The sequence below is a fragment of the Actinoplanes solisilvae genome (genome assembly GCF_003999975.1).
GTDB classification, from domain to species: domain Bacteria; phylum Actinomycetota; class Actinomycetes; order Mycobacteriales; family Micromonosporaceae; genus Actinoplanes; species Actinoplanes solisilvae.
In genome coordinates this window covers 1-49153 of the sequence record NZ_RJAC01000040.1, presented here as the reverse complement: position 1 = coordinate 49153, position 49153 = coordinate 1, and the positions used below count along the sequence as shown (strand labels likewise).

Genomic DNA, 49153 nt, shown 5'->3' with positions numbered 1-49153 from the left:
CGCCAAGCCCATGCCTTCTTCCAGCACCGCACCGACAGCCAGAACCTGACCACCGCCGCGCCCTGGACCTCACCCTGGCTGCCGCCGGGTTACGGACAAAACTTCTGGCCAGGCGCTTAGCTGCAACCAGCGGCCGGTGACCCACCACTTGCTCGCACCTGCTGCCCGGCAAGGCCGGGGCCGGGCACCGCAAGAAACCAAACGGCCCGGACCCCCACCATGCCGGGGATCCGGGCCGCTCAGCGAATATCAGCGGAGAAGCTTCCAGGGCCCACCCGGGGGCGTCTGGTTGCGAGTCCACCACTTGGCCTCGTACACGTGGCCTTGGAACTTGACCTGGTCACCACCGAGATAGATCGTCGACGGCGTCCACTCGCCCGGGTTGCCCGGCGCGATCTCCGACCACGGCCCGTTGGGCTTGCCCGGCTCCTGGTTGCGGGTGTACCAGAGCGCCTTGAACGTCTTGCCCTTGTGGGTGACGATCTCGCCCCCCTGGAAGATCCGCGACGGCGTCCAGATGATGTCGCCCGCTTCGGTCAGGGCCAGTTCCTGCCATGCCCCGTTCGGGTCGCCCGGCTTCGTGCCCTTGGCGTAGTACGACGCCAGGAAGACCTTGCCTTCGTACACCACCTTGTCGCCCGCGCCGTACACCTTGGTCGGGCTCCACGCCGCCGGCAGGTTCACTACCAGCTTCAGCGAAGTCGACGCGGCCTCGTAGAGCTCGCTGCCCGAGTACGCCACCGTCAGATCGTGGCTGCCACCCGCGAGCCCCGCCGGCATGGCCAGAGTCGCGCTGCCGCTTGCCAGGGCTGACGACGCCAGCACCTTGCTGCCTTCGCGCACCTCGACCGTACCCGTGGCTGGGCCGTTGACCTTGACTGTCACCTTCGCCGCCGTGCCCCAGTCGGTCGGGGCCGTCGTCGCGGTGACGGTCGGCTTGCCCTTGGGCGTACGGAACACCGCCGGCTGGGCGATCGACACGCCGTCGTCCGCGCTTCGGGCCGAGACCACCCAGGCGTACGCCGTGGCCGGCTGCAACCCCGACCAGGTGACCGACGCCTTCTCGCCCGCGACCAGGGTGTCCTTGCCGATGACTCCGCTCGGCACGTAGGCCGCGAATGAGTCCGTACGGAAGGAGGTCTTGCGGGTTGTCAGGTCGACCGGGAGCGTGAGGTTGTCCTCGGATCCGTTGTAGCGCGGCGTGTTCTGGCTGCCGTCCTGCCGGATGTCGTACTCGGTCGCGCCGAAGTTCTTGAGGTACGGCGAGTACGTGTCGATGTGCAGCTCGGAGCGGTCGACGTCGAACTGCAGCAGGCGCAGGAAGCTCGCCCCGAACTGCAGTCGGTCGGTCGCCTTGTGGTCGATCTTGCCGTCTCCGTCGACGTCGATGTTGCCGTTCGCGTCGACCTTGTCGGGCCACAGCTCGCCGGTCGCGACCGTGTAGAACTGGTAGTCCGCCAGCAACTCGACCACGTCGTGGGTCTTGGTCACGCCGATGCCGGTCTTCAGGTTCGTGCCGACGCCGTGCTCGTGTCCGGCCAGCACCAGGAAGACGTTCGCGTTGTCGCTCACGACCTGCTGGTAGAGCGCCGACCCGTCCGGGTCACTGAAGGCCGCGCCGCGTCCGTCCTTGTTGGTGGACGGCTTGAGGTAGTCGTGCGAGAGCAGGATGCCGTTGCGGTCCTTGAACTTCTTGAAGATGCCGTCGGCCCACTGTGCTTCCGCGCGCGTCACCCCGTACGACAGACCGACCGCCACGAAGTCGAGCCCGCCGGCCGAGAACAGCACGTAGTTGTTCTGGTTGTCCTTGCCCGGCGTCACTGTGCCGTCGGCGTTGGTGACCTCGTCCCACGCGTGGTACGACGCGCCCTTGGGCCACGCCTTCGACGCGCCGTAGTAGCGCGGGGCGCTGAACGTGCGGCTGAACCGCGACTCCGGGCCGGTCTCGGCGCCGAGCTGGTTGTCGTGGTTTCCGGCGATGACCTGGTTGACCAGCCCGCTGTCGTCGAGCACCTTCTGGTTGCCTGAGGAGACCGCGAACTCCTTGTCGACCTGCTCGTTCAGGCCCGGTCGCAGCAGCGAGCCGTCGGCCTTCTTCGCCAGCGGGTCGTAGTAGTCGTTCTCGATGACGTCACCCGTGTGGGCCGCGTACGCGATCTTCTTCTCCGCCGAATTGTCGGCGATCCACTGGGTTTCCATGCGGTACGCCGCTTGCCACACGGCCTGCTCTTCGGCGGTCTCCACGTCGGACGGCTCGTTGACGCCGTCCCAGTCGTTGTACGTTCCGCCGGCCGCGCCCTCGGTGATGTACTGCGTGTCGGTGAAGTGCGCGAGCGCGAAGTCGTACGTGCTCGGGTCTTCGAAACGGTCCTTGTCGTTCTGGGCCGTCTCGTCGCGCGGCGACAGGTCGTCGGCGAACGGGTCCTCACCGGTCACCAGCACGTGTACGGCGTTGCCGTCGCGCAGCTCCTTGGGCAGCGCCGCGGTCAGCACCGTGTTGCCCTGCTCCTTGCCGCGGGCACTGGTCAGCGCCGTCCAGCGGGAAGCTGCCTTGTCCCACACGCGCAGGGCCACCACGCGGGCCGGGTCGATCGTGCCTTCCCAGCGCAGCGTCGGCTGGCCGGTGCCCTCGAAGCTCAGATCGTAGCGCTGGAACACCACGTCACGGCCGGACGGCGTGTCGACCGTCTGCCCGTCGAGCGGGCGCAGCGAGTCGAGCTTGACCGTCCCGTCGTGCGCCACGTCGAGCGTGGTCGGCACGGCGTTCGCCACACCCTGATATCCGGCGGTCGGCAGCACCACGTCGGCCTTGGTGAAGGTCGCCGTGAGCGGGGTGCCGTCGTCGCCCGGGATGAGCGCGGACAGCGTCGCCGAGGTCGCCGAGCTGTCGACGTCCGCCGTCAGCGACGTGGGTACGTCCGGGATGCTGGCGCTGGAGAACTTGATCTGCCGCACGGCAGTGTTGCCGAGCGTGTCGGTCACCGCGACCGCGATCGTGTGGTCACCGGCGGGCAGCCCGTGGCCGATCTCGTCGCCCTCCTTGACGGCCTTGCCGTCCAGCGTGATCGCCGGGGTGCCGGCCACGCCCGACGCGTCCTTGACCTTGACGGTCAGCGCGACGGTCGAGGTGAGCCGCTGCCCCTCGGCCGGCACGCTCTCGGCCACCTCGGGGGCGGTGTTGTCGACGGTGATGTTCCGGGTCGACGTCTTGTCCCCGGCCACGGCCGTGATGGTGTGCGACCCGTCGGCCACCTTCGCGGTGTCCAGGTCGGCGCGGCGGCCGAGCGCGGCGGGCAGGGTGCCGTCCGCGTTCGTCACCGAGAAGACCAGCGCCAAATCCTTTGTCGCGTTGTGGCTGCTTCCGCAGGTGCCGTCACCGAAGTAGGCCGTCAGCGGCGTCCCGGCCGGGTAGGTGGCCGAGCCGATCGTGACGTTCGTGCCCGCGGTCATCCGGGTCACCCGGCTCGCCGTCGCGCCGACCGGGGTCAGCTCGAAGTCGCGCATCGTGAAGTCGTCGTAGTTGTCGCAGCCGCCCGCCTTGGCGCTGCCGTGGTCGCTGCCGGCGACGATGCGCACGACGTTCATGCCCGGGACCAGCCACTCGTTGGGGAACGCCAGGTCGGCGGTCTCCTTCTCCCAGAGGCCCAGGTCGAGCGGGATGCCGTTGACCAGCACCCGGTTGTCGTAGCCGGCATCAGAGCCGTTGCCGCCGATGAAGACCCTGAGGTGGGCGTCGCCGCCACTGCCCAACGTCTCGACCGTACGGGTGGTGGGCGCGCCCGCGATGCCGAAGTGCAGCTCGAGGTCCTTGATCGGGCCGCAGGTGCCGTCGCCCAACGCGATCGACTCGGCGGTCGTCTCGGCTTTGCTCTCAGTCCCGCCGGTGGTGGTGACGACGTACGTGGTCCCGGCCGTGACGGTTCCGGCGGTGCTCAGCGACAGCGCCGCCGAGCTGCGGGTCACCTTGAAGTCGTCGTGGTTCGGGCAGGTCGCGCCGTTGGCCGTGCCGTTGTAGTCGCCCGTACGCACCTGCACGACGTTGTCGCCGTTGCGCAGGAAGCGGGCCGGGAACGCCAGGCTGACCGACTCGGCGCCGCTGACACCGTGGTCGCCGCCCAGGTCGACGCGGTTGCCGTTGACCAGCACGTAGTTGTGGTAGCGGCCCTCGACGGAGTTGCCGGCCTCGACCGTGAAGCCGAGCGTGGCGGTTCCCGCGGCCAGGACCTCGTCGTTCTCGGCCGGCTGGCCGTCGATCGCCAGCGCGCTGACCGGGTCTTTCGCCCCGACCGGGGGCGCCGCGACGATGCGCTGCACACCCTTGACCCGTACGCCGTCGGCTGGGCTGATCTTGGCGGCGCCGGCCTGGTCGTTGTTGACCCGCACCTTCACGGCCGCCGTGGCACCGGAATTGGTGACCGCCGCGACCGTGTGCTCGCCGTTGGACAGCTTGGTGGTGTCCAGGTCGGCGCCGAGCCCCGCGGTGCCGCCCACCTCGCCCGAGACCACGAAGGTCAGCGGTTGGCTCAGCAGCTTCTTCGAACTGCCGCAGGTGCCGTCGCCGAAGCTGTAGCTGAACGCGTTCTGCTCGCCGTCGGCTACCACGCCGAGCAGACCCAGACCCATGCTGCTGAGCGCGAAGTCATCGTAGTTCGGGCAACGCAGACCTTCACCGTACGGCAGGGTCTCGACCCCGACGGCGGTGGCGCTGGTCGTGTCGACCCAGTTCGCGCCGGCGTACGCGGTCAGGGTGTTGACCCCGTCGTGCAGCCAGTCACCGGGAAAGTCCAGAGTGCCGCGTACGCCACCGGCGATGTTCGGCAGGTAGAGGCGCTCAGCCTCGGCGGTGTGGCCGTTCACGACCACGTAGTTGTGGTAGCGCGCCTCGGTGCCGTTGCCGCCCATGTCGAAGCTCAGGTGCGCGGTGCCGGCGTTCTTCGCCGACTCCACCGCCTGGCCGTCGACGGTGAGCGAGACGATCGGGTCGCCCTCGGTCACCGGCTCGGCGTTCACCTTCACGGTGCCGCCGAGAGTCTGGCCGTCGCTCAGATTGAGCACCGGCGCCGAACCCGGGGTGCCCGGCTCGGCGCCGGCGGACGGGACTGACCCGAACTGCGCGGCGGCGAGAGTGGCCACCACGAGCACGGGCCACAGGACACGTGTCCTGCCCATGTGGGTGTCTCCTAACTCAGGTGTTTCGATTGCTTCGATCTGTTCCGGCGACGCCAGAACAGGAGGGCTGCCAGGGCTGCCAGGGCCGCGGCCGCCGTTATTCCAAGGGGCCATTTGTGGCTTTTGGACTCGGCGTTGCTCAGCTTCCACTCGTGCGTCGCGGTGTCGGCCTGGTAGACGGCGCGTTGTCCGCCCGGCCCGGTCGCGAGAGTGCGATAGGCGGGGTGCAGGTCCAGCAAGGTGCGTACGGCGACGTCGACCTTGCCGACGGCGGCAGGGCAGGTGAAATCGACGGTGGCGCCGCGCTTGGCCAGCTCGGTGGGCGGTTCGACGGTTCCCGCGCACTTCTCCCCGCCGCCGGTGACGACAATCTGCCGCAGGAGGTAGTCGGCGAACTGACCGGAGGGGGCGATCGCGGCCTCGTCGGAGTCCTGATAAAACACGGCACCGTCGAGAAAGACCCGGTCCTCGGGCAACACGCCGATCTTCACACCGAGCAGCGTCAGGTCATCGAGGCCGCCGACCTTCCACTTCACGCGTACGACGTGGGGGCGCGCGGGGTCGGCGTCGATGGCGACGGTTTGAGGATCGCCGAAGGGGTGTGCCTGAGCAGGCACGGGCGGCCCGAGCACCACTCCGACGAGGACGAGCAGTGCCAGCAGGGCCTTGCGGTACACGTTGGAACTCCGATCCGGCCCACGAACAGCGAGCCGGATGCTGACTCTGTCGACCCCCGTCGACTTCCAGGTCTTTCCCAGTTGATCAGCAGGCGAACTTTGGACATCTTCCAGCGCTTTTCACAGCGCGCCACCGACGTCCATGCCGCCACCCGCACCGCCGCCCGCCGCCCGCCGCCCGCCGCCCGCACCGCCGCCTGCTGCCAGCACCGCCGCCTGCTGCCAGCACCGCCGCCTGCTGCCAGCACCGCCGCCCGCCGCCAGCACCGCCGCCCGCGCCCCACCCGCGCGCGCCCCAGTGATCGTTTGCAGATCCTTCAATGACGGTTTTCAGATGGCTCCGTGATCGCTTTCAGATGGCGGAGAAGGATCTTCCCCGGGTTCTGGATGCGTCGTTTGGCGGCTAGAAATGCCGTCGTGTTGGCAGACGTAAAGCAGATCGTGGAGAACGCGGCGAAGCTCGCCGCCGATCCACTGTGGTCCTGTTCCGACAAAGAGCTGCTCGCAGCCCTACACGCCGCCCACCGGCTGGAGCAGGCCGCCGCCGTCCTGCAGGTGCGCCTCGTCCGCGAGGCCGCAGGCCGAGGTCTGCCGAAGACCCACGGCGCGAAAACCATTTACGGTTGGCTGCGCGGCCTGCTGCGCCTCGACCCTCAACCAGCTCGTGAATTCGCCGAGCGCGTCACCGCCCTCGCCCACAAGCCGGCCGTGGAACGGGCGGTCCTCGACGGCCGGGTAGATCTCCGTCAAGCCGCCGTCATTGCCGCAACGGTCGGCAACCTCCCCGACACCCTCGGCGAGGTCGACTCACCCACCACCCCGGTCAGCCTCACCGAGACCCGCCGAATCACCGAAGAGGCCCAGGACAAACTGGTCGAGCTGTCCGCTCAGCTCCCCGCCCACCTGTTACGCAAGGCCGGCGAACGAATCCTGGCCCACGTCGCCCCCGAGTTGGCCGACCGCGCCGACGAGCTTGCGCTGGAACGCCAGCAGGCCCGCGCCCATAAGAAGCGCCACCTCACTCTGGCGTTGCCCGTCGACGGCCTGGCCCGCCTGTCAGGCCTGCTGGACGCGGAAGCCACCGCCATCCTCCAGGCCGCGCTGCACCCACTGTGCCGCCCGATCCCCGACGACGACCGCCTGATGCCCCAACGCCGAGCCGACGCCTTGGTAGAGCTGTGCAACCTGGCCCTGCGCACAGGCAGCCTTCCCGCCGACGGCGGCGAACCGCCCCAATTGACCATCAAAATCGACTACAACTCCCTGAGCGCCGCCCTGGACCTCGCCGACCCCAACGGCACCGGCAGGCCCCCTGCCAGCACCAGCGGCCCCACAGATAGCACCGCACATCCGACAGGTAGCACCGCACGTCCGACAGGTACCGCACATCCGACAGGTAGCACCGCCCGTCCAGCAGGAAGCACCGCCCGCCCCGCAGGTGGCTCCGGTCAGCCCTCGGACGACACAGGCCGACCCTCGGACGACACAGGCCGACCCCCGGGCGACAGTGGCCAGTCCTCGGATGACACCTTCGATACCGCGACCGGCTCCAGCGGCACCGGAACCACGAGCGACCCGGCCGAGAACGATGGCGGTGCCGTGGGTGCCGCCGACGCTCACCATTTCCCGCCGTTCACACTCGGCTCCGGCACCACTGACACCGGCCAACGCCTGTCCGCCAGTACCATCCGCCGACTCGCCTGCGAAGCCCGCCTGCTACCCGCCGTTCTCGGCGGCGAAGGACAGATCCTCGATCTCGGCCGAAGTCGACGGCTCGCCACCGCCGCCCTACGCCGCGCGCTGCACATCCGTGACGGCGGCTGTGCTTTCCCATCGTGTGATCGTCCCCCACGATGGACAGACATCCATCACATAGTCGAATGGTCACTCGGCGGCCTGACAAGCCTCGACAATACGGTCCTTTTGTGTCGCCATCATCATCGCCTCCTCCACCACCCGACGGCCGGATGGCGAGTCCGCCTGGGCACTGATCGACGCCCCGAGTTCATCCCGCCGCCAACGGTCGACCCCCACCAGGTTCCACGTCGCAACCACTACCACCAACGCAATTAGGGCCTGCCCGTCCGAGCAAGGTGTCGCCCTGCCCCCGCGCGTTCCACTGCCGCGTCCTGGCAACCGCACTCTCAACCAACCCGTGCCCAGCTCACGGCGCGCGCACGACCAAATCGTCGTCGAGACCGGCTCGCCCGAACCGCCCCCGCCCAGATCGCCCCTGCCCGGCACGCCCCTGCCCGGCACGCCCCTGCCCAGATCGCCCCTGCCCGGCACGCCCCTGCCCGGCACGCCCCTGCCCGCAGCGTCGAGGCCGGGGCGTCACGCCTAGACCGCCGTCTCGCCCCGCCACACGGTGACAGCCTGGCCGCTCAGACGGACGCGGGCGCCCTCATGACGGATCCGCAGAACGCCGGTGCGGGCGGAGAGCTGCTCGGCGACAAATTCCGTGATGCCGAGGCGGGCCTGCCACCAGCTGGCGATCGTGCAGTGAGCCGAGCCGGTCACCGGGTCCTCGGGGACGCCCAGCGCTGGGTAGAAGCAGCGACTGTAGGCGCGGTTGTCGAAGGTCGTAACGATCAGACCACGCCCGTCGAGCCCGGCGACGGCGGCCAGGTCGGGGGTGAGCGCTCGGACTGCGGCCACGTCGGGCACCTCGACGAGGATGTCCGAGACGCCTCGGCCGGCGGCGACGATCTCGGCACCGGCCAGGGCCTGACGCAGGTGCGGGTCGGGGGTCAACGGCGTGGCCGGGTCGGCGGGGAAGTTCAGCTCGATCCAGCCGTCGGCGGCGTGGTCGCAGCTCAGCCTGCCGCTGCGGGTGTGGAAGACGGCGGGGCGGGCCAGCACGTGGGCGGTGGCCAGGGTCGCGTGGCCGCACAGGTCGACCTCGGCGGCGGGGGTGAACCAGCGGAGGTCCCACTCGCCGTCGTCGGCGCGGGGCACGGCGAACGCGGTCTCGGAGTGACGCATCTCGGCCGCGACCTGTTGGAGCCACTCGTCGTCGCGCCAGCGGTCGAGCAGGACGACGCCGGCCGGGTTGCCCCGGAACGGGACGTCGGTGAACGCGTCGACGACGTAGACCCGGGTCACGGGCGTACACCGAAGACCCCGACGACGTACACCCCGGTCACGGGCGTACACCGAAGACCCCGACGACGTACACCCGGGTCACGGGCGTACGCCCAGGTCGTCGAGGGCCTTGACGAAGCGGTCGACGTCGTCGTGGGTGCTGCCCAGGCCGAAGCTGGCGCGCAGCAGGCCACCGGTGTCGCAGGTGCCGGCGCCGCCCAGACGGCGTACCAGGGGGTGGGCACAGAACAGGCCGGCCCGTACGCCGATGCCGTAGTCGCGGGCCAGGCGGTCGGCCACGCCGGGCGCGTCGGGGACGGCGAAGGAGACGATGCCTACGCGGGGCTGGCTGCCGCCGAACAGGGTCAGTGCGCCGTCGATGCCGGCCAGGAGGCTCTGTTCGTGTTCGAGGATCGCGGCGCGGTCGGCCTGCAGCAGGGCCTCGCAGACAGCGGCCAGCGAGATCGCGCCGATCAGGTTGGGGGTGCCGCCCTCGTGACGGGCGGGGCCGGTCTGCCAGACCACGTCGCCGGTGGCGTCGCCGACCGAGGCGCTGGCACCGCCGCCGCGCAGGTAGGGGTCGGCGGCGTCGAGCCAGTCGCCGCGGCCGGCCAGCACGCCGGCGCCGAACGGGGCGTAGAGCTTGTGGCCGGACAGGGCCAGGTAGTCGGCGCCGAGTTCGTCGAGGTCGACCGGCACGTGCGGGGCGAGCTGGGCGGCGTCGACGAGCACGCGGGCGCCGTGGGCGTGGGCCACATCGGCGAGACGGCGGACGGGCCAGATCTCGCCGGTGACGTTGCTCGCGCCGGTGACCGCGAGGAGCGCGGGGCCGCGTACGGAGGAAAGCGCAGCTCGCGCCGCCTCGACCGCCGCGTCAGCCGAGTGGGGCGCGGGGAGGCGTACGGGTGAGGGCCAGGGCAGCAGGTTCGCGTGATGCTCGCCGTCGAAGACGATCGTGGTCGTGCCGGCGGGCAGGGCGCGGGCCAGCAGGTTCAGCGAGTCGGTGGTGTTGCGGGTGAAGATGACCGAGTCGTCTGGGCGGGCGCCCACGAACTCGGCGACGATGTCGCGGGCCCGTTCGTATTCGAAGGTCGACCGCTGCGAACGCAGGCCGGCGCCGCGGTGCACGCTGCCGTAGTACGGGAGCAGGTCGCGTACGGCGTCGGCGGCGGCCCGGACGGCCGGGGCGGAGGCGGCGTAGTCGAGATGGGCGAAACGCACGTCGGTGCCGCCGGGGAGGGTGACGGTCAGGTCGGCGCCGACGATATCGAGACGGTCGGACATGGGGAGACCTCCGGAGGCTCGCGCTTGCCCGCGCCCGGGCGGGCGCAGACCTGGTCCTCACCCGGGGCACCCCATCGCGAACGCAAGGGTTGCCGGCCAGCAAGCCGGGGCTACGCGCTGGCACTCATGACCTGCCGCCGAGCGTAGCACCCCCATTTCTCGCCTCATCTCCTACCGCGGCGCTTCCTGTCGGTCGATCCCCGAACGCCTCTATCTCCTATCGACAAAGTATGCTTATGTTGTTTGTATGGGCAAGCAAACTTGGGCCGAGTGTCACGCCGAGCACGAGCGCACCCTCGCCGACCCCCACGGATTCCTGGCCATCACCAGCCTCAACTTCCTCGATGCCACCCCGCGGCGCTTCCCCGACGCCCCGGGCGAGTGGAGCATCGGTCCCGCGGGCGAGAGGGCGCCGGCTCTCGACGCCACAAGCACCGACCCGGCGGACGGGGAAGCGCCGGTTCTCAACGACAGCACCACCGCCGCGGGCGGGAAGTCACCCGGGAATGACGTCGTCATCGTCGACCTCGCGGACGGCGAATCGCTCACCCTGGACGGCGTCGAGATCACCGGCCTGTACGCCTTCCATGAGCTGGCCGAGCGCGGCAGCGTCTTCCCGTTCTTCGGCGACGCCGCCGTCGAGGTCGCCAAGCGGGGCGGTTTCCACATCGTCCGGCCGCGCCACCCCGCCAACGAGCTGCGCGTGAACTTCCGGGGCGTGCCCGCCTACGAGCCCACCGAGAAGTGGGAGCTACCGGGCCGCTACGTCCCGTTCGACGAGCCGCGTGAAGTCACGGTCGGCGCCGCGGTCGAAGGCCTCGAGCACGTGTACGAGTCCCCCGGCCGGGTCGAGTTCGAGGCGCTGGGCACCTCTCTAGCGCTGACCGTCTTCAACGGACGGACGCCGGGCTCGTTCTTCGCGCTGTTCACGGACGAGACCTCGGGCGTCACCACCTATGCCGCGAACCGCAGCCTGGCCATCGACGCGCCGGCCGCCGACGGCACGGTCACGCTCGACTTCAACCGGGCCACGAACCTCGTCTGCGCCTACACCGACTACGCGACGTGCCCGCTGCCGCCGGCCGAGAACCGCTTGCCCGTCGCGGTCGAGGCCGGCGAGAAGATCCCGTACGAGCGCCTGTGACAGCCATGCATCTGGCTCTGGATCTCGGCGAAGCGAACGACGTCTCGGTGGCACGAACCGCCGAGGCGGCCGGGTTCGCGTTCGTGACCTTCGAAGATTCGCCCACGAGCCGGGGAATCGAGGCCGGCGTCCGCGCGTCGTTCCTGTCCCGGCACACGACGCGGCTCGGCCTCGCACCCCAACTGCACGTCACCGTCACCGAACCGTTCCACCTCGCGACCCAACTCGCCTCGCTCGACCACGCGTCACTCGGCCGGGCCGGCTGGGTCGTCGGGGCGGTCAACAGCCCTGAGGCGTAGTACGACAAGGCCGTCGCCTACGCTTCTGACCTGCGGGAACGTCTCGCGCGCTATGGCCGTAGGCCCGAATCTCCGCGCATTTTGCCCGGGGCCTCGGTGATGCTCGGAGACACGCCCGGCGACGCCGCCGAGAAGGCCGAGTGGCTTCAGCGCGAACAGACGACCGGGCCGCGCGCCATCGCGTTCCTCGAGCAATATTGGGGCAAAGACCTTTCCGGGTACGATCCTGACGGTCCGCTGCCCGACGTCGAGCCGGCCGAGGGTGAGCTTGACCCGTCGCGCGGCACGATCCCGATCGAGTTCCGCCGCGGCAAGCTGGAACGCGTCGCCGAGTGGCGGCGGTCGGGCCTTTCCATCCGAGATACCGTGATCAGGGTGAACCACCGGCACAGCGCCTTCGTCGGCACGCCCGGCCAGATCGCCGACGAGTGGACCCGATACGTGGCGACCGGCGCCGTCGACGGCTTCAACCTGCTGCCGCAGGAGCTGCCCGGCACCATCGAGGACGTCGTCGACAAGCTCGTCCCCGAACTGCAGGAGCGCGGCGTCTACCGCACCTCGTACTCGGGAACGACTCTGCGTGAACACCTGGACCTGCCGTGACGGTGTTCCAAGACGTGATCGTGGTCGGCGGCGGCGCGATGGGCTCGGCCGCGGCGTGGTCGCCGGCCCGCCGCGGGACCGAGGTGACGCTGCTGGAACGGTTCTCGCCCGGTCACGCGTTCGGGGCATCGCACGGCGCTTCCCGCATCTTCCGGCTCGCGTACGCCGAACCCGACTACATCGCGCTGGCCCGCCGGGCCCTCGACCTGTGGCGTTCGCTTGAGGCGGAGACCGGCACGTCGCTGCTCGACCTGACCGGCGGCGTCGACCACGGCCTGGTCGCGCCGATCACGGAGATCGCCGACGCGCTGGCCGCAGCCGGGGTTCCGGGGCAGTGGCTGCAACTCGGGGAGGCGGCCGCCCGCTGGCCCGGGCTGCGCTTCACCGGTCCCGTGTTCTTCCACCCGTCGAGCGGCCGCCTGCACGCCGACAACGCGGTCGCCGCGCTGCAGAAGACGGTTCCCGACGTCCGCTACGAAACCCCGGTGCTTTCCGTGACCGTGCGCGGCGACGACCACGTCGAGGTGGTCACCCCCGACGGCGCGCTGCACGCGAGGCGCGTGGTCGTGGCGGCCGGCGCGTGGACCCCGAAACTGCTGCCGGGCCTGCTGTCCGTGCGGGTCACCCAGGAGCAGCCGGCCCACTTCGTCCCGCTCGACCCCGCCGCGGAGTGGCCGAGCTTCATCCACCACCGCCCGTCGCTGGGCGTCTACGGCCTGGCAACTCCCGGCGAGGGCATCAAGGCGGGCTTCCACGGCACCGGCCCCGAAACCGACCCCGACCACCGCGACTTCGCCGAGGAGCCGGTGTACGCGGCCAAGCTGCGCGACTACGTACGCGAGTGGATCCCCGGCGTCGACCCGGACGCGGCCACCCCGATCAGCTGCACCTACACCACCACGCCGACCTCAGACTTCGTCATCGACCGGGCAGGCCCCGTGGTGGTGGCGGCCGGCTTCTCAGGCCACGGCTTCAAGTTCACCCCAGCCGTCGGCGAACTGGTCGCCGACCTGGTAACCGGCGGCGAGACGCTGCCACGGTTCCGCCTCAGCCGCGAGTCCACGTAGGAACCAGAGCCTTCGACCGATGCATGGCCTGCATCACCTCTGCTAGAACCATGCCCATGCCAAGCAGGTCGACGGCGGAGATCGTCGAAGAGGTCCGTACGAAGTTCGGTGAGCGATTCGTGCCGGCACGGCAAGCAGCCGAGGACGAGGTACGCGCATTCATCAACGCTCATCTCGGCGCGATGGACGCGGCGCGAATCGTCGAGCTGGGAAGGCTCATCAACCGGCACGAGATCGCCGGGCGCGATCGCTATGACCGGTTCTCACCCGGTTTCACGGGCGCCATCATGGAAAGACTGGGCCGCGATCCCGAAACGTTCAACCGGATGGTGTCTCGGTTGTGGCGCGACCCGGAGGAAAACGCGCTCGCCGTTCTCGGTGAGGTCTATGCGAATCGTCGGCTCTTCCCACACGCGGGCTCATCCCTGCCAAGCTTCCTCCTCTACCTGCGCGATCCCGACCGGTTCGGCATCTGCGTCAACGCGACGATGAACGGCCTCGCCGTCCAGACCAGCACCGGGTACCGGGCCACCGGCCTCGAGGAGTACCAGCGGTTCTGTGCCGACCTGCGGGACTGGCGTCAGCGGCACCGAATCGCCCCGCAAGAAGCCGACGCGATCCTGACCACTGTCATGAGATACGCGCGTGAGGAATCCGCTGAGGCCGGTGAAGTGACGGTGGAGCCGGTTGATCCCCATCGGCTCACCGCGAACGAGGTCGCGGCGCTTTGCTATCTGCCGGTCGAGCTGATCGATCAATGGGCGGCTGCGCTGCGCACCGGCATGCGGCAGGCGGTTTTTCACGGCCCGCCCGGAACCGGCAAGACTCATGTCGCGATGCTTCTCGCCCGCCACCTGGCCAGTTCGGCCGAGCACATCGAGGTCACCCAGTTCCATCCGGCCTACTCGTACGAGGACTTCATCGAAGGCCTGCGCCCGGAGACTGAAGCAGCCGAGCTGAAGTACGTCGTACGCGATGGGGTTTTCGCGCGGCTCTGTGCGAGAGCGTCGATAGCTCCGGACGAAACCTTCGTCCTGATCATCGACGAGATGAACCGGGCCGACCTGGCCGCGGTCTTCGGAGAATTGCTGTACCTGCTCGAATATCGCGGGACCGGCAAGGTCACGCTGCCTTATTCGCAGCGCACTTTCACAGTCCCGCCCAACGTGTTCCTGCTCGGCACGATGAACACGGCGGACCGCAGTCTGGCCCTGCTCGACTTCGCTCTGCGCCGGCGATTCAACGCCTTCCCACTGCTGCCCGACGCGGCCGTACTCGAACGATGGACGGCCGCGAGGTCGGCTGACAACGCGGAACTCGCCCTGGGAGTGTTCCGGCTGATCCGTGACCGGGTCGGTCATGACACCCCGGTCAGCCCCGGACACTCGTACTGGATGACCGAGCGCTTGGATGCCGCCGCGGCGGAGCGGGTCTGGGATTATCAGCTGCGGCCCTACCTGGCCGAATACTGGTTCGAGCAGCCAGCCGAGCTGAAGCGGCTCGACGGCGACGTCCGCTCACTGATCGCGGAGCTCGCCTGACGTGCTCCGAATGGTGGAATACGCGACCATCACGGTCGAATTGGAACCGGCTGAGGCGGTCGAGCTGTCCCGGCTGTCTCGGGGCACGAGGTCGGGTGACGGACGGCCGCGTGTCATCGAACGTGTCGCACCGGCGACGGCCCCTGGATCTTACGAGGTGACTCCGGGGCCCTATGTCGGAAGGTTCCGCCTGAGCAGCGGCCGAGTGGTCGACATCGGTAGTCGCTTCCCGTTCGCCGACATGGCGGTCCTGCTCGAGCTTGGTCACCGCGCGACCCTGTTGCACGACGACATCGCGGTCGCCGCCGGCGGTCACGGACTGATGGACGTCATCGCGACAGCGTTCTGTCGCGAGGCCGCCCGAGTCACTGGGCAAGGCCTCGCGAAGGCCTACGAACAGCGAACCTTTCTGCGGCCGCCGTACCCGGGTGCGCCGTCGGTGTCAGCTCAGCTCAGGGTGCATGCCGGACGGCCGGACCGCCTAGCCACCCGCGCCAGCCGGCTCACCGTGAACGTCCCGTTGAACCAGGTGGTCGCAACCGCACTTCGACGCTTATTGACGCTGACGTACTCCGACAAGAGCCTCACTCAACGCCTGCGCGCCCTTGCCCCGGCCTTCCAGCGCGTCACCGAAGTCGCGGGCCGACCACCCGAGACCCGCGAGGTACCAGCTCGGTATCGCGACATCGTTCCTCTGGCACGGCTCATCCTCGAAGGGCAGACGGCTCTTCCTGTCAGCGACGAATGCGCCGGGGCCAGTGTGCTGTTCTCCATGACCAAGATCTGGGAGGCATATGTCGGTCGTTGGCTGAGCGCCCGGTGGCCCGGTTCGACCATTTCCGGCCAGCACCGGATCACGCTGACCGACAGCAGCCCTGATCGAGCGGGGTGGGCTGACTTCGTGGTCCTGGAAGCGGACGTTCCGGTTGCCGTTTACGACGCCAAGTACCGGCCCTGGCGTGCCGGGCCGAGCACCGACGAGATCTACCAGCTTTATACATACGCCCGTCGTCTCGGGATCACCCACGCCGCGCTCGTCTATCCGGCGGCTGAGGAACGGCACGCGTCGACCACGGTCGACGAGGTGACGATCGAGAGCTATGGAGTCCCCGTACGCCAGGTGAACTCGGGCTCGTAGCCGAGCAGGCGGCGGGCCTTGTCGATGGAGAGCAGGGTCTCGTGTTCGGCCAGGTCTTTTGTTACGGGCAGGTCGGGGAAGACCTCGGCGGCCAGGGAGGCGCTTGATCGGTTCATCACGGTGTCGGCGTTGGCGATGATGAAGACCTCTACGCCGCTTTCCTGGTAGGCCAGGGCTCGGCGGACGGCCTGCGCGCCGTCTCGGGCGTCGATGTAGGCCCAGGCGTTCCAGGATCGCAGGCGCGGGTCGGCGTCGTAGGAGGGGAACGCCTCGTAGTCGGCGGGGTCCATCACGTTGGAGAAGCGCAGGCCGATCATCGTCAGGGCCGGGTCCCAGCGGCAGTATTGCTCGGCCATCTGTTCCTCGAGGTGCTTGGCCAGCGAGTACGACGAGTTCGGGCGGGGCGGGTAGTTCTCGTCGACGGGTAGGTAGGGCGGAGGCGTGCGGTCGAAGGGCAGGCCCAGCACGGTCTCGCTGGACGCCCAGACGACCGTCTTGATGCCGGCCAGCCGCACGGCCTCGAAGACGTTGTAGGTGGCGCGGATGTTGTTGTGGAAGGTCGCCGCGTTGGGCAGCAGGCCGGGGGCGGGCACGGCGGCCAGGTGGACGACGGCGTCGATGCGGTCGTAGCGGTCGTCGACGGCGGTGAGGGCGCCGGCCACCTGGCCGAAGTCGGTGAGGTCGATCTTCGTCCACGGGGCGGACGGGGTCGGCGGGGGCGTCTGGTCGAGGTTGACGACCTGCTGGCCGTGGTCGAGCAGGTCCTGGACGACGGCGCGGCCGAGTTTGCCGCTGCCACCGGTCACCGCGATACGAGCCATGACCTACTTTCTACTCCTGCGACGAGCGGCCCCGCGGGGCGGGCAGGGCGGGGCGGCGCGAGCGGGGCGGGCGGGGCGGCGCGAGCGGGGCTACTCCTTCGCGAGGTGGGCACGCAGGGCGGCGGAGATCTCGCCGGCCGCGACGATCTGCTCCGGCGTCAAGGCGTCGACGAAGATCTCGCGGATGTCGCGCAGGTGGGGGCGGTTCGCACCCTGGAAGAGTTCGAGCCCGGGCGGGGCCAGCACGACCTCGGCGCCGCGGTTGTCGGTCAGGCACTCCTCGCGGCGGATCAGGCCGCGCTTCTCCATGCGACCGAGGTGGTGGGACAGGCGGCTGCGCTCCCACCCGATCGTCGCGGCGAGTTCGGACGAGCGCATGCGGTTGCCGGTGGCCTCGCTGAGGGCGAGCAGCACGGCGTAGTCGCCCGGGGAGAGCCCGGAGGCCTGCTGGAGCCGGGCCGACATCGCGGCGCGCACCGCCTCGCCGGTCTCGGTGTAGTCACGCCAGATGCGCAGTTCCTCGCGGGTGGGGAACCGCCGTTGCCGAGTGGTCACGGCCACACCTCCTGTAGTTGACGTGTCAATCGTAGCGAGCATAATTGACACGTCAATCAGCTTGGAGGGTCATCATGACCGACATCACCTTCGGCCTCGACACGTTCGGCGACGTGCCGGAGGACGACCACGGCAACCTGCTCTCGTACGGCGCGACCATCCGCCAGGTCGTCGACGAGGCAGTGATCGCCGACCAGACGGGGGTCGATGCTATCGCGCTCGGCGAGCACCACCGCCCGGAGTACGCGATCTCCAGCCCCGAGACCGCGCTCGCCGGCATCGCGGGCAAGACCGAGCGCCTCATCCTCGGCTCCGGTGTCACGGTCCTGAGCTCCGACGACCCCGTACGGGTGTTCCAGCGCTTCGCCACCCTCGACGGGCTCTCGAACGGCCGTGCCCAGGTCATTCTCGGCCGCGGCTCGTTCACCGAGTCGTTCCCGCTGTTCGGCTACGACCTGGCCGACTACGACAAGCTCTTCGAGGAGAAGATCGAGCTGTTCGCCGAGCTCGTCAAGGAGAAGCCGGTCACCTGGAGCGGCACCACCCGCCCGCCGCTGGTCGACGCCGACGTGTTCCCCAAGACCGACTCCGGCCACCTGTCGACCTGGGTCGGCGTGGGCGGCTCCCCGCAGTCGGTCGTACGCACGGCGCGCTACGGTTTCCCCTTGATGCTGGCGATCATCGGCGGGGCGCCCGAGCGCTTCGCCCCGTACATCGATCTGTACAACCGCGCCGCCGACCAGCTCGGCACCGTGGCGCACCCCGTCGGCATGCACTCGCCCGGCTTCATCGCCGACACCGACGAGGAGGCCGTCGAGGTGTTCTACCCGCGATTCAAGGTGATGCGCGACAAGATCGGCGCGCTGCGCGGCTGGCCGCCGCTGCGCCGCTCGGAGTTCGAGCACGAGGTGCGCGACGGTTCGCTCTACGTGGGCTCGCCCGAGACGGTCGCCCGCAAGATGGCCCGCGCGATCAAGGCGCTCGGCGTCGGCCGGTTCGACCTGATCTACGGCAGCGGCTCGACGCCGGTCAGCGCCCGGCTGCGCGCGGTCGAGCTGTTCGGAACGAAGGTGCTCCCGATGACCAAAGACATGCTGGCCGACGCATGACGACCATCGGCATCCTCGGCGCCGGCAAGGTGGGCACGGTTCTGGCCCGCCTGGCCGTCGCCGCGGGTTATCGAGTGCTCATCGCCGGGTCCGGTGACGTCTCGAGGATCAGGTTGATCGTCGAGGTCGTCACCCCCGGCGCCGAGCCCACCACCGCCGCCGACGCGGCTGCCCGGGCCGACGTCGTGGTGCTGGCCCTGCCGCTGGGCAAGCACCAGAGCCTGCCGGTCGAGGCGCTGCGCGGCAAGCTGGTGATCGACGCCATGAACTACTGGTGGGAGGTCGACGGCTTCCGCGACGACCTCACCGACCCGCGCACGTCGTCGAGCGAGACCGTGCAGGCGTTCCTGTCCGGTTCGCGGGTGGTCAAGGCGTTCAACCACATGGGCTACCACGACCTCGAGGAAGGCGCCCGGCCCGCGGGGACGCCCGGACGCAAGGCGATCGCCGTCGCCGGGGACGACGAGGCGGCCGTCGCCGAGGTGGCGAAGATCGTCGACGACCTCGGCTTCGACCCGGTGCTGGCCGGTCCGCTGGCCGAGGGCGTACGCCTCGAGCCCGGCGCCGACGCGTTCGGCGCGAACGAGACGGCGGAAGAGCTGCGCGCCATGCTCGACCGCTTCCCGTCCTCGGCGAAGGGCCGCGCAGTGGCCGAGGCCCGAGCCACCGCGAACTGAGCCCGAGCCAGCGCGGGCCCCGATCAAGGGCGGCGGGGCGATCAAGGGCAAGCCGTGAGTTAAACCAGGTCGCAGGCGTGGCAGGAGACACGACGCCACGGGCAGCCGCAACGGCGAACCCTCGCGCAGAATGAGCGAGTGAGCCTCCAGGCGCCCGAGACGGCGACTCCGCACGAGCGGCCGCGCCGCCACCCGGTCAAGGGCGCCATCGTGGTCGGCGCCCTTGGCGTCGTGTTCGGCGACATCGGCACGAGCCCGATCTACACCCTGCAGACCGTCTTCAACCCGGCCGACCCGCACCCGGTTCCGATGACTGAAATCAACATCCTCGGCGTCGTGTCGACGATCTTCTGGACCGTGATGATCATCGTGACGCTCACCTACGTCACGCTCGTCATGCGGGTGAACAACGACGGTGAGGGCGGCATCATGGCCCTGATCACGCTGTTGCGCCGGTGGGGGTCGTCCAGCCGGAGCCGCAGCGCGGTGTTCCTGGCACTACTAGGCATCTTCGGGGCAGCACTGTTCTTCGGCGACAGCATGATCACGCCGGCCATCTCAGTGCTGTCGGCGGTCGAGGGCCTCGAGGTGGTGCGGCCGGGCCTCGAAGACATCGTCGTGCCCCTCACGGCGGTCATCATCGTGCTGCTCTTCGCGTTCCAGCGCCGTGGCACGGCGACAGTCGGCCGGCTCTTCGGGCCTGTCATGATCGTCTGGTTCACGGTGATCGGCGCGGCCGGCGTCTACGGCATCACCCGGGAGCCCCGCATACTCGAGGCACTTTCCCCCACGTACGCCATAAGGTTCCTGACAGGGAACTTTGAGATCGCTTTCTTCTCGCTGGCCGCGATCGTGCTGGCCGTCACCGGAGCCGAGGCACTCTACGCGGACATGGGCCATTTCGGGCGGAAGGCCATCATTCGCGGCTGGCTCGGTCTGGTGCTGCCCGCCCTGACGCTCAGCTATCTCGGGCAGGGGGCGCTGCTGATCGGCGACCCCGGCCACGTGGACAGCCCGTTCTTCCTGCTCGTGCCGGGCTGGGGACGGCTACCGCTGGTGGTCCTGGCCACGCTGGCCACGGTGATCGCGGCGCAGGCGGTCATCACGGGCGCGTTCTCAGTCGCGTCCCAGGCCGGTCAACTCGGCTACCTGCCGCGGCTACGGATCGCGCACACCTCGGACACGACGATCGGCCAGATCTACGTGCCGTGGATCAACTGGCTTCTGATGGTCGCGGTGCTCGTGCTGGTATTCGCGTTCCGCACCTCGTCCGCGCTGGCCTACGCGTACGGCATGGCCGTCGTCGCCACGATCGCCATCACGACCCTGCTGTTCTTCTATTTGGCTCGGGTGCGCTGGAAGACGCCGCTGTGGCTGGTCCTCGTCGGCGCCGGCTTGCTGCTCGCGGTCGACGTGCTGCTGTTCGCCGCGAACCTCACCAAACTGGTGCACGGCGCATGGCTGCCGTTGCTGATCGGGCTGGCCGCCTTCACGGTGATGACCACGTGGGCGCGCGGCCGCACCATCGTCACCGCCGAGCGGGACAGGGCCGAGGGTTCGCTGCCGGAGTTCGTCAACGAGATGCAGAACCACGAGCCGCCGCTGATCCGGGTGCCGGGCACCGCGATCTTTCTGAACCGCGGCAGCGAGACCGCCCCGCTCGCGTTGCGGGCCAACGTCGACCACAACCACGTACGCCATGACCACGTCGTCATCCTGTCGATCGAGACGCTGCCCGTGCCCCGCCTCGCCGAGGACCAGCGCATCATCGTCGACAACCTCGGGTACGCCCGCGACGGCATCACGCACGTGACGGCGCGCTTCGGCTACGTGGAGACGCCCGACGTGCCCGCCCTGCTACGTTCGCTGAGCGACGAGCAGACCGAAGGCCCGATCTCGATCGACGACGCGTCCTATTTCCTGTCGAAGATCGAGCTCGTACGCGGCCCGTCGCACGACATGGCCACGTGGCGTAAGCGCCTCTTCATCGCGACGTCGTTCATCACGGCGGACGCGGCGGAGTTCTTCAGCCTCCCCCGCGACCAGACGGTGATCATGGGTTCACGGATAGAGGTCTGAAGTGCCGCAGCGTCGCCTCGGTCTTGGTGACCTGGGGCTCGTCGTCGGGCACGATGCCGTGGGCCCGCAACGCGCTGGAGGTCTCGTCGGCCACCTCGGCGGCCCGGCCCGAAGCGCAGCGCGTCGAGATCTCGGCGACGATCGAACCGTCGGGGAACGTCCACTGCTCGGCGACCAGCGGGTGGTCGCAGGCGGCCAGGTCGATCCGCGCGCGCTTGACCTGCACCGGCCCGAACGTGAGCAGCGTGTCGAGAGGCACATTGGCGTACGCCGTGAGCAGGCGCCTCTGGCGGCTCGAGAGCAACCGGGCCAGCGGCTTGCCCGCGGCGACCGCACGCTCGACCTCGTGCCGGGCGAGGCGGCGCTTGAGCGCGCCTGAGCAGGCGTAGTTGTCGGGGAGCGCGTCGATCTCGACAGCGAAGCCGTCGTCGTTGCGCAGCCACCCCGGCAGCGCCTTGGGCAGCACCGGGCGCAGTTTCACCACGGCGTCGCCGGCGCGGCCCTTGGTGCTGCGGACGCGGACGATGAGGCCGTGCTGCTGGAGGGCGAGGTCGACGGTGTCGAGGAAGTAGACCCGGCGCGACAGGCCGCGGTCGAGGTCGGCGCCGAGCGAGCGCAGGTCCCGGTCGGAGACCGCCACCTTGAGCTCGACCTTGGGAACCTGGCCGGTCATCGGAGGCTGCCAGAAGCCCCTGGTCATCACTGCTTCAGTCACTGCACGCCCGCATGAGTTGTGGTCCGCCAAGCCGACCGGCGGTTTCCCGGATCGACCCTCACGAAACGTAGCCGCCCTTCCCGTAGTCGCGCTGTTAAAAATGCTGTTAACCCTCTGTTCACCCTGGAGGACCTCCAGCTTTACCTGAAGGCCCTCGGTCGTCCATCCTACCCTGGCCCCCGAGTTGCCGCGTCCGGGCAGCTCACGAGCCACTCAGGACTCCGGTGTCCCGCGCGTCACAGTGGACTTCAGTAGACCCAGCGCAACGCGGCGGCGATCTGCGGCGGGGTGGCGTCGCGGAAACGGGCCACCTCTCCGCGGCGCACGGCGGCGATCCCGTCGGCCAGCACCGGACCGAGCGCCTCGCGCAGCACGTCGTCGGCCACGAACGCGTCGACCGCCTCGTCGAGCGACGCCGGGAGGCGGGGTGCGTCGGGGAGGCGTACAGGATCGCCGGTGACCGGGGAGGGCAGCGGGTGACTGTCGAGAGCGGCGGCGATCAGGGCTCCGACCAGCAGATAGGGGTTGGCGGTCAGGTCGAAGCACTTCACCTCTAGGTTGGCCGGCGACGGCACGTAGCGCAGGGCCGCCTCGCGCGTCTCGACACCCCAGCACGCGAAGGCGCCCGCCCACCGCGACGGCACGAGCCGCAGGTAGCTCGCCGGGGTGGGCGCGCCCACGGCCAGCAGCGCACGCAGATGCGCGAGAATCCCGCCCGCCATGAGGCCGCCCTCGCTCCCGGGAAAACCGTCCGCAAAGCCAGCGCCGCCCGGAAAGCCCGCGCCGCCCCCGCCGCCCGGAAAGCCCGCGCGGCCCGCGCCGCCCGGAAAATCCGCGCCGCCCCCGCCGCCCGGAAAGCCCGCGCGGCCCGCGCCGCCCGGAAAGCCCGCGCCGCGCCCGCCGTCCGGAAAATCCACGCCGCCGGCGAACAGGTTCTCGTCGCCGCGCCAGGCGGACAGGTGCACGTGTCCCCCGTTGCCGACCGTGCCCGCCTCGACTGCGGGCGAGAATGACACCCGCAGGCCGTGCCGGTGTGACACCGCGCGGATCGTCTGGCGCACCAGCACGCTGTCGTCGGCCGCGCCGACCGGGTCGTTGGCCGCCACCGACACTTCGAACTGGCCGGCCGCGTACTCCGGGTGCAGCTGCTCCACCCGTACGTCCTGGTCGTCGAGCGCCGTGAGCAGGTCGCGCAGGTAGTCGCTGAGCTCGACCACGCGCGACATCCCGTACGCCGGTCCGCGGCACCCGGGCTCGAAGTCGTCGGTGTCGCGGCCCACGACCCACTCGATCTCGATCGCCATCCGGAACGTCAGGCCGGCCGCCGCGGCCCGCGAGACCGCCCGCCGGGCGAATCCGCGCTGGTCGGCGATCCACGGTTCGCCGTCCTGGGTGAACCGGTCGGTCGGCGCCCAGCCCCAGCCCGGCTGGGCCGCCAGGGGCACGAACCGGCTCAGGTCGGGGCGCAGGCGCAGGTCGCCGTCGGGGCCGCCGAGCCGGTCGGTGGCGACCGAGGAATCGTCGGAGAGGAAGACGTCGAAGACCGGGGATATACCGACGCCGTCGCGCACGGCGTCGTCGAGTCGCGCCGCGGGAACGGTTTTGACGCGGTTGATCCCGGCCGTGTCGACGTACGAAAGGATGACGCCGTTGACTCCCCGCATGCCGTTCCCCTCAGTCGAGCCCGTAGACGCGCCGGGCGTTTCCCGAGCCGATCAGCTCACCGATCCGTTCCGCGTCGCCCGGCGGCCATTCGCCGGCGAGGTCGAAAGCGCGCCGGAACAGCAGCGCGCCGAGGTAGTGCAGTTCGGCCAGTCCGGCGGCGTCCGACGAATAGAGCAGCTTGTGAAACGGAGTCAGTTCCAGTGATTCGGCCACCACGGCCGTCGCCCGGGCGCCGACATAGTGCAGGGCGAGGCCGGTGTCCACATAGACGTGCGGAAAGACGTGGGCCAGATATCCGGCCTGCCGCTGGAACGGATAACAGTGCAGCAGCATCACGTCGACGCCACGATCGCGGGTGGCCCGCAGGAATTCGGTCATCAGCAACGGATCGGCGCGGGACAGGTCGAGGTCGGGATCGCCGAACCCGGTGTGGAACTGCAATGGCAGACCCCGCTCGACCCCGGCCCAGATCAGGTGCCGCAGCAGCACCGGGTCGTCCAGCCGGGGCTGCCCGAGCCGCAGCCGGCGACCGGCCGCCCGCACCACCTCGCCGCGGCTGGGCGGGGCCGGGTCGAAATCGAGCCCGTGCCGATAAGCGATGATCGACTTGAGCCCGACGGCGCCACCCGACAGAGCGAGATCCAAGGCCTTCCCGTACGCCGCGGGAAAGTCGTCCGCCGTGCCGAACTCCAGCGATTCGGCGACCGTTTCGAGGCGCACGATCTCGCGCTGCGCCACCCCGGTCAGCGGCGGGCCGAAACCGGAGTCGACGAGAAACAGGTCGACGTCGGCCGCCTCCAGAAAGCGGCGGTTCACCTCGTCCGGCCCGAGTTCGAGGCGCCGGGCGAGATAAGCGGAAGGATCGGCGTACGGCGGCAGGCCGAGAACGGGCGCGCACCACCGCCGGATCGCGAACCCGAGCTGCGAGTCGAACGCCGAGCACCCCGGCGGTGCGGGCCGGTCCGACTCGGTGATCAGCGCCTCGAAGCCGCCCCGGTCGAGCGGCGCGCCGGTCGCGCCGTGACAGTGGTGGTCGATGAGCCGCACGCCTGGAGATTACGACGTCAGGAGAGGCGACGGGCTGCTTGCGCCGAGAGCTCCCCCTCGAGACGCTCCGGCTCCCACCGCTCGGCGACCGCCTGTCGCAGCAGCTCGGCCTGGGTCTGCGGGGCCAGGCCGCCGATCGGCTGGTCGCGGTCGAGGTTCGTGGGGAACGCGTAGCCCTCGGCCGACGCCGCCACGACGTGATCGACCGAACCGTCGTACGAGAGAAGGACCGGATAGAGGGCGCGCACCATCGCCGCCCGATCGACGGCCTCCATCGCGCGGCCGAAGCCCGACGAGACCTGCAGCAGGTTGGCCATGCGGCGTACGCCCGAGGATCTGTTGGTGCCGGCGCCGTGGAACAGGGCCGGATTGAAGAAGGCGGCATCGCCCTTGATCAATGGCAGTTGCACGTGGTGCTCGTCGAAATAGGCGGTGAACTCGGGCTGATGGAAGGCGATGTAGCCGGGCGGATATTTCTGCGAGTGCGGCAGATAGAGCGTCGGCCCGGTCTCGATCGGCATGTCGACGTGGGCGACGGCGCCCTGCAGCGTCAGCACCGGCGACAGCGTGTGGATGTGCGCCGGGTAGCGCAGCGCCTGCTCCTGCGACATGAACCCGAGGTGGTAGTCGCGGTGCGCGACCTGGGCCTGCCCGCCCGGGTTGACGACGTTGACCTGCGAGGTGACCTGATAGCCGGCGCCCAGCCACGCCTCGCAGACCAGCGCCAGCGTCGGGTTGTCGTAGTAGGCCGCGAACGCCGCCGGGTCACGCAGCGCGAACTTGTCGAGCGCGCCCCACACCCGGTCGTTCGCCCCTGGCTTGGCGAAGTGGTCGCCGCCCTCGACCCCGGCCGCCTTCTGCTCGGCGATCAGGGCGCTGAACACGGCGGTCGCCCGGTCGACGACCGCGGGATCGAACGCCGAGGTGAAAACGACGACGCCGGGGCCGTCGCGCAACGCCCGAATCAGCTCACTCTGCACTTCCCGGGTGGGCGGCAGGTCCCCCGGATAGATCAGCACCCGGTCGACGACGTCGATCGCGTGCGGATGATCGGTCAGTTCCGTCTTCTGCTCGCAGACGGCCCGGAAATCCTCCAGGCGACAGTCCGCGGCGCTGAACCAGGTATCCATGTGGTCACGCTAGGTCGTCGAACCCGGGTCCGGGCCCTTGAGAAGACCTCAAAACAACCTCATCGTCTACGGGGTGAGCCCGCGCTGCTGCGAACCCGCAAGCTCTCGGCCGTGCTCCGGTGGAGTTCTAGGAATTGCGGAGCGGGGCGCCGACCTCGTGCAGGTAGCGCAGGGCCTGGCGGTAGGACTCGATGAGGCCGGTCTGCTCGTAGGCGACGCCGATCTCGGCGCAGTAGGCCTGGACGATCGGCTGGGCCTTGCGCAGGCTCGGGGTCGGCATGCCGGGGAACAGGTGGTGCTCGATCTGGTAGTTCAGGCCGCCCAGGGCCACGTCGACGAACCATCCACCCCGGACGTTGCGCGAGGTCAGCACCTGCTTGCGCAGGAAGTCCTCGGTGCCGTCGGGGTGCGGCATGCCCTTGTGGTTGGGGGCGAACGTCATGCCCAGGTAGACGCCGAACAGCGCCTGGTGCACCACGATGAAGGCCAGCGCCTGCAGCGGCGAGAGCACGACGAACAGGGCCGTGAAGTAGGCGATGAAGTGCACCACGAGCAGCGCCGACTCGAGCCCCGGGCGCTTGACCTGACCGGCCCGGATGGCCTTGACGCTGGACACCTTCAGGTCGATGCCGAGCAGGGTGAGCAGCGGGAAGAACAGGCCGGCCTGGTGGCGGGTGACGAAGGCGGCCAGACCGCGCCGGCCGATCGCCGACTCGGTGGCCCAGATGAGCACCTCGGGCGCCACGTCGGGGTCGAGGTCGTCGTGGTTCGGGTTGTTGTGGTGGCGGGTGTGCTTGTCCATCCACCAGCCGTAGCTCATGCCGACGCCGATGTTGCCGGCCAGGCGCCCGGCGATCTCGCTAGGGCGCTTGGTGCGGAAGACCTGCCGGTGGGCGAGGTCGTGGGCGACCAGCGCGAGCTGGGCGAACGCCACCGAGAGGAAGGCGGCCACGGCGAGCGTCCACCAGGACGACCCGATCAGGAAGAAGGCCGCCCAGCCACCGGCGACCATCAGGGTGACGATCGTCAGGCGCAGGACGTAGTAGACCGGCTGCCGCTTCTGCAGACCGAGGGCGTTCACCCGCCGGTTCAGCTCCGCGAAGTCGCTGCCGCTCTTCGTGCGTGGTCGCACCGTGGTAACCGTCATGGCTTCATTCTTCGCCGCGGAGGGCCCCGGATCAGGAGTGGAGAGCCCCATCGGGCGGGGGGTGTTAGCACCCCTTGCGGGCCGGGGATGATGTGTCTATGACACTCCGGGTCCGGGCGCGTGCCGGTTGGAGCGCCGCCGCGGACAGCGTGTTCACGGTGGGGCTCGCGTTACTCAACGTACCTGTGTTGTTGCTGTGGTTCCTCGGGGTTGTGCTCAGCCCGGTGCCGCTGCTCGGCAACGACATCCTCGCCGTGACGACCAGCGTCGTGCGCTGGCGCACCGACGTCGAGCGGCGTCTCGGCACCCGGGCCGGCATGGCGATCCGCCGGCCCTACCACCCGGCTCCACCCCGGGGTGAGCAGGGCACCCGCCGCTGGGCGCGGTGGATCATCACCGACCCGGCGACCTGGCGTGACATCGCCTGGCTGGTGCCGGGGGCGCTGATCGCGGTGGGGCTGGGCATCACCACGCTGGCCGTCGTGATCTACGGGCTGGCCGGGGTGCTCATGCTGCCGCTCTGGCTCTTCCTCGGCGAGGTCTGGTTCGGGTACGCCCTGTTCTGGCCCACGGCGAACCTGGCCGAGGCGTGGCTGTCCCTGCCCCAGGGGCTGATCATCCTGGCCGGCGGCCTCGCCCTGGGCCCGCTGCTGCGCACCACCCACTACCGCTTCGCGCGCCTGCTGCTGGCCCCGACCCGCGCCGCCGAGCTGCGGCTGCGCGTCGCCCACCTGACCGTGACCAGGGCCGACGCGATCGACGCGCAGGCCGCCGAGCTGCGCCGCATCGAGCGCGACCTGCACGACGGCGCCCAGGCCCGCATGGTGTCGGTCGGCATGACCATCGGGATGGCCGAGCGGCTCGTGCACTGCGATCCTGACGGCGCGCTGAAGCTGCTCGCCGAGGCCCGCACGACCAGCACCGACGCCCTGGCCGAGCTGCGCCACCTGGTGCGCGGCATCCACCCTCCGGTGCTGGCCGAGCGTGGCCTCGAGGGCGCCGTCCAGGCGCTGGCGATGAGCCTGCCGGTGCCCACCGACGTCTCGTCCGACCTGGCCGGGCGGCTCGACACGCCGCTGGAGTCGGCCGTCTACTTCGCCGTGGCCGAGGCGCTGGCCAACATGGGCCGGCACAGTCAGGCCTCGACGGCGTGGGTGACGATCGGCCATACCTCGGGCCTGCTCACCGTCCAGGTGGGCGACGACGGGATCGGGGGCGCCGACACTGCCCGCGGCACCGGCCTGCAGGGAGTCGAGCGCCGTCTCAACGCCTTCGATGGCACGATGGCGATCTCCTCCCCGCCGGGCGGCCCGACCGTCATGACCATGGAGCTGCCGTGCGCGTTGTCATCGCCGAGGACCTGACCCTCCTGCGGGACGGCCTCACCCGGATGATGGAGGCCTTCGACTTCGAGGTGGTCGAAGCGGTCGACAACGGTCCCGCCCTGCTGCCGGCCCTGCTCGGCCACCGGCCCGACGTGGCGATCGTCGACGTGCGGCTGCCTCCCACCTACAGCGACGAGGGCCTCAAGGCCGCCCTGGCCGCCCGGGCCGAGGTTCCGGGGCTGCCCGTGCTCGTCCTCTCCCAGCACGTCGAGCCGCTCTACGCGCGTGAGCTGCTCACCGACAGCCGCGGCGGGGTCGGCTACCTGCTCAAGGACCGCATCTCCGACGTCGAGCAGTTCATCCAGGCGGTGCAGCAGGTGGCGTCCGGCGGCACGGCTTTCGACCCCGAAGTGGTCACTCAGTTGCTGGCCCGGCACGAGCCGCTGGCCGGGCTGACGCCGCGCGAGCTCGACGTGCTGCGCAACATCGCCGAGGGCCACTCGAACGCGGCGATCGCCGGGCGGCTGTTCATCACCGAGAAGGTGGTGAGCAAGTACATCAACAACATTTTCACCAAGCTCGGACTACCGCCGTCGGACGACGTGAACCGGCGGGTCTTGGCCGTTCTCATGTTTCTCGACGCCTGAGATTTTCGCCGGGGCGCGTACAGTGTGCCCGTCCACTGCGATGAGAACCGAGGAACACTTGTGCCGCTCACTCCGGCAGACATTCAGAACGCGATCTTCACCAAGGCGTCGATCGGCAAGCGGGGCTACGACGAGGAGCAGGTCGACTCCCTCCTCGACGAGGTGACCCAGGAGATGATCCGTCTCCTCGAGGCGAACGAGCAGCTGCGCCAGCAGGCGGGCCAGCTCCGGCCCGAGGCCGCTCCGGCCCCGCGCGACCGCACCGGCGAGGAACTCTCCGCCGCCGGGGCCGAGCTCAACCGGGCCCTGCGCGCCCGTGACCAGGCCGAGCAGAGCGCCCGCGAGCTGCGCAACCGGCTCGACCAGGCCCGCCGGGCGGCCGCCGCCGCGCCGCCCGAGCCGCCCGTCGACAACGGTCCAGTCATGGCCATGGCCCAGCGCACGGCCGACGACCACATGCGCGACGCGCGCCGCCAGTCCGACTCGCTGATCTCCGAGGCGCGCGAGAAGTCGGCCCAGGTGATCGACGAGGCCCGCGCCACGGCCGACAACCTCGAGATCACGTCCCGCCGCCGCTACGAGGACTCACTCGACGATCTGCAGGCGGAACGCACCCAGGTGCTGCGCGACATCGACGGCCTGACCCACATGGCCGAGGACTACAAGGCCGCTCTGCACGACCACATGATCCACCAGCAGCAGCTGCTCGACGGAACGGTGCCGGCCTAGCGTCTCAGAGCAGGCCGGCTCACCGGTCCGGGTAGGCGCGTCAGGCGTCAGGCCGTACGCGCCTTGACCTTCTCACCCTTGGGGCTGACGGCGAACCAGGTTCCGCCGACGCCCTGGCCATTCAGGTCGCCCGGCTCCTTGTCGCCCGCGAAGCGGTAGATCGGCCAGCCGCCGACGGTCAGCTGCACCTGGCCGTCGTCGCGGCGGATCGCGCCGACCTTCTTGGGGTCGACCCCGGCCAGGTAGACCTTGCCGGTCTCCTCGATCGTCACCGGCGGCCACTTGACCGCGCAGTCGCCGTCGCAGTTCGACGTCGAGGGCTTGGCCGAGTCCTTGTCGAAGCGGTAGAGCGCGGCCTGGTTGATGTTGATCAGGTAGGTGCCGCTCAGCGCGGGCGACTTCACCGCCGAGAGCTGCACCCACTTGGGCGGGTTCTCCTGCACCTGCACGCCGATCACCGTGCCGCCGTTGCCGGTCTTCCCGTCCTCGGCCGCCGTCTGGTCGACGACCTGCAGAGCGTCGTTGCCACCACCGGTCGGGGCGGCCGCGGGCGACGAAGCAGCCGCGGGGGAGGAAGGCGCGAGGGGTGGCGGCGCACCGGCGTCACCGATGGTGATCACCTTGCCGCAGCCGGCCGCGAGGGCGAGAGCAGCGACGGTCAGCGCGACGCCGCCCGCGCGCGACGGGGAGAAAGAGAGAGGCATACCGGAAACACGAGATCGCCCGCGCGAAACGTTCACCCGTGAACCTTTCGACGGGCCGATTCCGTGTGTGACCCGGACCAGAGCCACCTCGAGGAGGGACGCCGGATGGCCGAGGACGTCAACATTCCCGGCGACGAGCTGAAGCAGGCGCAGGACATGCTCACCTTCGTCCACGACTTCATCGACATCGGCCACCACACCTTCGACTTCGACGCCGCGTTCGGGCGTGGCCGGCTGCGCGGTTCGGCGCAGCACTTCGAGGACAAGTGGGAGGACGGCCGGTTCCAGCTGAAACGACAGATCAAGGGCATCCGCGACGCGATCGGCAGCATCCTCGACTCGTTCGAGAAGACCGACCAGGACGCCGCGCAGAACCTCGACGACGGGCAAGGGTGAACCGCATGACGACCGCCGAACGCTTCCTGCTGAACGTGCCCGACCAGTGGGACAACGTCGACCTGAGCGGCGAGAAGCTGGCCCGCGTACGGGCCGAGGCGCTGGCCGCCACCACTGATCCGCGCGAGCAGGTGCGCATCAACGACATGTTCCGGCAGGGCCGCGAGGTGAGCCGGGCCGCCCGCAAGCAAGGCGCTCTTCTGGCCACAGGCACAGCCACCCTGTACGACGACGGGCTCTTCCTCGCGTACGGAATGGTCTTCGCGGTGACGACGCCGAAGGGTCAGGAGCTGACGTTGCCGGTGCTGTCGAGGCAGCTCGGTGTCTCGTCGAACGGGGTCGCGCCCAAGGACCGGATCATCTCGTCGGTGAAGATCCCGAACGTCGGGCCGGTCGCTCGCGTCACCGGCACCGAGACCACGCGACTGACCGCCGACATCGACGTGCGGCTGCTGACCATGCACACGATGATGCCGGTGCCCGGTCGCCCCGAGGACTTCCTGGTCGTCACGCTGGCCAGCCCGAACCTGCCGCTGAAGAACGAGGTCTACGACCTGTTCGACGCGATCACGAGCACGTTCCGGTTCCTGGAGTAGGGCGGACCAGGACAGCGCCGGCGTGTCGAGGGGGCACGCCGGCGCTCTTCTCTATTGCGGCACCTGAACGGTCAGCAGAGTGCCGTCGCCCAGGTGCAGCAGGCCGCGGCCCGGTTGCGGCGCCTGGCCCACGTTGCCGCGGCTCAGCTTCACGCCGATCACCTCGCCGTCGCTGAGGCTCTGCGGGGAGAGCAGCATGCCGGTGCGGTTGCGTTTCACCTGGCCCATCCAGCCGGCCAGCGACAGTGACAGCGACTCCGCGTTGCCGGCCGCCAGCACGCCCCAGCCGCTGCCCTGCGCGCCGCGGGCGAGCAGCGTCAGGTCGGGGTCGATCTCGGAGCCCATCAGCAGTTCGGCGTCGTCGACGACGATCACGGCGCTGGGCTCGGGGATGTTGCCGAGGACCCGGCGGAAGTCGGCGGCCGAGACGTCCGCGTCGGTGATGACCGCGGCTACCCTGGGCCGGCCCGCGAGGTCGCGCAGCGGCGACCGGCGGGGCGCGACCACGACGAGTCCGCTGCCCTCGGCCAGCAGCGACTCGGCCGCGGTGAGCAGGGCGGTGCTGCGCCCGGTGCGGGGCGGACCGGCGATGACGAAGGTCGGCACGTCGGTCAGGTCGGGGCCGAGCCCGGCCAGGCTGTCGCCGCCGACGGCCACCAGCGGGCGCATCGGGCCACGCCGGCCGGGCAGGGTGGTCGCTTCGGCGTACGAGATACGGTCGGGCAGGACGTCGAGCCGCAGCGCCCGCCGCCCGGCCGGCACCGCGTCCTCGCGCTTGGTCAGCTCGTCGCCCAGCTCGGTCAGCACCCGCGCCTGCGCGGTTCCGGAAAGATCGGGGCCGAGCACGGCGATCTGGGCCTCGCTCAGGTCCTGGGTGCGGATCGCGCGGCCCGGCTGCGGATCGACCGGGGCCGACTTGGTGGGCACGCCGACCGACGAGTACTCCTGGCGGTCGTTGAGCCGCAGCACCAGCTTGTCCTCGGTGGTGCCCGAGTAGCGCCCGCTGCCCAGCACCCGGTCGCCGGCCAGCACGACGTGCAGGCCCACGCCCGCACCGTCGCGCAGCAGCCGCACCATCTTCTCGAGGTAGCTGCCGTTGTCGTAGTTGAGGAACTCGCGGTCGAAGACCTCGAACCGGTCGACCATCAGCACGATGTGCGCGAGCCGCTCGCCCGGCGCCTGGGAGCGGCGCAGCTCGGCCAGGTCGGCGGTGCCGCGCGCGCCCAGCGCGGCCTGCCGCGAGGTGAGCTCGGCGTTGAGCCGGTCGAGCAGCCGGCCCAGCCGTTCGACCTGGTTGCGGTCGACGACGGCGCCGGTGTGCGGCAGGGCGGCCAGGGCGTTCATCGCGCCGTTGCCGCAGTCGATGGCGTAGAGGTGCAGGTCGTCCGCGCCGTGGGCCGCGGCCAGGGCGGCGGCCAGGGTGCGCAGCGTCTGCGACCGGCCGCTGCGGGGCGAGCCGACGATGTGCAGATGACCGGCCCGGTCGAGGTCGAAGGTGAGCGGCGCCCGGGTCTGCTCGGCGGGCCGGTCGACCACGCCGTACTCGACCGGCGGCAGTTCGGCGGGCCGATCCGCGGCCAAAGCGGGCCGATCCGCGGCCAAAGCGGGCCGATCCGCGGCCAAAGCAGAAGGCCGGGTCCACTCGAGCACGTCGGGCAGGGCCGGCAGCCACGGGCTGGGCTGGCGGGGGATCTCGGCCAGCGCGGCGGCCTGCGCGATCGCGGTCGTGAGCACAGCCAGGTCGGTGACCGCCTGGGTCTGGGCTGTGTCACGTCCCCGAGCGCGGACCGGCAGCGGGCCGCCGAGGTCCTTCCAGGGGACGACGGCCGCGCTGACCCGCACGGGCTCGTCCGGGGCGGCCGCGCCGCCGGGCCGCCGTCCGCCGACGCGGGCCGACTGGAACGGCAGCAGCGCCGACGGTCCGAGCCGGACGAACGCGCGGCCCGGGTTGGCCGACGAGATCTCGCCGGAGTCGGGCGCGTCGATGATGTCGCGGCTCTCCGACGTGTCGGTGGTGCGCAGCGCGATCCGCAGGTTGGTGTTGGCCCGGATGTCCGGCGTCACCGCGCCGCCCGGCCGCTGGGTCGCCAGCACCAGGTGGATGCCGAGCGAGCGCCCGCGCTGGGCGATGTTGACCAGGCCGGCGATGAAGTCGGGCAGTTCGCGCACCATCGACGCGAACTCGTCGATGACCAGCAGCAGCCGGGGCAGGGCGGCCAGGGCGTTCCCGCCGCGCAAGCGCTTGTCCTGGTAGTCCACGATGTCTTTCGCGCCGGCCGAGGCCAGCAGCGTCTCGCGGCGGCGCAGCTCGGCCCCGAGCGACACCAGCGCCCGTTCGACCAGGTGGGTGTCGAGGTCGGTGACCAGGCCGACGGTGTGCGGCAGGTCGGCCGCCTCGGCGAACGCGCTGCCGCCCTTGTAGTCGACCAGCACGAAGGTCATCTCGTCCGGCCGGTTCACCACGGCCAGGGTCGCGACCAGCGTCTGCAGCAGCTCGGACTTGCCCGACCCGGTGGTGCCGGCGATCAGCGCGTGCGGACCGTCGCGCACCAGGTCGACCGCGAACGGGCCGTCGAGCCCGGCGCCGAGAATCGCGCTGGTGCTGCGCCCGCCGAGCGACCACCCGGCCACGAGGGCCTGCGGGGTGGGCGGCTCGATGTCGAGCAGATCCAGCAGGCGTACGGCGTTGGGCAGCACACTCTCGTCGCTGTCCCCCACGCCGCGCAGCGGGGCGAGCGCGCGGCCGAACGGCTCGTACCAGCCCGGCTCGGGGTCGTCGGTGCGCACGCCGGTCAGCGGCGCCCCGCCCCCGGTACGCAGCTCGGACATGTTGCGCGCGCCCGACTCGGTGACCACGACCGCGCCGCACTCCTCGGGGAGCTGGCGTTCCTCACGGTCGATGCAGATCGTGTAGACGCCGACCGCGGGCCCGTCACGCAGCAGCGCGATCACGCCGGGCAGCGAACGGGCCCGGCGCGCCTGCTCGAGCACGACCAGGATGTCGGGGTAGCCGGCGGCGCCGCCCCGGATCGCGTCCGGTCCGACGGCGGTGCGGGCTGCGACGATCTGGCCGAGCTCGCCGATGCGCCGCGCGAGCGAGTCGGTGGTGCTGCCGATCAGGGAGTACGCGTCCTCGTTCTGGGCCTGGGTGTGCGGCAGCCAGCGGGTCCAGCCCCAGGCGTGCTCGCCGTCCGGCCCGGCCAGCACGACCACGCGCAGGTCGGCCGGGCTGTGCAGGGCCGCGGCCTGGGCCACCAGCCACGGGGCGAGCTGGCTGGCCTCGGGTCCGGTCACGCCGACCACGCGGGCCTGCCGGATCGGCACCGACACGGGCACCTGGTCGAGCGGCGGCACGGTGGTTCGGCGGTGCTCGTCCTGGGTGGGGTCGTCGACGCTCACCGCGGACGGCAGATCGGCGGTCCCGACCCGTACGGAAAGGAAGTCGGGGTCGGGCCAGCGCCGCTCCCAGAGCCGTTCGGAGGGCTGCTGGGCCAGGTTGAGCAGGGAGGCCGGGTCGGGCAGGGCCAGCCGCAGGTCGCGCTGCTCGGCCAGGATCGCCGTCTCCACGTCGGCGTGCACGCGCGCGACCTTCGCCTCGTACTCCGCGCGCTGCTCCAGGTATTTCTGCAGGGTCTGCTTGCGCCCGCCGAACTGGGTGAACAGCGCGGCGATGGGCGAGAGCAGGGCGACGAAGACGAAGCTCCAGCGGCCGGTGGCGACGATCGTGACAATCGCACCGGCCACCGGCACGAGCAGGATCGGCAGCAGCGGGATGGGCCGCTTGTCCGGCTTGACCGGCGGGGTGGGCAGCCGGAACGTGCCGCCGGCGGCCGCCGGGAGGAAGCGCGGCGGACGGTTGAACTCCAGGCCCAGCCCGTCCGCGGCCGGGGTCAGGGGTGCGCGGGCCGGCCACAGCGAGGTCAGTTCGAGCAGGATGTCGCCCACGGTGAGCAGGCTGCCCTCGCGCCATTCACTGCCGGGGGCGGACGGCTTCCCGTCGAGCAGGGCGTGGTCGGTGTTCAGCAGCTCGGCCGTGCCGTCGAGACGCACCCGCACGCGGGCCGCCAGCGGGGGCGTGCCCTCCTCGGCCGACAGCCGGATGCGGCAGGCCGGGGCGCTGCCGATGTCGTAGTCGCCGGGCACCAGCCGGAAGATGGTGCCGGCGCCGGGGCCGGAGACCACGTGGATCTCGGTGCGGCCGCCGGGTTCGGGTTCGGCCGGCAGGGGGCCGCCGAGCCCGAGCTCCACGCCGTCCCGCACCCCGGCCGCGGCCAGCGTGGCCTGAGGATCCACCAGGGTGCCGCCGAGGTAGAGCACCGGTCCGGCGTCGGGCGAGCCGACGGCGCGGGCCAGTTCGGCGGCGAGCGCGGCGGCCGTGGCGGACGGTTCGGTGTCGACCACGACCCTTGTGGAATCGCTCTCGACCCGGGGGTCACGGACGCTGATGTTCAGACGCACGGTGGGCTCGACCTCTGTTCGGGTGGGCGGGACGGCGCGGTTTGCGGGACGGCAGGGCGCCGCGGGTCAGTTCAGGTTGCTGCCGAGCTGGTCGTCGGTCTGGTTGAACGCGTCGCCGACCGACTTCACGTACTGACCGATGCCCTGCAGGCTCTGGTTCACCGAGTCGAAGCCCTTGGCGAACTCGTCGAAGAACGGGGAGAACTTCTGCTGCGCGGCCGGCGTCGAGTAGCCGTTGGCCAGCAGGTTCGTGATTTTTCCCCGGACCTCGTTGAGCTTGTCCTGAAGCTGGCCGAAGTCGTTGAGCAGGGCCTGCGAGGTCGAGGCCGTCTCGTCGGAGTTGACCCGGAAGTCGGGCATGTCATTCTCCTAGCGGTGGTTTCTGGGGGGACGTTCGCGGGACACACGGAGTGCCGCGACGGAAAGGTTCACGCGTTCTCGGCCCGAACCATTCCGGGGGCCGGTCCCGTGTGTACGGCATGCATGACGGACGAGCACTCTCGCGGGTGGCCGCAGCACTGGTGCTGACGTGCCTCGCCGTGTTCGGGGTGGCGGGAACGGCGAGCGCCGCGCCCGGCGACACGGTCAAGGTCTTCGTGGTCGGCGACCAGCCCGCCGGTCTGCCGGCGGTCGCCGCGAGCACGCTCGGCGACCCCGGCCGGGCCGGCGAGATCTTCGAGCTCAACCGGGGGCGGCGCCAGCCCGACGGCGGGGCGCTGACCGGGCCGGACGACCAGTTGCGGCCCGGCTGGATCCTGCGGCTGCCGCCGGACGCGCGTGGACCCGACGTGAAGCAGGCCCGCGAGGGCGCCACTACGGGTACGACCGTCACCGTCTCGCTGCCGGCCGTGCTCGCGGTCATCGCCGCGATCCTGCTGGCCCTGATCACGGCGGCGATTCTCGGGCGGCGCCGGGCGGGCCGCTGGTTCGCGCTGGTGGGCCGGCTGTTTCACGCGCTCGGCGAGCCCGCCCGGCGCCGGGCCCGGCTCGCACGGCGGCAGTCCCTCGGGGCGCGGCTCGCCGGCGACGACGGCACGCTGCGTCGCGCCTACGACGCCGTCGGTGAGGTCGCGGCGATGCGTGGCCCCGTCCACGCGGTACGCGCCGACCAGGCCGGCACGACGGTCTGGATCGCGACCACCGACGCGCTGACCGAGCCGTGGCAGCGGCTCGACGACACCCGCTGGCGTCGTCCGGGGGCGGCCGTCGCACCGGCGAGCTTGGTCGCGCGCGAGGAGCAGTCGGTGGCGTGCCTGGTGCGGGCCGGGGCCGACGAGGACGGCGAACCGGTCTTCGTCGACCTGAGCCTGCTCGACGGCGTGCTGAGCGTGGGCGGCGACCCCCGGGTGGCCCGTGACGTGGTCCAGAACCTGCTGGCGGAGATCGCCCGGGTGCGGCCGAACCTGCCGGTGGCCGTGCAGACCGCGAGTGTGACCGTGCCGGCCGGGCTCGCCGTCGTGCCGCGGGTGCCCGTGCCGGCGTACGCGGGCCGCCCGGCCGGAGGGGAAGGACCGCTTCGAGGGGCGGCGACGCGTCATCCCGTACGCGGTCTGATCGTGACCGCCGGGACGCCGGACGAGCGGGAAGCGGCCGAACTGCTCGCGCTGTGCGGCACCGGCGCGGCCGGCTGGACCGGGCTCGTCGCGGGCGAGGTTACCGACGGCGCGCACTGGCGGTGGCAGGCGCACGCCGACGGCACCGTCGACATTCCCGTGCTGGGGCTGCGGCTCACCGTGCCGGTAGCGGCCTGACCCGTCGTGCTCGCAGCAGGTTGAGGGCGTAGTGCTGGCGGGATTTCACCGTGCCGACCGGGACGCCCAGGATGCGCGCCGTCTCGACGGCGGTCCGCCCGGCCATCGTGGTGTGGACCAGCACGGCGCGGTGCTCGGAGGACAACTCCCGCAGCAGGCCCACCGCTTCGTCGGAGTCGGCGACCGCGTCAGCCGGGTCCGGCTCGGCCACGTCGCGGTCGGCCGAGCCCACGCTCTCGTGGCGGGTGGCCGCGCTGCGACGCCAGTCGATGGCCAGGTTGCGGGCCACGGTGAGCAGCCAGCCCCGGATCGAGCCGCTGGTCGAGTACAGCCGCTCGGTGTGGTTCCAAGCCCGCAGCATCGTCTCCTGCACGATGTCCTCGGCGAGGAAGTGGTCGTTGACCAGTGCTCTGGTGTAGCCGAGCACCGCCTCCCGGTGTTCGGCCACCAGTTCGCCGAGCAGTTCCTGGCGGCGGCGGGCGGTGGATTCGGCATTCGTGGTGCGCATCGAGCAACATCCCTGTCTCGCGCGGAATCAAGGCCGCGGCGAAATTAGGCAGGGTGCTCAGCCCGAAAACTGACCGGACTCTGACCGCCCGGTCAGACCCGCTTTCTCACGCACCTGGCCGGCGTCGGGATGACCGAGGTCTTCCAGCAGCTCCAGGGCCTCTCGCCACGCCTCGACGGCCGAATCGGCACGCCCGGCGGCGTGGCAGGCGTCACCGATGTGCGCGAGGGTGTCGGCGACCAGGTATTTGTCGCAGACCATTCGATAAAGGTTCAGGGCGTGACCGAAGGACTCCAGAGCTTCCTCGTACGCCTCCTGGCGGTGCTGGGCGAGGCCCAGGCTGTCCCAGGCCGCGGCCTCGCCGCTCGGGTCGCCGTTCTGCCGGTGCACGCTGATCGCCAGCCGGCACTCCTGGATCGCCCGGTCGAGGTCGCCCAGCATGATGTAGGTCCACCCGGACTCGTTGTGCACGCTGGCCGCGCCGCTGAGCCACCCGACCCGGCGATAGAGGTCACCGGCGACGCGGTAGTGCTCCAGCGCGATCAGATGCTGTCCGCGCCGGTTGGCCAGGAAGGCGACCAGCCGGTGCGTGCGGGCCTCGCCCTTGTCGTCCCCCGCCTCGGCGAACAGGCTCAGCGCCACCGAGAGATGGCGGTCGGCCTCGGCGAAACGGCCCAGCCGGCCCTCGGCGAAACCGAGGGCACGTCGCGTGTACGCCTGCGCGCGCCGGTCGCCCAGCGCCTCGGCCGCCCGGTGGGCCGTGGTCTGCATCTCACGCTGCACCAGCCACGAACCGGCCCGGTCGAGGTAGGTCTCGAGCGTGATCGCGAGCTGCCAGCTCTGCTGGTCGAGACCGGCCCGCGCCGCCTGCTCGACGGCGTCGACGAGCACGGCCCGCTCGGCGTCGAGCCAGGTCGCCGCCCGGGGCCCGTCGTGGAAGTGGATCGGGACGGCGTCGTCGACCGGCGGGTCGAGCAGCAGCCGTTCGCTGGTCGGGTAGAGCACCCCGGTGGCCGACCAGGCGCTGTGCAGGTAGTGGTCGACGACGCGGCGACGGGCCGGGCCGGCCTCGGCGGGGTCGACGAGCTCGGCGGCGTACGCCCGCAGCAGGTCGTGCACGCCGAAGCGGCCGGGCACGGTCTCGGTGACCAAATGCGCGCGCAACAGCTCGGTGAACTGTTTGCGAGGGTTCGGCTCACCCGTCAGCGCCTGCGCCGCGGCGAGCGAGAGATCGGCTCCCGGATGCAGCGCGAGCAGCCGGAACAGCCGGGCCGCGGCGGGCGACAGAATGCGGTACGACCAGGCGAACACGGACCGGGCGTCGGAGCGCGACGACTCACCGGCGAAAGCGTCCAGGCTGCCGTGCGAGCGTCGCAGCTCGTCGGCGATCGTGCTCAGCGCGAAGCCGGGGTTCATGGCCGCCTGGGCGCTCACCATCGCCAGGGTCAGCGGCAGGCGGCCGGTCAGCTCGACGATCTGCTCGGCGGCGCCGCGGTCGAGCACGATGCGGTCGGACCCGAGCCGGCGGGTCATGAGCTCGGTCGCGTCGGCGTAGGGCAGCAGGTCGAGGGTGATCGCGGTCGCGCCGTGCATGGCGACCAGGTCGTAAAGGCGGTGCCGGCTGGTGACGACGGCCAGGCTGCCGGGGGTGCCGGGCAGCAGCGGAAGGATGTGCTCGCTGTCACGGGCGTTGTCGAGCACGATGAGGACCCGCCGCCCGGCCAGCACACTGCGGAACAGCGCGGACTGGGCCTCGAGCCCGGCCGGGACGCGCGACGCCGGCACGCCGAGCGCGTCGAGGAACGACCGCAGCACGTCGGCGGCGCTGGTGATCGCGCCACCCGGGTGGAAGCCGTGCAGGTCGGCGTAGAGCTGGCCGTCGGGGAACCGCCCGGCGATGCGGTGGGCCCAGTGCACGGCCAGGGTCGTCTTGCCGACGCCGGCCATGCCGCCGATCGCGACCACGGGCACGCCCGGCGGCAGGGACCCGAGCTGGTCGAGCTCGTGCCGGCGACCGGCGAAGACGGCCAGGTCGGCCGGGAGCTGGGCCGGGCGCACCGCGGGGACGGCGGCCGGGGGCGCCTCGGCCCGCTGCAACACCCGCAGATGGGCCGTCTGCAGCTCGGGCCCGGGGTCGAGACCCAGGTCGGCGGCGAGAGTGTCGCGGGTCTGCTGGTAGACGACGAGGGCCTCGGCCTGTTTGCCGGTGGTCGCGAGCAGCAGCATCAGCCGCGCCTGCAGGCCCTCGTCGAGCGGGTGCCGAGCGGCGGCGAGCCGAACCGCGTCGAGCACCCGGTCGGCGACCGCGGGGCCGGCCTCGGCGGCCTGCTCGGCGGCGGCCCGCAGCACGGAGAGGACCTCGTCGTCGACCGAGGTGAAGGCCGGGTAGACGCGGATCTCGGGCGCGATGCCGTCGGCGGTCGGCCCGCGCCACAGGCTCAACGCCTCGAGCAGGGCCTCGGCGGCGGCCGAGTGATCGCCCGCCTCGGCGCGCCGGCCGGCCTCGAACCGCAGGGCCCGGAACCGCAGCAGGTCGATGCTTTCGGGGTCGACGTCGAGCTTGTAGCCGCCGGAGCCGCGGGTCAGATAGCTCGAGTGGCCGCGGGCGGGCAGGTCGGGCTCGAACAGGCGGCGCAGCGCGCCCACGTAGCGGTGCACGAGGTTGGCCGCCGTGCCCGGCCGGTCGTCGCCCCAGAGCACGTCGACGATCTCGTGCAGGGCCACCGGGTGACCGGCGTGCACGAGCAGCAGGGCGAGCAGGGCCCGCTGCTGCGGAGGGCCGAGTTCAAGCTCGACGTCCCCACGCCAAGCCCGAACCGTCCCGAGGACGACGAACCGCACGGCGCTCAACTCTCCTCGATCCGACGGTAACCGGGGCCTAAAAGCTAGCTCGCCCCCACTACGCACAACCTGCGCCCGCAACGTCCCACCAGCGCCAACGCAAGCTTTGTCCAGAAATATGCCGGACAACTTCCCCACCACGGCTTTCACCACCGCGAGACGGTGTCCAGACTCACGCGCCGAGGCCGAGGCTTCGCCGGCCTTGCCGATCCCGCGGTGATGGACGACGCATGGTCGCGGGCGCCGAGCCGGGAAAGATCCGGTATGCGCTCGAGAGCGAACAGCTCGAGGTCGTCGGGTGACCGCGAGCCGAACAGAAGCGTGCGGAGCTCCGGTGACGTGCCCTCCTCGGCCAGGAGCCAGGCCGGGCGACGGTGGCTACGCCCGTGTGGGGCGAGACCACCCGGTGTTACCGAGATCGTGACAGCCGACGCAACCCATAGATCGCGCTCCATTGTGGCGACTGCGAGTGATCGCCTATTCTCACGCGGCTACCACCGTGATCATGGGGGTCAATATGTCCAGACAAGACAAACACCGGTCGGGAACAGTCCGGCCACGACGCAGATTCGCCTCGGCCGCAGCCGCCGTATTGTGTTCCACCACGTTCGCCGTCGCCGTCTCCACCACCTCGGCGGAGGCCGCACCGTCACCCGCTCCGGCGCCGAAGACCGCGCCCAGCCTTGACTCCGCGGCCAAGGCGGCGAAGAAGTCCGGCAAACGGGTCGAGGCCCTCTCCGAGCGCACCGAGTTCGTCCAGGTCTTCGCCGAACCGTCGGGCAAGCTGCGCTACGAGGCAGCCGCCGTGCCGCAACGCGTCAAGAAGACCAACGGCTCGTGGGCCGACATCGACGTCAAACTGGCCAAAGGCGAAGACAAGCTCCTCCGTCCTAAGGCGACTCTGGCCGACGTGCGGTTCTCGGCCGGTGGCACGGGACCGGCCGCCACTCTGGTGCAGGACAACAAGAAGCTCACCCTGACCTGGCCGCACGGCAAACTCCCGGCCCCCACTGTCGCCGCCGACGCCGCCACCTACTCCGAGGTGCTGCCCGGCGTCGACCTCGTGCTCCGAGCCACCCGCACCGGCTTCACCCACGTGCTGGTCGTCAAGAACGCCCAAGCCGCTGCCAACCCGGCCGTCCGCGAGGTCCGCTTCGACCTCGGCGGCGACGCCAAGGCCCAACGGCTCGCCGACGGATCCCTGCGGGCCGTCGCCGACGGCAAGCTGCTCGCTGCCGCGCCCGCCCCGGAGATGTGGGATTCGTCCGCCACCGGCACCTCGGCCGCCGCGAAGGCCGCCGTCAGCGCCGGCACGATCGAGAAGTCCAGCTCGGCTGCCCCCGGCGATCTCGCCAAGAGCGCGACGGTCCGCACGGAACTGACCAGCGCCGGTGACCTGGTGCTGCGGCCCGACGCGGCCGTGCTGAGCCCGGCCGCCAAGTTCCCGGTCTACATCGACCCGGCCTGGAGCACCGGCAAGTCCCGCTGGGCCTACGCGACGCACAACAACACCAACAACACCGACGTGTCGCGGGCCCGTGTCGGCTCCGACCCGGACGGACGCACGTATCGGTCGTTCTTCGACTTCCCGATTTCGGGGCTCGCGGGTTACCACATCGAGGACGCCTACGTTCAGATGAAGGTCGACCACAGCTGGTCCTGCACCAAGACGCCCAACAGCCTCTACCAGGCCGGCTCGTTCGGCACACCGCGGGCCTCGTACAGCACCTCGCTGGTCAAGTTCCTCGCAACGGTCTCTTCCAACGCCAACGAGGGCACCGGCTGCGACGACTCCCCACAGCCCGACATGATCGTCAACTTCAACACCGACGCCGTCAAATCCGTCGTCAACGCCCTGGCCGCCAAGAGCGCCCCCAACGTGGTGTTCGGTCTCTCCGCGCGCAGCCAGGACGGCTCGGGCGAGTCCGAGGGCAACCGCTGGAAGAAGTACTTCCCGGCCGACGCGAAGCTGATCGTCGACCGCGACGCCAAGCCCACCATCCCGACCCAGCTGCAGGTCAACGGGGTGGCCTGCACCGGCGGTACGATCCGTATCGGAACGACCACACCGTATTTCTCGGCCGTCGTGAACGACAAGGACGGCACCGCGCAGAACTTGACCGCGACCTGGCAGCTCTTCAACGCGCCCGACGGCGAGAACCTGACCGCGCGCACCAGCCCGGGCGACACGTCGTCCCCGGCGAACACCCGAGCCACGAGCGCCCGGACTGGTGCGCTTCCGGCCAACCAGCGGTACGCGTTCCGCGTGTACACGAAGGACCCGGCTCCGTACGAAATCAAGAGCCCCACGTCGGCTACCTGCTACTTCGTGGTCGACACGACCGTCCCGCCGGTCAAGGTGGAAACGGTGACCGGGCCGGCCGGGCCGGGCAAGCCGGGCACCTTCAAGATCAGTTCGACGGCGACCGACGTGTCGTCGTTCCAGTACGGATGGAACGAGGCGACCACCTCCTCGGTCGCGGCGACGAACATTCTCGACAGCGCCGGCAAGGTGATCGGCAAGCAGGCCACAGTGACGGCCGTCGTGAAGAAGTACGGCATCGCCGTCCTCTACGCCCGGGCGATCGACTCCACCAACAACAAGGGGTACGGCTCGACCGAGATCACGGTCCCCCGGCCGTCGACCGCGGTGGCGGACTGGAGCCTCGAGATCCGGCCGCCGTGGATGGATGAGGAAGGCGCACTCCTCGACGAGGCCCCCGCGGTGGGCGGTGACAACGTGCTCACCCCGACGAACCTGGGCTGGGCCGACAAGGGCCGCATCATCCAGGGCAAGAACGTCAACTTCACCGGCACCACCTCGCTGACCACGCCCAAGGTGGTCGACACGACCAAGAGCTACTCGGTCGCGGCGTTCGCCCGGCTCGACAACCTCAACGGCGTGCAGACGCTGCTCTCGCAGGACGGCGCGAACACCGCCAACTTCGAGCTGACGATGCGCTCCGAGGACCTCAACCTCGACGGCACGGCCGACAAGAGCTGGTGCTTCGGCATGCGCAGCGCCGACTCGACGACCAACACCCTGACCAAGGTCTGCGCGGTCAACACCGCGGTCGCGGGCCGCTGGACCCATGTGGCCGGTTCCTACGACTCGACCGCCAAGACCATGACGATCTGGGTCGACGGCGTCGCGAAGTTCACCGACGCGGCCCCCACGGCCTGGACTGCGAACAGCCTGCTGCGCATCGGCAACCGCAAGAACACCAGCACCCAGTACGTGGAGCCGCTCTACGGCAGCGTCGCCGACGTGCAGATCTTCGACCGAGTGATGGTGCGCGACGACTTCACCGGCACCGCGGCCGAGGACGAGTTCTCCGGCGGCTTCGACGAGCCCGGCATCCTGGCCGCCACCAGCGTCGGCATCTGGGACTTCGAGGCTGCGGCGCCCTGCGCGGTGGCCGGCACGCCGAACACGTGTGAGGCGCCCGACTCCGGCTCCGGCTTCGGCCGGCAGCTCACCCTCACGCCGGGCACCGAGATCGGACCCGGCATCAGCGAGAGCAGCGGTCTGCTGCTCGACAACAAGCACATGAACGACGGCTCGGCGACCAAGGAGTACGGCTGGTCGCAGCGCGACGTGGCCCCGGTGGGCTCGCCGGACAAGATCCTGCAGAACGAGGCCGTGCTGCGTACGGATCAGTCGTTCGCCGTGTCGGTGTGGGTGCAGCCGGCCGAGCTCAGCTCGACCATGACCGCCGTGGCCCAGCAGGGCAGCAAGATGTCGGCGTTCTACCTCGGCGTCCGCGAGTCGACGGTCAAGGGCATCACCGGTAAGCGGTTCGAGGTGATGGTGCCGAGCATCGACAACAACCTCGGCGAGGCCCAGACCCACCTGATCGCACCGACACTGCTCTCCGGCGACGACACCAGTGACTGGTTCCACCTGGTGTTCGTCTACAACACTTCGGCCGTCAACCAGCTCAGCCTCTATGTGAACGGCGAGATGGAGGCGACCCGGTCCGGGGTGCTGTGGAGCGCCGACGGCCCGCTCACCGTCGGCAGTGTCTGGCACACGATGGACGAGGAGACCCAGGGCAGCTACCGCGATCAGTGGATCGGCGGCATCGACAACCTGCAGATCTGGCAGGGCGTGCTGACCGCCGGTCAGTTCAACACGCTGTTCGAGGCCACCACCAAGTCGCTGCCGATCCCGCGGCAGCGGACCGACTACAACAACGACGGCAACGCCGACTTCGCGGCCATCGGCGCCAGCCGTTCGATGGGCAACTACGCCGGCAACGGCTCGGGCCTGGTCCGCTTCTCCACCGACATGGGCCCGGTCGCGGGTGCATGGGGGCCGGACTTCACCCGGGTGACGGCGGGCGACTTCAACGACGACGGCAACAACGACATCGTCGCGATCGGCGCGGACGGAAACATCCGGGTCTACCGAGGTGACGGCGACGGCTTCATCAGCACCGGCCGCACGATGAACTCCGTCGCGGGCGCCTGGGGCGGCATCGTCCGGATCACCGCCGGTGACTTCGACGGTGATGGTCTCGACGACATCGTCGGAACCGGCTCCGACGGCAACATCCGCATGTACAAGGGCGACGGTGACAGCGGCATCGGCACCGGGGACCTGATGTACCAGACGGGGGCCGGCTGGAACGGCTTCCGGACGATCATCGGCGGCGACTTCAACGGTGACGGCACGCAGGACATCGCCGGCATCGGCGCCAACGGCAGCCTGTGGTTCTACGCCGGCAACGGCGCGGGACGGCTCTCGCCCGGTGCGTCGATGTACGGCTTCCCGGAGGCCTTCGCCACGCACACCCGCATGACCGCGGGCGACTACAACAACGACGGCCGCGTCGACTTGGCTGCCATCAACCCCGAGGGCAACCTGGTCTACTTCCGCAACAACGGCAACGCGTACGTCAGCGGCGGCATCCTGCTCTACCAGAAGAACCAGGGCTGGGGCGGCGTGACCGCCGTGCCCAACTAGCAAGTTCGACGGTGGTGGCGTCCCCCGGCGCCATCACCGTCACCAACCGTCAAGAGGCCCCGACGAGGGTCTTGCCCCGGCCATGTTGGTGGGGATGCGCGACCAGCCTCACCGGTCCCGCGGGCCGCTCGCGCCCGCGAAATCCCTGGAGGCGAGCACGGTGTGCAGGGCGTTGCGCGACTTGATGCCGAGTTTGGTGAAGGCCTTGCGCAGGTGCCACTCGACGGTTCGCGGGCTCAGGAAGAGTTTGGCGCCGATCTCGCGGTTGGTCAGGCCGTCGTCGGCCAGCCGCACGATCTGCTCCTCCTGCGGGGTGAGCTCGCGGCGGGCCTCGGTGCCGCGGCGGCGCAGCGTCTCGCCGGTCGCCACCAGTTCGCGGCGGGCCCGCTCGGCGAACGCGGTCATGCCGATCGAGGTGAGCATGTCGTGGGCGGCGCGCAGGTGCCGACGGGCGTCGACCCGGCGGCGTTCGCGGCGCAGCCACTCGCCGTACACGAGGTGGGCCCGGGCCGTCTCGGGCACCAACGGCGTACGGCTGAGGTGGCGGATTCCCTCGCGGTAGCAGTGCTCGGCTCCCGGGCCCTCGCCGACCAGTCCCCGGCAGCGGGCCTCGACGCCGCGGCCGAAGTCGGTGCCGCTCGGCTCGGTCGTCTCGATCAGACGCTCGAGCGCCTCCTGGGCCAGGTCGGCGTCGCCGGCGCGGACCGCCCCCTCGACCAGCTCGGGCAGGGCGTATGTCGAGATCCACGGCTCCAGCGGGTTGGCCGTGGCCAGCTGGGCGGCCTCGGCCGCCTCCCGGTAACGTCCCAGTCCGTTGCAGAGGATCGCGGCCGCCCAGTGGCCGACCGCCGCCCCGATGCCGTCGCCCTCGGCCGTCTTGCCAGGGAGCTCCTCGCCCTCCAGCGCGCGCAGGTACAGCCAGGCCGGCGAGGGGGCAACGGTGCCGGTGGCGGCGGCTACGCTCTCGCTCTCGACGAGCAGCGCCTCGGCGCCGGTGAGATCGCCGGTCCACGCCCGCGCGACCGCCAGCGAACTGAGGTGCAGCGGCAGATGTTCGAGCGAGCCGGCCTCGCGGGTGAGTTCGACGACCCGGGCGAAGATCGTACGCATGCCCTCGTCGTCCCAGGTGGCGGCGCTGGGCGCCCCGGCGGCCCAGCCCCAGTGCTGGATGTCGTCGGCGGTGATGCCGGTCAACGCGGCGGCCGCACGGCTGAGCGTCGGCGCCGCGGCGCGGTGGCCCTTCGTCGCCCGCACGGCGAACCCTTCGAGAAACAGGTCGAGCGCGGTCGGTGTGCCGCCCGGCGCGACCAGGGCGTCGACCGCCGCGAAGATCTGCTCGATGACGTCGCCGCGGCCGCTCAGCTGGGCCGCGGTCCACGCCGTCAGATAGGTCTCCCGGGCAAGCCGCACGTCGAACGGCTCGAGCCCGCGGGCCGCGGCCAGCAGCAGCCCGGGGGCGTCGTCACCGCGGCCGGAGGCGAACGCGACGTGGCCGCGTACCAGCTCGGCCCGGGCCCGCTGGAAGTCGGTCAGCGGTCCCCGTTCGGCCGTCGCCAGCAGCGCCAGGGCCGCGTCGAAGGCGCCCGCCCGCAGGGTCGTGCACGCGGCGTCCAGCGCGCGGGCCGAACGGCGAGCGGGGTCTTCGGTCAGCGCGACCGACCGCTGACCGAAAGCGGCCGCGGCGGCGAGCCCGCCACGGTTGCGCGCGCGGTCGGCCGAGCGTTCGAGTTCGGCGGCGACCTGCTCGTCGGGCCCGGAGGCGGCGCGAGCCCGGTGCCACGCGCGCCGGTCGGGGTCGGCCTCCGGGTCGGTCGCGTCGGCCAGGGCGCTGTGCACGCTCTGACGATCGTCGGAGGTGGCGCTGTGATAGGCCGCCGACCGAACCAGCGGGTGGGTGAACTCGACCCGCTCGCCGACCACGAGCAGGTCGGCGTCGACCGCCACATTGATCGTTCGCATGGGAAGGCCGAGCACGCGGGCCACGCGCCGCAGCAGCACGGGGTCGCCGAGCGGTTCGGCCGCCGCGGCCAGCACCAGCAGGCGGGTGTCCGGCGGCAACATGGCCAGGCGCAGGGCGTACCCCTGCTCGAGCCGGCCCGCGACCGGGTGGCTGCCGGGCAGCCCGAAACCGCCGGCCAGGTCGAGCGGGGTCCGGTTGCGCGGCAGCTCGATCAGCGCGAGCGGGTTGCCGTGGCTCTCGCCGACGATCTGGTCGCGGATCGTCACGTCCAGCGGCCCGTGCACGTGGGCGAGGAGAAGGGCGCGGGCGTCCTCGTCGAGCAGGCCGCCGATCGGCAGTTCGGGCAGCCCGGCGAGGACGCCGGAGCCGGTGCGGGCCGCGCAGACGATCGCGACCCGCTCGGCGAACAACCGGCGGCAGACGAAGGAGAGGATCTGCGCCGAGGCTTCGTCGAGCCACTGCGCGTCGTCGATCAGGCAGACCAGCGGCTGGCGCTCGGCGACCTCGGCGAGCAGCGACAACGTCGCCAGCCCGACCAGGAACCGGTCGGGCGGCGGCCCCGAGCTGCGGCCGAAGACCGTGGCCAGGGCCTCGCCCTGCGGCGCCGGCAACCGTCCGGCGTGGGCCAGCAGGGGCGAGCAGAGCTGGAACAGGCCGCTGTAGGCCAGCTCCATCTCTGACTCGACACCGGCCGCCTCGGCGACACACCATTCGTCTGACCGATCGCGAACGTGCCTCAGCAGGGCGCTCTTGCCGACCCCGGCGTCCCCGCGCAGAACGATGACACGGCTGTGCCCGGCCGATCCGTCGGACAGTAACTCATCGAGCGCGGCGCATTCCTCGTCGCGCCCGCGCAGTTCCGGAAGACCCCCACGAACCTGTAGCGCCATCGCCAACTCCCCCGCGAGCAACTTCGGCCTGCGGTTCCTCAGATCTACCAGCCGAGGCAGCCGGACGGAACCTTCACGAGGGCAGTGTCACTTCTCCTTTGCACTCTCCGAATCGCTTGCGGTTGGTGAAGCTTTCGACTGTCGTCAGTGCACTTTTCTTACTACCCGGCGGCCTTGTACGCGGCCAGAAATGGTCTGACCGAAGCGAGGAGCGCCGTCGGCGCCTGCTCGGCCAGCCAGTGGCCGGCGCCGGCGATCTCGGCCGTCTGAACCTTCCCGGCCAGCGGCACCATCGCCAGCCCGGGTAGGCACGGCCGTTTCATGATCGATAGTGGCGGTGAGTGACGATGCCCGCGTCGGCGTGTCGGATATGGACGAAGCCCCGTTGAGACCAGGTCTTCTCACAGATCTGGTGCAAACGGAGCTTC

34 protein-coding genes, 2 pseudogenes and 1 riboswitch are annotated in these 49153 nt (G+C 70.6%); of the genes and pseudogenes, 18 read left to right on the top strand and 18 right to left on the bottom strand.

Annotation, left to right across the window (positions count from 1 at the left end):
* Positions 1 to 120: pseudogene (locus EER30_RS49860) on the top strand (IS630 family transposase); the annotation flags it as partial.
* Between the two features lie 129 nt (positions 121 to 249).
* Here the strand turns inward: EER30_RS49860 and EER30_RS44180 are convergent.
* Together EER30_RS44180 and EER30_RS44175 are read right to left on the bottom strand one after the other, a co-directional pair.
* A complete protein-coding gene (locus EER30_RS44180; RefSeq protein WP_164842747.1) occupies positions 250 to 5169 on the bottom strand; it encodes a carbohydrate-binding protein in 4920 nt (1639 codons plus the stop codon).
* Positions 5170 to 5180: 11 nt separating this feature from the next.
* Positions 5181 to 5846, bottom strand: a complete 666-nt coding sequence (locus tag EER30_RS44175; RefSeq protein WP_127508491.1) for a hypothetical protein — start codon at positions 5844 to 5846, stop codon at positions 5181 to 5183.
* A gap of 417 nt (positions 5847 to 6263) precedes the next feature.
* On the opposite strand from EER30_RS44175, the gene EER30_RS44165 reads away from it, so the two are divergent.
* A complete protein-coding gene (locus EER30_RS44165) occupies positions 6264 to 7919 on the top strand; it encodes an HNH endonuclease signature motif containing protein (protein WP_240670711.1) in 1656 nt (551 codons plus the stop codon).
* A gap of 267 nt (positions 7920 to 8186) precedes the next feature.
* Here the strand turns inward: EER30_RS44165 and EER30_RS44155 are convergent, their stop codons facing one another.
* Together EER30_RS44155 and EER30_RS44150 are read right to left on the bottom strand one after the other, a co-directional pair.
* Positions 8187 to 8951 (bottom strand): PhzF family phenazine biosynthesis protein, encoded by a 765-nt coding sequence (locus EER30_RS44155; protein ID WP_127508484.1) that lies wholly within the window; start codon positions 8949 to 8951, stop codon positions 8187 to 8189.
* 78 nt (positions 8952 to 9029) lie between these two features.
* Entirely contained in the window at positions 9030 to 10214 is a 1185-nt protein-coding gene (locus EER30_RS44150; protein ID WP_127508481.1) for an aminotransferase class V-fold PLP-dependent enzyme, read from the bottom strand.
* Between the two features lie 15 nt (positions 10215 to 10229).
* A riboswitch (SAM riboswitch) is annotated at positions 10230 to 10346 on the bottom strand.
* Positions 10347 to 10461: 115 nt separating this feature from the next.
* Here EER30_RS44150 and EER30_RS44145 point away from each other — a divergent pair.
* From EER30_RS44145 to EER30_RS44120, 6 genes and pseudogenes are all read left to right on the top strand, one after another.
* Positions 10462 to 11358 carry a DUF1684 domain-containing protein gene (locus tag EER30_RS44145; RefSeq protein ID WP_127508478.1) on the top strand — a complete coding sequence of 299 codons (897 nt, stop codon included), beginning with the start codon at positions 10462 to 10464 and terminating at the stop codon, positions 11356 to 11358.
* Positions 11359 to 11363: 5 nt separating this feature from the next.
* The gene (locus EER30_RS44140) at positions 11364 to 11657 is read left to right on the top strand and encodes an LLM class flavin-dependent oxidoreductase (protein ID WP_127508507.1); all 294 of its coding nucleotides are present in this window, start codon (positions 11364 to 11366) and stop codon (positions 11655 to 11657) included.
* A 24-nt stretch (positions 11658 to 11681) separates the two neighbouring features.
* Positions 11682 to 12260, top strand: a pseudogene (locus EER30_RS44135) (LLM class oxidoreductase); the annotation flags it as partial.
* Positions 12257 to 13327: an FAD-dependent oxidoreductase gene (locus EER30_RS44130; protein ID WP_127508472.1), complete on the top strand. Its 1071-nt coding sequence runs from the start codon at positions 12257 to 12259 to the stop codon at positions 13325 to 13327. The pseudogene EER30_RS44135 and the gene EER30_RS44130, both read left to right, overlap by 4 nt.
* A 56-nt stretch (positions 13328 to 13383) precedes the next feature.
* Complete coding sequence (locus EER30_RS44125) at positions 13384 to 14868, top strand: McrB family protein (RefSeq protein ID WP_164842746.1); 1485 nt, start codon at positions 13384 to 13386, stop codon at positions 14866 to 14868.
* A 10-nt stretch (positions 14869 to 14878) separates the two neighbouring features.
* Entirely contained in the window at positions 14879 to 16006 is a 1128-nt protein-coding gene (locus EER30_RS44120) for an McrC family protein (protein WP_127508466.1), read from the top strand.
* Here EER30_RS44120 and EER30_RS44115 read toward each other — a convergent pair.
* A complete protein-coding gene (locus EER30_RS44115; protein ID WP_127508463.1) occupies positions 15967 to 16827 on the bottom strand; it encodes an NAD-dependent epimerase/dehydratase family protein in 861 nt (286 codons plus the stop codon). The two genes, EER30_RS44120 and EER30_RS44115, sit on opposite strands and share 40 nt — an antisense overlap.
* A gap of 90 nt (positions 16828 to 16917) precedes the next feature.
* Positions 16918 to 17382, bottom strand: coding sequence for a MarR family winged helix-turn-helix transcriptional regulator (locus EER30_RS44110; RefSeq protein ID WP_240670710.1), 465 nt, complete (start codon positions 17380 to 17382; stop codon positions 16918 to 16920).
* Between the two features lie 74 nt (positions 17383 to 17456).
* Between EER30_RS44110 and EER30_RS49220 the strand changes: the two genes are divergently transcribed.
* The 3 genes from EER30_RS49220 to EER30_RS44100 all read left to right on the top strand — a co-directional run bounded on the left by EER30_RS49220 (position 17457) and on the right by EER30_RS44100 (position 21247).
* Entirely contained in the window at positions 17457 to 18491 is a 1035-nt protein-coding gene (locus tag EER30_RS49220; protein ID WP_240670709.1) for an LLM class flavin-dependent oxidoreductase, read from the top strand.
* Positions 18488 to 19168, top strand: a complete 681-nt coding sequence (locus EER30_RS49215) for an NADPH-dependent F420 reductase (RefSeq protein ID WP_240670708.1) — start codon at positions 18488 to 18490, stop codon at positions 19166 to 19168. Before EER30_RS49220 ends, EER30_RS49215 begins: the two co-directional genes overlap by 4 nt.
* 138 nt (positions 19169 to 19306) lie before the next feature.
* On the top strand, positions 19307 to 21247 hold the full coding sequence (locus tag EER30_RS44100; RefSeq protein ID WP_205650689.1) for a potassium transporter Kup: 1941 nt from the start codon (positions 19307 to 19309) through the stop codon (positions 21245 to 21247).
* Here the strand turns inward: EER30_RS44100 and EER30_RS44095 are convergent.
* The 5 genes from EER30_RS44095 to EER30_RS44075 form a co-directional block, all read right to left on the bottom strand.
* Complete coding sequence (locus tag EER30_RS44095) at positions 21222 to 21920, bottom strand: CYTH domain-containing protein (protein WP_240670707.1); 699 nt, start codon at positions 21918 to 21920, stop codon at positions 21222 to 21224. The genes EER30_RS44100 and EER30_RS44095 overlap by 26 nt on opposite strands.
* Before the next feature lie 290 nt (positions 21921 to 22210).
* Entirely contained in the window at positions 22211 to 23626 is a 1416-nt protein-coding gene (locus EER30_RS49210) for a type I glutamate--ammonia ligase (protein WP_127508454.1), read from the bottom strand.
* Positions 23627 to 23636: 10 nt separating this feature from the next.
* A complete protein-coding gene (locus tag EER30_RS44085; RefSeq protein WP_127508451.1) occupies positions 23637 to 24674 on the bottom strand; it encodes an amidohydrolase family protein in 1038 nt (345 codons plus the stop codon).
* A 17-nt stretch (positions 24675 to 24691) separates the two neighbouring features.
* Positions 24692 to 25804 (bottom strand): phytanoyl-CoA dioxygenase family protein, encoded by a 1113-nt coding sequence (locus tag EER30_RS44080; protein WP_127508448.1) that lies wholly within the window; start codon positions 25802 to 25804, stop codon positions 24692 to 24694.
* Between the two features lie 127 nt (positions 25805 to 25931).
* A complete protein-coding gene (locus tag EER30_RS44075) occupies positions 25932 to 26951 on the bottom strand; it encodes a fatty acid desaturase family protein (protein WP_127508444.1) in 1020 nt (339 codons plus the stop codon).
* Between the two features lie 98 nt (positions 26952 to 27049).
* Here EER30_RS44075 and EER30_RS44070 point away from each other — a divergent pair, with 98 nt between their 5' ends.
* The 3 genes from EER30_RS44070 to EER30_RS44060 are packed head-to-tail and all read left to right on the top strand — an operon-like array spanning position 27050 to position 29652.
* Positions 27050 to 28315 (top strand): sensor histidine kinase, encoded by a 1266-nt coding sequence (locus tag EER30_RS44070; protein WP_127508441.1) that lies wholly within the window; start codon positions 27050 to 27052, stop codon positions 28313 to 28315.
* Positions 28288 to 28923 carry a response regulator transcription factor gene (locus tag EER30_RS44065; RefSeq protein ID WP_127508438.1) on the top strand — a complete coding sequence of 212 codons (636 nt, stop codon included), beginning with the start codon at positions 28288 to 28290 and terminating at the stop codon, positions 28921 to 28923. Before EER30_RS44070 ends, EER30_RS44065 begins: the two co-directional genes overlap by 28 nt.
* 60 nt (positions 28924 to 28983) lie before the next feature.
* On the top strand, positions 28984 to 29652 hold the full coding sequence (locus EER30_RS44060) for a DivIVA domain-containing protein (protein WP_164842745.1): 669 nt from the start codon (positions 28984 to 28986) through the stop codon (positions 29650 to 29652).
* Between the two features lie 47 nt (positions 29653 to 29699).
* On the opposite strand, the gene EER30_RS44055 is transcribed toward EER30_RS44060, so the two are convergent.
* Positions 29700 to 30356, bottom strand: a complete 657-nt coding sequence (locus EER30_RS44055; RefSeq protein WP_127508432.1) for a hypothetical protein — start codon at positions 30354 to 30356, stop codon at positions 29700 to 29702.
* A 105-nt stretch (positions 30357 to 30461) separates the two neighbouring features.
* On the opposite strand from EER30_RS44055, the gene EER30_RS44050 reads away from it, so the two are divergent.
* Both EER30_RS44050 and EER30_RS44045 read left to right on the top strand, forming a co-directional pair.
* Positions 30462 to 30752: a hypothetical protein gene (locus EER30_RS44050; RefSeq protein WP_127508429.1), complete on the top strand. Its 291-nt coding sequence runs from the start codon at positions 30462 to 30464 to the stop codon at positions 30750 to 30752.
* Positions 30753 to 30757: 5 nt separating this feature from the next.
* Positions 30758 to 31348, top strand: coding sequence for a hypothetical protein (locus EER30_RS44045; RefSeq protein WP_127508427.1), 591 nt, complete (start codon positions 30758 to 30760; stop codon positions 31346 to 31348).
* 51 nt (positions 31349 to 31399) lie between these two features.
* Here EER30_RS44045 and EER30_RS44040 read toward each other — a convergent pair whose 3' ends face one another.
* Both EER30_RS44040 and EER30_RS44035 read right to left on the bottom strand, forming a co-directional pair.
* Complete coding sequence (locus tag EER30_RS44040; protein ID WP_205650688.1) at positions 31400 to 35806, bottom strand: FtsK/SpoIIIE domain-containing protein; 4407 nt, start codon at positions 35804 to 35806, stop codon at positions 31400 to 31402.
* A 66-nt stretch (positions 35807 to 35872) separates the two neighbouring features.
* Positions 35873 to 36166 carry a WXG100 family type VII secretion target gene (locus tag EER30_RS44035; protein ID WP_127508424.1) on the bottom strand — a complete coding sequence of 98 codons (294 nt, stop codon included), beginning with the start codon at positions 36164 to 36166 and terminating at the stop codon, positions 35873 to 35875.
* A gap of 119 nt (positions 36167 to 36285) precedes the next feature.
* Between EER30_RS44035 and EER30_RS44030 the strand changes: the two genes are divergently transcribed.
* A complete protein-coding gene (locus EER30_RS44030; RefSeq protein WP_127508421.1) occupies positions 36286 to 37557 on the top strand; it encodes a hypothetical protein in 1272 nt (423 codons plus the stop codon).
* Here the strand turns inward: EER30_RS44030 and EER30_RS44025 are convergent.
* Together EER30_RS44025 and EER30_RS44020 are read right to left on the bottom strand one after the other, a co-directional pair.
* Positions 37535 to 38065, bottom strand: coding sequence for a sigma-70 family RNA polymerase sigma factor (locus tag EER30_RS44025; protein WP_127508418.1), 531 nt, complete (start codon positions 38063 to 38065; stop codon positions 37535 to 37537). The two genes, EER30_RS44030 and EER30_RS44025, sit on opposite strands and share 23 nt — an antisense overlap.
* Before the next feature lie 57 nt (positions 38066 to 38122).
* Positions 38123 to 40906, bottom strand: coding sequence for an AfsR/SARP family transcriptional regulator (locus EER30_RS44020; RefSeq protein ID WP_127508415.1), 2784 nt, complete (start codon positions 40904 to 40906; stop codon positions 38123 to 38125).
* Between the two features lie 517 nt (positions 40907 to 41423).
* Here EER30_RS44020 and EER30_RS44015 point away from each other — a divergent pair.
* Complete coding sequence (locus EER30_RS44015) at positions 41424 to 45875, top strand: LamG-like jellyroll fold domain-containing protein (RefSeq protein WP_127508413.1); 4452 nt, start codon at positions 41424 to 41426, stop codon at positions 45873 to 45875.
* A gap of 108 nt (positions 45876 to 45983) precedes the next feature.
* On the opposite strand, the gene EER30_RS44010 is transcribed toward EER30_RS44015, so the two are convergent.
* Positions 45984 to 48725 (bottom strand): ATP-binding protein, encoded by a 2742-nt coding sequence (locus EER30_RS44010; RefSeq protein WP_127508410.1) that lies wholly within the window; start codon positions 48723 to 48725, stop codon positions 45984 to 45986.
* Positions 48726 to 48886: 161 nt separating this feature from the next.
* Entirely contained in the window at positions 48887 to 49048 is a 162-nt protein-coding gene (locus EER30_RS47765; RefSeq protein WP_164842744.1) for a hypothetical protein, read from the bottom strand.
* Positions 49049 to 49153: the final 105 nt, after the last annotated feature.

Bases quoted from the DNA above. Each gene is read 5' to 3' on its own strand.
- EER30_RS44045 (WP_127508427.1), top strand. From the start codon at position 30,758: ATGACGACCGCCGAACGCTTCCTGCTGAACGTGCCCGACCAGTGGGAC.
- EER30_RS44070 (WP_127508441.1), top strand. From the start codon at position 27,050: ATGACACTCCGGGTCCGGGCGCGTGCCGGTTGGAGCGCCGCCGCGGAC.
- EER30_RS44050 (WP_127508429.1), top strand. From the start codon at position 30,462: ATGGCCGAGGACGTCAACATTCCCGGCGACGAGCTGAAGCAGGCGCAG.
- EER30_RS44115 (WP_127508463.1), bottom strand. From the start codon at position 16,827: ATGGCTCGTATCGCGGTGACCGGTGGCAGCGGCAAACTCGGCCGCGCC.
- EER30_RS44015 (WP_127508413.1), top strand. From the start codon at position 41,424: ATGTCCAGACAAGACAAACACCGGTCGGGAACAGTCCGGCCACGACGC.
- EER30_RS44140 (WP_127508507.1), top strand. From the start codon at position 11,364: ATGCATCTGGCTCTGGATCTCGGCGAAGCGAACGACGTCTCGGTGGCA.
- EER30_RS44010 (WP_127508410.1), bottom strand. From the start codon at position 48,725: ATGGCGCTACAGGTTCGTGGGGGTCTTCCGGAACTGCGCGGGCGCGAC.
- EER30_RS44145 (WP_127508478.1), top strand. From the start codon at position 10,462: ATGGGCAAGCAAACTTGGGCCGAGTGTCACGCCGAGCACGAGCGCACC.
- EER30_RS44035 (WP_127508424.1), bottom strand. From the start codon at position 36,166: ATGCCCGACTTCCGGGTCAACTCCGACGAGACGGCCTCGACCTCGCAG.
- EER30_RS44080 (WP_127508448.1), bottom strand. From the start codon at position 25,804: ATGGATACCTGGTTCAGCGCCGCGGACTGTCGCCTGGAGGATTTCCGG.
- EER30_RS44075 (WP_127508444.1), bottom strand. From the start codon at position 26,951: ATGACGGTTACCACGGTGCGACCACGCACGAAGAGCGGCAGCGACTTC.
- EER30_RS44180 (WP_164842747.1), bottom strand. From the start codon at position 5,169: ATGGGCAGGACACGTGTCCTGTGGCCCGTGCTCGTGGTGGCCACTCTC.
- EER30_RS49220 (WP_240670709.1), top strand. From the start codon at position 17,457: ATGACCGACATCACCTTCGGCCTCGACACGTTCGGCGACGTGCCGGAG.
- EER30_RS47765 (WP_164842744.1), bottom strand. From the start codon at position 49,048: ATGAAACGGCCGTGCCTACCCGGGCTGGCGATGGTGCCGCTGGCCGGG.
- EER30_RS44030 (WP_127508421.1), top strand. From the start codon at position 36,286: ATGCATGACGGACGAGCACTCTCGCGGGTGGCCGCAGCACTGGTGCTG.
- EER30_RS49210 (WP_127508454.1), bottom strand. From the start codon at position 23,626: ATGCGGGGAGTCAACGGCGTCATCCTTTCGTACGTCGACACGGCCGGG.
- EER30_RS44095 (WP_240670707.1), bottom strand. From the start codon at position 21,920: ATGACCGGCCAGGTTCCCAAGGTCGAGCTCAAGGTGGCGGTCTCCGAC.
- EER30_RS49215 (WP_240670708.1), top strand. From the start codon at position 18,488: ATGACGACCATCGGCATCCTCGGCGCCGGCAAGGTGGGCACGGTTCTG.
- EER30_RS44120 (WP_127508466.1), top strand. From the start codon at position 14,879: ATGGTGGAATACGCGACCATCACGGTCGAATTGGAACCGGCTGAGGCG.
- EER30_RS44125 (WP_164842746.1), top strand. From the start codon at position 13,384: ATGCCAAGCAGGTCGACGGCGGAGATCGTCGAAGAGGTCCGTACGAAG.
- EER30_RS44025 (WP_127508418.1), bottom strand. From the start codon at position 38,065: ATGCGCACCACGAATGCCGAATCCACCGCCCGCCGCCGCCAGGAACTG.
- EER30_RS44150 (WP_127508481.1), bottom strand. From the start codon at position 10,214: ATGTCCGACCGTCTCGATATCGTCGGCGCCGACCTGACCGTCACCCTC.
- EER30_RS44055 (WP_127508432.1), bottom strand. From the start codon at position 30,356: ATGCCTCTCTCTTTCTCCCCGTCGCGCGCGGGCGGCGTCGCGCTGACC.